Raw genomic sequence first — 56,939 nt, 5'->3', positions numbered from 1 at the left:
CCCGGACTTCCCGGAGGCCTACAAGGCCGAGGCCAGTGCCGGGGTGCGCTTCCTCGAAACGCTGCGCCGCGAGCCGACCCTGGACTGGACCTTCCTGTCGCCGTCGGCGGAGTTCGTCGAAGGTGAGCGCAGCGGGCACTACACCCTGGGCAAGGACCACCTGCTGATCGGCGCTGATGGCAAGAGCTGGATCACCTTTGCCGATTACGCCATCGCCATGCTCGACGAGCTGGAGAAACCGGCGCACTCGCGGGCGCGGTTCACGGTCGGCTACTGAGTCACGCGGTACCCTGTAGGAGCGGCCTCGTGCCGCGAAAGGGGCGCGCAGCGGCCCCAGGATCACGGCCATGGCATAGATCGCCGGGGCCGCTATGCGGCCCTTTCGCGGCACAAGGCCGCTCCTACAAAGGTTGCGCAAGGCTTGAGGCGCGCGTCTGCAGCCACTCCACCAACTCGACCAGCCCCGTGGGCATGGTCTTCGACGGGCTCACCAGGTAATAGCCCTTCCCGGTCGTCACCTTCAGCTCGAACGGCATGCACAACCGGCCTGTGCGCAGGTCGTCGCCGATCAGCGAGAAATCGCCGATGGCGATCCCCGTCCCCTGGGAGGCCATGGCCATTGCCATGTCCAACGTCTCGAAGTGCTGCTTCGGCCCCTGGGGCTCGAACCCGGCGTTGGCCGCCTGCAACCACAGCTGCCAGTCGTGTTCGTCCCGCGAGGGGTGCAGCAGCATCTGCCGCGCCAGGTCCTGCAACTGCAAGAGGTCGCTTGATACCGATGGCGCGCAGACCGGCGTCAGTTGTTCATCGAACAGCTTGCGTACCTGCAGCCCATGGTTCGGCGCCGCGCCATACACCACGGCCGCATCGAAGCCCTCGCGGCGAAAATCCACGCCGTGCTGCACCGTGGTGGTCAACTCCACCGGCACGTCCGGGCGCAGTGCCTGCCATTCCAGCAAGCGTGGCAGCAGCCAGCGCATCACGCAGGTCGGCGCCTTTAGCTGCAGTGTCGCGCTACGCCCGCCGACCTCGCGCACGCCTTGCTCGATCAGGGCAAAGATCTGCTGCACCCGGGGCAGCCAGTCCTGCCCTTCGCGGGTCAGCGCCAGGCCCCGGGCCTGGCGCTGGAACAACGCGTAGCCCAGGTGCTCCTCGAGCCCGGCGATCTGCCGGCTGACCGCGCCCTGGGTGATGTGCAGCTGTTGCGCGGCGCGGGTGAAGTTGCAGTGCCGGGCGGTCACCAGGAAGGTGTGCAGGGCGGGGAGGGGCGGCAGGCGTTTCATTGTGACAAGCCATGATGTGAGGTCATGGCTAGTATGTGTTTTTTTGCATTGTGGCGGTAGTCGGCGCTTGGTTCCATGAGCACAGGTCTCAACAAGAATCGGGTACTCGATGATGGCAACCTGTGGTGAAGTGCTGGTCAAACTCCTCGAAGGCTATGGCGTCGATCATGTCTTCGGCATTCCCGGCGTGCATACCGTGGAACTCTACCGCGGCCTGGCCGCCTCCTCGATCCGTCACATCACCCCGCGCCACGAGCAGGGGGCCGGGTTCATGGCCGACGGCTACTCGCGTACCCGGGGCAAGCCTGGGGTGTGCTTCATCATCACCGGCCCGGGCATGACCAACATCACCACCGCCATGGGCCAGGCCTATGCCGACTCGATCCCGATGCTGGTGATTTCCAGCGTGCAATCGCGTAGACAGCTGGGCGGTGGACGCGGCAAGCTGCACGAGCTGCCCAACCAGGCTGGCCTGGTCGCGGGGGTGGCGGCGTTCTCGCACACGCTGATGAGCGCCGATGACTTGCCCGAGGTGCTGGCCCGCGCCTTCGCCGTGTTCGATGGCGCCCGACCTCGCCCGGTGCATATCGAGATCCCGCTGGATGTGCTGGTGGAACCCGCCGATCACCTGTTGCCGGGCCGCGTGGTGCGCACCACCCGGGCCGGCGCCGCGCCACAGACCGTGCAACGCATGGCCGTGCGCCTGGCCAAGGCGCGGCGTCCGCTGATCCTGGCCGGTGGCGGTGCGCTGGAGGCGGGCGCCGGGCTGGCGCGGCTGGCCGAGCACCTGCAGGCGCCGGTGGCGCTGACCATCAACGCCAAGGGGTTGTTGCCCGCGAACCATCCGCTGCAGATCGGCTCGACCCAGACCCTGCCGGCCACCCGTGCGCTGGTGGCCGAGGCCGACGTGGTGCTGGCCATCGGCACCGAACTGGCCGAAACCGACTACGACGTGACCTTCAAGGGCGGTTTCGAGATCCCCGGCAGCCTGCTGCGGATCGATATCGACCCGGACCAGACGGTGCGCAACTACCTGCCCGAACTTGCCCTGGTAGCGGATGCCGCCCAGGCTATTGAAGCGCTGTTGGTGGCCCTGAACCTGCAGGCGCAACCGCCGCGCGAAAGCGATTGGGGAGCGGCGCGGGCCGCCCGTCTGCGCCAGGACAACGCGGCCAGCTGGGACCAGCCGACCCTGAGCCAGACCCGTCTGCTGACCAGCATCCTGCAGACCCTGCCGGACGCCATCCTGGTGGGCGACTCGACCCAGCCGGTCTATACCGGCAACCTGACCCTGGACATGGCCAGGCCGCGTCGCTGGTTCAATGCCTCCACTGGTTACGGCACGCTGGGATACGCGTTGCCGGCCGCCATGGGCGCCTGGCTGGGCAGCGCCGAGTCGCCCGCCGTACGCGCGCCGGCGGTGTGCCTGATCGGTGACGGCGGGCTGCAGTTCACCCTGCCTGAGCTTGCCAGCGCGGTCGAGGCGCAGGTGCCATTGATCGTGCTGCTGTGGAACAACCAGGGGTACGAGGAGATCAAGAAGTACATGGTCAACCGGGCGATCGAGCCGGTCGGCGTGGACATCCATACCCCGGACTTCATTGGCGTGGCGCGGGCGTTGGGGGCCGAGGCAGAGGACGTGGGTGATGTGGCGCAACTGCAGGCAGCGTTGGGCAGGGCGGTGGAGCGCAGGGGGCCGACCTTGATCCAGGTGGATCAAGGTCAGTGGCAGCGGGCGGTTCAGGGCTGAAGCTGCAGCGAGGGCTTTGCCCTCGATCGCGGGGCAAGCCCGCTCCTACAGTCGCCCGATGTTTGTCTCTTTTCAGCTGGCGCTGGCGCGCAGGCGCGCCACGTCGCGAATCGGCGGCGCGCCGTACAGGCGGCTGTACTCGCGGCTGAACTGCGACGGGCTTTCATAACCTACCCGGTAGCCAGCCACCGCGGCCTCCAGCCCGTCGTTGAGCATCAGTCGCCGCGCCTCCTGCAGGCGCAGCTGCTTCTGGTACTGCAACGGGCTCATTGAGGTCACGGCCTTGAAACGGTGGTGCAGGGTCGAGGTGCTGAGGTTGACCTCGCGCGCCAGGTCCTCGATGCGCAAGGGCTCCTGGTAATGCCGATTGAGCCAGGCGATGGCCTGGCATACCCGGTGGGTCTGGCTGCTGGACAGGGCGATCTCGCACAGCCGCCAGCCCTGGGGGCCACGCAGCACGCGATACATCAGCTCGCGGCGCACCAGCGGGGCGAGCACGGCGATGTCCCGTGGGCTGTCGAGCAGACGCACCAGGCGCAGCAGTGTGTCGAGCAGTTGCGGATCGCTTTTCTCCACGAACAATCCGCGGCCGGAAGACTGGCCGGGGACCAGTATCGGCCCGCTCTCGGCGATCAGCTGGCTGATCTGCGCCGGGTCGATGTCCAGGCGCAAACCCAGGCAGGGGTTCTCGGGGCTGGCTTCGAGCAGGGCGCCGGTGATGGGCAGCGTTACCGAGACCACCATGTAGTGCAGCGGATCGTAGGTATAGCGCTCGTCGCCCAGGAACAATGTCTTGCTGCCCTGGGCCAGGATGCACAAGGCCGGTTGCGCCAGGGCCGGCATGCCGCGCACATCTTCTTCATAGCGAGTCAGGTACAGGTCTTCGATGGCCGACACCGCGCCATAGGGGCCATTGGCGTGACGTCGGATCAGCCCGGCCAGCTCCTGGCGTTGCTGTTCCAGAAGCGGATCGAGGGGCGTGGATGAACTCATGGCGGGATTCCTCTGCTGACCGACGCAGCATAGGTTTGGGCAATGGCAGGCGCTAGTCGAAAGCTGCAGATCGATTGCCTGATCCTGCCGCGTTGCAGGATCAGGCAATCGGCCGGCAGTAATGGCCTAACGTCCCGCGCGGGCGAACCTCTAACCTTGGCAGCCTGGTTTTCCCGTCCGTAGCGCTTCAAGGAGATCGTTCATGACCCAGCAACAACCGGTCACACACCTGGCTTTCATCCGCGCCAGCAACGGTCGATCCGCAGAACTCGGCGTGCGCCTGCGCGACTTGCTCGAGCCGTCGCGACGTGCGCCGGGCTGCCTGAGCTTCAGCGTGCAGCGCTCGCAGGTCGATGCCGACCTGTGGCTGCTCAGCGGCAGCTGGTGCGACCAGCAGGCGATGAGTGGCTATTTCGCTTCGCCCACCCTCGACGTGTTCGGGGAGCTGGTGCAGGAGCAGGTGGTCAGCAGCCTGGACCTGCATACCTTCGCCTAACGTGTAGAATGCCGCCCCTCGATCACACAGGCGCAAAGCGACATGGCACGTAGAGAATTCCCCCACTTCGAAGCGGTTTCGGCAATGGTCCCGGTGCAAGGCGGCGGCTACCACGCGGCGATCGCCGTGAAGGCCCTGGTCATGGGCGGCGCGCCGCGCTTTCACAAAGTGCTGGACGGGCAGGTGTTCCAGTCGGCGATCGCGGCCGACCAGGCCGCTTGTGCCGAACTCGAACGCCTGCAGGGCGTGAGCGAGGAAGGTGAACTGGTCTTTTGATCAGACCTGTGGGCGAGCCATCTTGAACAGCTCGCCCAGCGCGAAGTAGTCGGCCGGGCCGCCGCCACGCAGGATCGGCTCGGCGGCGGCGGTGTCGTAGATGCCGTCCTTGAGCAGGTGCTCGGCAATGTGCACCGCCACCACCTCACCGAGGATCAGCCAGCTGGGAACCACTTCCTGGTCGGCGCGCTTGAGCTGGACGATCTGGCTGACCTTGCATTCGAAGCTCACCGGGCTTTCGCCCACGCGCGGCACCTTGACCACATTCGAGGCGGTCGGGGTGAGGCCGCTGAGTGTGAACTCGTCGACATCCGCCGCCACGGCGGCGCAGCTCTGGTTCATCTGCTGCGCCAGCGGACGGGTGGCCAGGTTCCAGACGAACTCACCGGTCTGCTCGATGTTGTTCAGGCTGTCTTTGCGCCCGACGCTGCAGAAACCGATGATCGGAGGGATGTAGTTGAAGGCGTTGAAGAAGCTGTAGGGCGCCAGGTTCAGGCGGCCTTCGCGGTCGTGGCTGGAGATCCAGCCGATGGGCCGTGGGCCGACGATGGCGTTGAACGGGTCGTGGGGCAGGCCGTGGCCTTTGGCGGGTTCGTAGTAGTACATCTGCGCAAGGCCGCGAGGCCCTTCCTGGTGGGAGACAAGGCGCCTAGTGTGCCAAGGCTTGGCCCGGCTGCAAATGATCAAGCCCGGCCGAAGCCGGGCTGGTTGCGCGCATCAGCGATCAGCTGATGCGGTGGCCGTTGGTGCGGTCGAAGCCATCTTCGGCGAAGCGTTGGCCGCCGGTGCGATCAAAGCCATCTTCGGCGAAGCGTTGGCCGCCGGTGCGATCAAAGCCGTCTTCGGCGAAGCGTTGGCCGCCGGTGCGATCAAAGCCATCTTCGGCGAAGCGCTGGCCGCCTGTGCGATCGAAGCCGTCTTCGGCGAAGCGTTGGCCGCCGGTGCGGTCGAAGCCGTCTTCGGCGAAGCGCTGCCCACCGGTACGATCGAAGCCATCTTCTGCGTAGATAGCCGACTGACTCTGCACGGCAGCGAAGGTGTGGGCGCCGGTACGGTCGAAACCGTCTTCGGCGAAGGCACCCGGGGACAGAACAGAGAGGGCGAGGGTGAGGATCAGTTGGTTTTTCATGGCCGTTGCTCCGGTGGATTGCTTGGGGTTGTTGTTTCTATGGGTTTAATGCTACGCCTATTAATTTGATTAAAAAGCGCAAAAAACCACGTATAAGAATCGATTAAGTCGATTGTTTTTGGCGCGGGTAACTGCAGGAAGTTGCCATTGGCGCCCCGGCCGCCGCCCAGCACCGCTCCCATCGGTTTTCGGGAGGGCCAGGCGGTGGCAGGGCCATTTCAGAATGAGCCCAGGCAGTTAATTGGGAATTAAGGGAGGAGGCGGCTTTTCACGAGAGGGAGGCCTGTTACCCGTGATGCGAGGTTCAGCGAGCGGTCGAGCTTTTCAGAGTGCTCGTTGAGCAGCCCCGCTCATGTCTCCTGGGTATTCACCCTGTAGCGGGTGCTTCGTCCGCCGCCGGGCAGACGAACCAGGCAGTGCTTGTCCAGCAGGTCGGCAAGGTGCCGGGTGGCTGTGGCCTTGGAGACCTTGGCCACAGCCTGGTACTGGCTGGCGCTGATCCCCGCCTCGAAGCCGCGAGGGCCACCGTCGAGCAGGCGATTGAGCACTTTGACCTGTTCGGGCAACAAGCCGTCGCCGCGATGGATCAGCCAGAAGCGTGCCTTTGCCAGCACCCGGTCGATGCGCGCCAGCGCTTGCTGGAGGCTGCGCAGCAAGGTGGCAAGGAACCAGGCCAGCCATTGTGTGACGTCCAGGCCGCCGCGCTGGCTGCTTTCAAGGACTGCGTAGTAGCCGGCCCGGTCTTCCAGGATGCTGCTGGACATGGCGTAGAAACGGACCGCCCGCTGCTCGCCCTGGGCCAATGCCAGGTCTGTGATGGCGCGGGCCAGGCGGCCATTGCCATCGGCGAAGGGGTGCAAGGTGACGAACCAGAAATGGGCGAGCCCCGCACGTAGCAGGGGGTCGAGTTGCCGATCACTGCGGCTTCTCTCGAACCAGTCGAGGAACTGCTGCACCTGCTGCTCCAGGCCGGCACGCGGCGGTGCCTCGAAATGTACCCTGGGTTTGTCAATACGACCCGATACCACCTGCATCGGGGCATCGTCGCGCCATGCGCCGACTGGCATGGCCGGTGCGAGCGAATCGTCATGCTCGGGGAACAGCCAGCGATGCCACAGGAACAGGCGCTGCTGATCCAGTGGCCGAACATAGCCCATGGTCGCATCCACCATCAGTTCGGCCAGGCCCTCGCTGCGTGTCGTGGTCGTTCCTGGTTCGGCAATTCCGAGCCGGCGGGCCAGGGAAGAGCGAACGGACTCCACATTGAGCTGCTCACCCTCGATGGCCGAGGATGTGACAATGTTCTGCAGCAGGGTATCGAGCGTATCGAGGTTGGCATTGGCCTCGGTCACCGCCCCCGCTCTGCCCAGCAGGCAGCCTTGCGCCTGGACGCAGTCCCTGAGCAAGGTTGCCAGTTGCGACGCGTCCCAACGAACGTCGGGCCAGTCGGCCTGCTGCCAGACCCAGACGGTGTCTGCAGCCGTGTGCGCTTTTGGGTTCATGAGCCAAATAATAGCGTCATTCGGCTCATGATGTGAGCCGAATGACGCTATTATTCGGCTCACAATCCATTAAAAAAGGGGCGCCCGGTCATCCGGAGCGCCCCTTTTCAGTTCTGCGAGGAGGGATCAGTCGGTGGTGATCCGCGAATGCTGCTTGGTGTCCTTCATGGTCGCGTACACCAGCAACGAACAGGCGATGCAGGCGGTGACGTACCAGTAGTAGCCAGTCTCCATGCCGGCGCTCTTGAACCACAGGGCCACGTACTCGGCGGTGCCGCCGAAGATCGACACGGTCAGCGCGTACGGCAGGCCGACGCCCAGGGCGCGGATCTCGGTCGGGAACAGTTCGGCCTTGACCACGGCGTTGATCGAGGTGTAGCCGCTGACGATGATCAGCGCGGCCATGATCAGGAAGAACGCGCCCCACCAGGTCTGGATGGTGTGCAGGGTGCTGAGGATCGGCACGGTGAACAGGGTGCCGAGCACGCCGAAGGCGATCAGGATAGGGCGTCGACCGATCTTGTCGGACAGCCCGCCGATCACTGGTTGCAGGCACATGAACAGGAACAGCGTGGCCGCCGAAATGGTGGTCGAGTCGCTGATGCTCATGCCCACGGTGTTGACCAGATACTTCTGCATGTAGGTGGTGTAGGTGTAGAAGGCCAGGGTTCCGCCCATGGTCAGGCCGACTACGGTCATCAGCTCCTTGGGATGGCGCAGCAGGGTGCGCATCAGGTTTTCCTTGGATTTTTCCTTCTTGGTGAAGGACGCGGTTTCTTCCATGCCGCGACGCAGGTACAGGGCGACCACCGCGCACAGCGCGCCGATCACGAACGGCACGCGCCAGCCCCAGGCATACAGCTCCTCGGTGGTCAGGGTGTTCTGCAGGACGATCAGCACCGCCAGGGCGATGAGCTGACCCGAGATCAGGGTGACGTACTGGAAGCTGGAGAAGAAGCCACGGCGTTCCTTGCTGGCCATCTCGCTCAGATAAGTGGCGGAGGTACCGTATTCGCCACCCACCGACAAGCCCTGCATCAGGCGGGCGATGACCAGCAGGACTGGCGCGGCGACGCCGATGGTCTCGTAGCCCGGGGTCAGGGCGATGACCAGGGAGCCTGCGCACATCAGCAGCACCGAAGCCATCAGTGCCGCCTTGCGGCCCTTGCGGTCGGCGTACAGGCCCATCAGCCAGCCACCGATCGGGCGCATGAGGAAGCCCACGGCGAAGATCGCGGCGGTGTTGAGCAGTTGGGCGGTGGTGTCGCCGGCGGGGAAGAAGGCTTTGGCGAAGTACAGCGAGAATGCGGCGTAGACATACCAGTCGTACCATTCGACCATGTTGCCGATGGAACCACTGAAGATCGATTTGAGGCGGCTGGCGGTGGACTTTTGCGCGGCGGGCGCAACGGCCGCCCCGGTGGGCAGAGTGCTGGCGTTATCCATCAGGGATACCTTCTCGTTGTTTTTGTGGAGCGCGCTCGAGGCGCAGCTTGAGAAGGGTTTTGCAGGAGGTGTGCCAGGTGGGGGCGCAGTGATCCGTTTGGGTGCATCGTGAGCCGGTCCGCTCCCACGCAACCCCTGTAACCTGCGGGTAATGCATATCCTTGTAGGAGCGGGCTTGCCCCGCGAAGAAGTGCCTCGGAGGATCAGTGAGTGAGCGGAATTTCGCTTGTTCTCGCCAATGGATAGGCAAGAATCCGCTCATTCGCGCTCAAGAAAGTCCTCTCTCGCCAACCCATGCCGCTGCATCTTTTCATTGAGTGTGCGCCGCGGCAGTTGCAGTGCCTCCATCACGCCCTTGATCTCACCCTTGTGCTGACGCAATGCAGCGCGCAGACACTGGGCCTCGAACGCTTCCATCTGCTCGACCAGGGATTGCCCGCCGGACGCGACCTCCAAAGCCGGCGAGCCCAACCCCAAGGCATGCCGTTCGGCGGCATTGGCCAGCTCGCGCACATTGCCCGGCCAATCGTGGGCCAGCAGGCGCGCCAGTTGCGCGCCGCTCAGCGGTGGGGCGCTGCGCCCCAGGCGTTCGGCGGCGCCGCGGGCAAAATGCTCAAACAGCAGCGGGATGTCCTCACGCCGTTCGCGCAGGGGCGCCAAGCGCAGTTCGGCGACGTTCAGGCGATAGGCCAGGTCTTCGCGGAAACGCCCGGCGCGGGCTTCTTCAAGCAGGTCCGGCTTGGTCGCGGCAATGATGCGCAGGTCGACGCTGATGCTCTGATTGGCGCCCAGCCGCTCAAGCTTCTGTTCCTGGATCACCCGCAGCAGCTTGGCCTGCTGGGCCAGTGGCATGCTTTCGATTTCGTCGAGGAACACGGTACCGCCATTGGCGTACTCCAGTTTGCCGATTCGCTTGCCCTGGGCACCGGTGAACGCGCCGCTCTCATGGCCGAACAGCTCGGCCTCGAACAATGTTTCGGGAATGGCCGCGCAGTTGAGGGCGACGAAGGGTTTGTCGGCGCGCGGGCCGAAGTCGTGCAGGCAGCGCGCCACGCGCTCCTTGCCGCTGCCGGTTTCACCGCGGATCAGCACGTTGACCGGCAGGCCGGCCAGCTCCAGCACCTGGCGGCGCAGTTGCTGCAAGCCCTGGGACATGCCCAGCAGGGTGTTCTCCAGCTGCGCCTTGAGGTCGGCCTGCTCATGCAGGTGGCGGTTCTCCAGGACCAGCTGGCGCTTTTCCAGGGCCCGGCGCAGGCTGCCCATCAGGTGCTGTGGTGTGAACGGCTTTTCCAGGAAGTCATAGGCGCCATTGCGCATCGCTTCCACGGCCATGGGCACATCGCCATGGCCGGTGAGCAGGATCACCGGCAGGTCGGGGTCGTTCGCCTGCAGCTGTTCGAGCAGTTGCAGGCCGGACATGCCGGGCATGCGTACGTCGCTGAGGATCACCCCGGGGAAGTGCGGCTCGAGCCTGTCCAGACAGTCTTCGGCGCGGGCGAACAGTTGCACGCTGAAGCCCGACAGGCTCAGCCACTGTTCCACCGCGGTGCGGATGCTCGCTTCGTCGTCGACGACAATCACCGAATTCAACATACAGGCTCCAGGTCGCGGGGCAGGGTGAGGCTGAAGCGGGCACCGCCCGGCAGGTTCTCGACCTGCAGGCGGCCACCGGCGTCGATGACGATGCCATAGGAGATGGCCAGGCCCAGGCCCAGCCCTTCACCGACCGGCTTGGTGGTGAAGAACGGATCGAAGACCCGGTCCAGGTCGCAGTCGAGGATGCCACCACCGGAATCGAGCACGCTCAGGCGCCATTGCCCATCGTCTGCCTCGATGCGGATCTCCAGGCGTTTGTAACGTTTGTCGGCCATGGCGTCGATGGCGTTGCGCAGCAGGTTGATCAGCACCTGCTCGAGGCGGATCGCGTCGCCGCGGACCCAGGCCGGGCGGGCCAGGTACAGCGCCACTTCGACGCCTTCGGCGCGGATGCGGGTATCCAGCAGGTGCAGCGCCTGGTCGACCACCGTGGCCAGGTCCAGGCGTTCGCGCAGGCCGCCGGGGCTGTTGCGGGCGAAGGTCTTCAGGTGGCCGGTGAGCGCGGCCATGCGGGTCAGCATCTGCTCCAGCGGCTCCAGGGCCTGGCGGGCTTCGTCATGGCGGCCATGGTCGAGCAGCAGGCGCAGGGTTTCCAACTGCATGCGCTGGGTGGTCAGCGGCTGGTTGATTTCGTGGGCCAGGGCTGCCGACATCTGTCCCAGCGCCGCCAGCTTGGCCGATTGCACCAGGCCTTCCTGGGCGGTATGCAGCTCACGGGTGCGCTCCTCGACCAGGCGCTTGAGCTCTTCGCGGCTGCGTTGGCGCAGGCGGGCCAGGCGCAGGCGCTGGCTGACGAACAGCGCGGCGAACACCAGGCTTAGCCAGATGGCTGCAGCGGCGAGGGCGGCGTTGCGGCCATCCTCGGCGACCTGCGGCTTGCGCAGCAAGTGCAGGGTCCAGCCTTCGGCCTCCAGGGGCAGGCGCTCCCACAGGTACTCGGCGGTGCCATCCGGGCCTTGCACGCGGGTCAGGTGGCTGGTGTCGGTGAAGCGGGTCAGGGCCTGGTGCTGCAGGGGCACCAGCGGTTGCTTGTCGTACTGGCGGGTTTCGGCCAGTTCGGCGCGGTCGGCGCCGGACAGCGGTTGCAGCTCGCGGTAGCGCCAGCCGTCCTGGTTGGCGATGAAGGTGATGCCGCGGGCATCGCTGACCAGCAGGATATCGCTGCCCTGGCGCCACTCGCGTTCCAGCTCCGGGAACTCAAGTTTGACGACCATGGCGCCGAGGAAGCGGCCATGTTCGTCGTTTACCGCGCTGGACAGGAAGTAGCCCGGCACGCCACTGGTCACGCCGACGGCATAGAACCGGCCGCTGCCCTGGCTGCGGGTCTGCTTGAAATAGGGGCGAAAGCCGTAGTTGGAGCCGACATAGGTGGTCGGCAGGCGCCAGTTGCTGGCGGCGATGGCCAGGCCCGTGCGGTCGAGCAGCTCCAGGGTGGAGGAGTTGGCGGCGCCGTTGATGCGTTCGAGCTTGCGGTTCAGGGCGTCCTGCACCGGCTCGGTGATCGGACCGCGCAGGGCCGCGATCAGCTCCGGATCCAGCGCCAGCACCGCAGGCAGGGCGCGATAGCGCTCGATCAGGGTGTGCAGGGCGTTGGCATACAGGCCCAGTTGCTCGCTGGCCCGGCGGGCGTCGGTTTCCATGGCCTGGCGCTTGGCCTGGTGCATGGCCCAGCCGGCGCTGAGGGTGGTGCCGACCAGGATCAGCAGGATGATCAAACCCAGGCGCAGGGCGCGGAAGGATGAGGGCATGGGGCGGATCCGGGATCTCGGTTGTCTGTGCCGGCCTCATCGCGGGGCAAGCCCGCTCCCACAGGATTGCAGATGTTCCTGTGGGAGCGGGCTTGCCCCGCGAAGGGGCCGAACCTGCTTAACGCAGCTCGAAGCTCTGCTGCTGCACCGCCTGCGAGTCGAGGCCGATCTGCACATTGAACTGGCCAGCTTCGGCGACGTGCTGCAGTTGGCCATTGTAGAACTTCAGGTCCTGCTCACTGATGTCGAAGGTCAAGGTTCGCGCTTCGCCGGCCTTGAGCATGACTTTCTGGAAGTTCTTCAGTTCCTTGACCGGGCGGCTCATTGACGCACTCTGGTCCTGGATATACAGCTGCACCACGGTCTCGCCGTCACGCTTGCCGGTGTTCTTCACCGTAACCTTGGCCTGCAGGGTGCCGCCACGCTTGAGTTCCTTCTGCGACAGCGCCAGCCCCGACAGCTCGAAGCTGGTGTAGCTCAGGCCGTAGCCGAACGGGTACAGCGGGCCGTTGGGCTCCTCGAAGTACTGCGAGGTGTAGTTGCCCGGCTTGCCCGGGGTGAACGGACGGCCGATGCGCATGTGGTTGTAGTACATCGGGATCTGCCCGACCGAGCGTGGGAAGGTGATGGCCAGGCGACCGGACGGGTTGTAGTCGCCGAACAGCACGTCGGCGATGGCGTTGCCGCCTTCGGTGCCGCTGAACCAGGTCTCGAGGATGGCGTCGGCCTGCTCGCGCTCCCAGGCAATCGACAGCGGACGGCCGTTCATCAGTACCAGCACCAGGGGCTTGCCGGTGGCCTTCAGCGCCTTGATCAGGTCACGTTGCACCGCCGGGATCTCCAGGGTGGTGCGGCTCGACGATTCGTGTGACATGCCGCGGGACTCGCCGACCACGGCCACCACCACATCCGACTGCCTGGCGGCCTTGACCGCTTCGTCGATCAGCACGGCGGCGGGACGTGGGTCATCGACGATTTCCGGTGCGTCGAAGTTGAGGAAGTTCAGGTAGTCGAACATGGCCTTGTCGCCGGTCACGTTCGAACCCTTGGCGTAGACCAGCTTGGCCTTGCCTTCCACGGCACGGCGCAAGCCCTCGCGCACGGTGACCGAGTGCTGCGGTTTGCCGTCGGCGGCCCAGCTGCCCATCATGTCGATCGGCGCATCGGCCAGGGGACCGACCAGGGCGATGGTGCCGGCCTTTTTCAGCGGCAGGGTCTGCTCGCGGTTCTCCAGCAGCACCAGGCCACGGCGTGCCACGTCGCGGGCGGTGTCACGGTGCAGGCGGTCTTCGGCGTAGTAGTCCTTCAGGTCGGTTTCGGCCTTGGGAATGCGCACATAGGGGTCCTTGAACAGCCCCATGTCGTACTTGGCGCCCAGCACTTCACGCACCGCCTGGTCCAGTTCGGCCTGGCTGACTTCGCCGGACTTCAGCAGCCCTGGCAGCTCCTCGCCGTAGAGGGTGTCGTTCATGCTCATGTCGATGCCGGCCTTGATCGCCAGCTTGGCGGCCTCACGGCCGTCGCGGGCAACGCCATGGCGGATCAGTTCCTGGATGGCGCCGTGGTCGCTGATGGTCACGCCCTTGAAGCCCCACTCCTTGCGCAGCAGGTCGTTCATCAGCCAGGTGTTGGAGGTGGCCGGCACGCCGTTGATCGAGTTCAGCGCCACCATCACCCCGCCGGCACCGGCGTCGAGCGCGGCGCGGTAGGGCGGCAGGTAGTCGTTGTACATCTTCGGCAGGCTCATATCGACCGTGTTGTAGTCGCGCCCGCCCTCCACCGCGCCGTACAGGGCGAAGTGCTTGACGATGGCCATGATGCTGTCGGCGTTGGCCGGGCTCGAGCCCTGGAACGACTTGACCATCACCTGGCCGATCTTCGAGGTCAGGTAGGTGTCCTCGCCGAAACCTTCACTGGTGCGGCCCCAGCGTGGGTCGCGGGCGATGTCGACCATCGGCGCGAAGGTCATGTCCAGCGAATCGGCGGCGGCCTCGATGGCCGAGGTGCGGCCGACCTTGGCGATGGCGTCCATGTCCCAGGACGAGGCCAGGCCCAGGCCGATCGGGAAGATGGTGCGCTCGCCGTGGATAGTGTCGTAGGCGAAGAACATCGGGATCTTCAGACGGCTGCGCATGGCCGCGTCCTGCATCGGCCGGTTCTCGGGGGCCGTACGCGAGTTGAAGGTGCCACCAATGCGTCCGGCGGCGATTTCCTCGCGGATCTTCTCGTGGGGCATCTCGGGGCCGATGCTGATCAGGCGCAGTTGGCCGATCTTCTCGGCCTCGGTCATCTGGCCGACCAGATGGTCGATGAACGCCTGCTTGTCTTGCAGGGGCGCGGCGGTTGGGGCGGCAAGGGCCGCCTGACTGGCAAGGCCCATGGCCAGGCCCAGCAAAGACAGTTTCATCATCAATTCCGTTGTCGAGTGATATGCGGCTGGCCGAGACGTTTCGTACGCCTGTTATTGTCGCGTCCGCTGGCGGTTCTGTGGATCATTCATCCATGATCCGGCGCAGTCGCGGATTATGCCTTATATGAGGCGTTTGTTGAGATACACTCTCGCCCACCCGATTGCCGGGATAACAACGATAAGAACGCTCGAGAGACGATGGCATGACCGAATACGAACAGCGCCAGATCGCCGAGGCGATCGCCCGCGCCGAGCGGCGTACCGATGCGGAGCTGGTGACCGTCCTGGCCCGCCGCGCCGACGACTTTCCCTACTTGCCGCTGCTCTGGGCCGCCCTGCTGGCCTTGCTGATCCCTGGCGCGTTGCACCTGTGGCTGGGCGGCATTGGCGTCAATGGCCTGCTGCTGGCGCAGATGCTGACCTTCATCAGCCTGTGCCTGCTGTTGCGCCACCCGCGCCTGGCGGCCTGGGTGGTGCCGGTGATGCTGCGGCGCCGGCGTGCGTCGGGCCTGGCCCGCCAGCAGTTTCTCGAGCTCAACCTGCAGCGTACCGCTGGTGCCACGGGGGTGCTGATCTTCGTCAGCGAAGCCGAGCGTCATGTCGAGATATTGGTTGATGAGGGCATTGCCCGGCACCTGCCCGAGCAGGCACGCGAGGCGATCGTCGCCCGCTTCACCGATCAGGTGCGCCAGGGCCATACCCTGCAGGGTTTCGTCGAGTGCATCGAGGCCTGCGGCGAGCTGCTCAGCGAACACGTGCCGCCCACCCATGCGCGCAACGAGCTGCCCAACCGCCTGGTGATTCTCGACTGATTCTCGTGGTCTGAATCAATGCTTGTTGTCGTGGGAGCGGGCTTGCGCCGCGAACACCGGCGAAGCCGGTGTCATGCATCGAGTTATCGGCTTCGCGGGCAAGCCCGCTCCCACAGGGGTTCGCGATGGCCTGACATCGACGTAGAATGCCAGGCATTGCGCATCGCGCCCCCGCATTCCGAGGCACCCGTTCCCATGTCGTCCCCTTCTTCCGCCCCCACCGCGCCGGACCCGCGTGCCCAGTTCCTGAGCCTGCTAGCCGATGCCCTGGCTGATGGCAGCCTGAGCAAGCTGGTGCTGGCCCGTCATGTCGGCGCCGACCAGACCCTGCAGCGGATCATCGCCAAGCCGGTGCAGATCAAGGGCCAGGCCTGTCTGTCGCTGGTCTACCGTCACCAGACCCGCGACATCACCCGCAACCTGGGGCTGGACCCGGCGCTGGCGCTGGTGGCCGAGCTGCTGCCGGAGAGTTTTCGCAACGCGCACCTGTTCACCGCCGCCGGCGAGGTGCAACTGGAGTTCAGCAAGAAGGGCAAACCGATGCTGCGCCGTCACCTGGCCCAGCCGGCGCCGCGTGAGGCGGGGGCTGGCGGGCACGACCGCGAGAAAAAGCGCTACCTGGAACTGTCGCGACCGTTCCTGCGCGACCTGGGGGTGACCGATGGGCAGGGCGCGCTGATCCCGTCGATGTCGCGCAAGTGGAAGCAGATCAACAAGTTCATCGAAGTCTTCGACCATGCCTTGAGCGGTGCGCCGGTGGATGCGCAGCAGGCGCTGAAAGTCGCCGACTTCGGTTCGGGCAAGGGCTACCTGACCTTTGCCATGCACGACTACCTGCGCAATACCCTCGGGCGTGAGGCGCAGGTCACCGGGGTCGAGTTGCGTCCAGACATGGTCGAGCTGTGCAACGCCGCCGCCGCGCGCCTGGAGCATCCGGGCCTGGTGTTCGAATGCGGTGATGTGCGCAGCGTGGTGCCTGAGGCCATCGACGTGATGATCGCCCTGCATGCCTGCGACATTGCCACCGACTACGCCATCCACACCGGCATTCGCTGCAACGCCGCGATCATCATGTGCTCGCCGTGCTGCCACAAGCAGGTTCGTCCGCAACTGCGCAGCCCCGGCCTGTTGCAACCGATGCTGCAATACGGGCTGCACCTGGGGCAGCAGGCCGAAATGCTCACCGACAGCCTGCGCGCGCTCTATCTTGAGGCCTGTGGCTACGAGACCAAGGTGTTCGAATTCATCTCGCTCGAGCACACCAACAAGAACAAGATGATTCTTGCGGTCAAGCGCCGACAGCCCCAGGACAATGCCGCGCTGCTGGAGAAGATCGCCGAGCTCAAGGCGTTCTATGGGGTACGCGAGCATTGCCTGGAAACCCTGCTGCAGGCGGATGGTCTGATTGCTGGGTGATTGAACCTACAGCACCTTCCCAGTTTCGGTTAGGCCGTTTCCGAAAGAGTCTTTCTGAGCCTGTTGCAGCCTCTCTGGCACCTAGTCTGGCTTGTGGTGACGCCCGTCGGCGTCGCATGGTTGTCACTTGACAATCTTATTCCCATGCCCATACTGGAGCTCAATCGATGGCCCGTCCTCTCCATCCAAACAAGGAAGTCGAGCAGTCCCTGACACACGCTGAGGCGCAGGGCTGGAAAGTCACGGTGCGGGGCGGCCATTGCTGGGGGCGGATCTATTGCCCCAACAACGACCGCGAATGCCGCTGTGGCGAGTTCTGCATCACCAGCGTGTGGAGCACACCCAGAAATCCGGGCACCTTCGCTCGCCAGTTGCGCCGGGTCGTGGACAACTGCACGTCGATGCGTGGGATCGTCAATCAGCCAGTGGAGCGAAAGTGATGGAGTACGAATTCACCCTCAAGTACCAATTGCACGACGGCGTGGATGTCGATGCACTGATCGAGCTTCTGGGAGAGGCCGGTTGCGATGACGCGGTGGTCGGTAGTGGTCAGCCCGGTCGCCTGGCCCTGGCCTTCGCCCGCGAGGGCAAGACTGCGCGGGAAGCGATGCACAGCGCCCTGGAGAATGTCCGGCAGGTCTTGCCGGAGGCCCGCCTGATCGAAGCCAGTCCGGACCTGGTCGGCCTGACCGATGTGGCGGCGCTGGTGGGGGTGTCCCGACAGAACATGCGCAAGCTCATGCTCACGCATCACCGCACTTTCCCGGCCCCGGTGCATGACGGCAGCCTTTCGCTCTGGCACCTGGCCGACATCCTGGCCTGGATGCAGGAACGGGGTACCCACGCCGTTGCCCAGGCGCTCCATGAACTGGCTGTCGTGGCGATGCAGGTGAATGTCGCCAGGGCCCAGGAACGGGTGGCGAGTGGCAGGTGATGCAGTCCATTGCATCATCGCCGTTGCGCAGGATCAGAAGAACCGGGTCACGCTGATCTTGGCATTGCGCCCCTGGGTGTAGGCGTTCTCGCCCGACAGCTCCGGCCGGATGGCCTTGTTGAACAGGTTGTCCACGGTCAGGTTGACCTCGGTGCCCTTGAGGTACGGCTGCTGGGGTTTCCAGTTGGCGAACAGGCCGTGAATCTCGTACTTCTCATTGCCGAAGTTGTCGTAGTAGCGGTCGCCCAGGGCACTGGCCGGGCCCTCGAAGTACTTGTCACTGGGCAGGTGGTGGGTGGCGCCGACGAACTGCGCGGTCCAGCCGACACGGGCGTCCCAGGACGGAATCTTGACCCCCAGGGTGGTGATCCATTTCGGCGCAGGCACATCCTTGGCCCACACGTCGGGGCCCCAAGGGTTGGTGTAGGCGCCCTCGTGGCGACCTTCCATCCAGGCGTACGACACCGCGCCGAACAGGTAGGTGGAGTCGTAGAACGTCTCGATCTCGAAGCCCTTGTACTCTACGTCGCCGATGTTGCGGTAGTTGCCCATCAGGCCGCCACCGCAGGTGTTGGCGATGCTGCCGCCGGTGGCCAGTTGCTCCTGGCAGCCGACCCCGGTGGCCTTGAAGATCTCGTCGGTGATCTTGTTGCGGAACAAGGTCGTGCGTACCTGGGCGCTGTCGCCCTGGACAAACACGTTGGAGAAATCGCTGATGCTGCCCACGCGCACGCCGGTGATACGTTCCGGGTCGAGATTGCGGCTGGTGGATGTACGGCTTCCCACGCCTTGCACCTCGTACTGCTCATCCAGCACGGGGGCGCGCCAGGTCTTGCTGTAGTCGGCGAACAGCACGGTCTGCTCGGTGGCCTTCCAGAACAGCGACAGGCGTGGCGACCAGCCGCTGTAGGTCTTGTCGCTGTAGTCGTGGCCGGCCGCCGGGTTGTTGTAGTAGGGCGCCTGGTTGGGCTTGCCCTCGTTGGTGACGTGGTCATAGCGCAACGACGGCGTGATGGTCACGCTGCCCAGGGTGACCGCGTCCTGCAGGTAGTAACCCTGGCTGTCGACCTGGCCGCTGGGCATGAAGTACGGCTGGTAGTGGCCATAGTTGTACTTGGGCACTTCATAGGTCTTGCCGGGCATCCACATCTGCGTGTCGCGATCGTGGCGGCGAACCTGCACGCCTGCGGTGAGCGCGTGTTCCAGCGGACCGGTGAGGAAGCTGCTGGTGTTCTTCACATCGAGCATGCGGTCCTTGTACTCGGTGTCCATCTTGCGACCACCGGTGGACGGCTGGAAGAACGCCGTGGCTTCACGCTCGTCGGTCTGCTTGGTGTCGGACTCGGAGTATTTCACCTGCAAATCGACCCACGGATTCTCGATGGGCTGGTACTTGTAGGTGGCCGACCAGGTGGTGTCGATGGTGGTGCGATAGGCCAGGAAGCGTTTGAGAGAGCCTTCATAGCCGTACTTCCTGATGTCCGCCGCCGAGGGGGGCGCCGGGTAGGCGGTGGCGGCGAAGGTGGTCCAGCGGTCGGTTTCGGAGCGCGAGTAGGAAAGGCCCAGGCTGTGCTCGTCGGTGAAGTGGACGTTGCCCTTGAGCAGCATGCCGTCCAGGTCCAGGGCGCTGTAGGGCACGCGCTTGGGGTTGACCGGCCACTGGTTGTTCGGGTCCGGCAGGTTGTCGGCCATTTTCAGGTTGCCGCCGTCGCGCTTGGTGTAATAGACCAGGCCGTCGAAGCGCCGGTCATCGCTGCGGCCGAAAAGCGCCGAGCTGTAGATCTGCTGATGGTCGTTGCTGGCATAGCCATACTTGAGCATGGCGCCGCTGTTGCGGCCTTCCTGCAGCAGGTCGCCGGCGTCCTTGGTCTCCATGTTGACGCTGCCGCCGAAGCCGCCGTTGCCGGTCTTCACCGAGTGCGGGCCTTTCTCCACCTCGATGTGCTTGATCAGTTCCGGCTCGATGAAGATCGTGCCTTGCTGGTAACGCTCGAAGCCGCTCTTGGGCGCGCCATCGAGGGTCATCGGCACGTCCTCGGCGTCGCCCAGGCCCCAGATGTTGATGGTCTGGCCGCCGGGCTTGGCCGAGCCACCCATGTTCACGCCTGGCAAGGTGGCCAGCACGCTGGGGATGTTGTTCGGCTGGTAGCGGTCGATCTGTTCCTGGTCGAGGGTCGAGCGTCCGACGTTGCCGGGCTCCACCTGCTTGCCGTCGCCAACGATGCTCAAGGCGCCGAGCTGGATGCTGTTGTCGGCACTCGGGGCGTCCTCGCGCAGGCGCACCACGTAGGTGTTGCCCATGCGTACGACACTGAAGCGGCTGCCCACCAGCAGGCGCCCGATGGCCGCCTCGGCCTCGAAGTCGCCCTTGAGCGCCGGTGCCTGGGCGCTGCCGAGCAGGGCCTCGTCGAACAGCAACTGGACCTTGGCCTGCTGGGCCAGCTGGCTCAGCGAACGGGCCAGCGGTTGCGCCGGCAGGTCGAAGGGCACCGGCGCGGCTTCGGCGGCCAGGCTCATGGCCAGGCACAGGGCCAGCAGGGTGGGTCGGGCAGGCAGGCAGTGCAATGGACGCAACGCGGACAACATGAATTCCCCCAAACGGCAAAAGGCCGGAAAAAGCCCGCCATCACGCGGCAGGCGGGGAGGAAGACGCGGCGTTGCGACAAAACCTCACCTGCGAATGATAAAAATTCTCAAATTATTTTTTTAGCGTCGCTCGATGCGCAGGCGCCCGTCGGCGAGCAAGGTGGTCTTGACCGGCAACAGCGCCGGCAGGGCATTGAGCAGGGCGTCCGGGTCGTGCACGTCGAGGTTGCCGGACACCTTGTAGCGGCCGAGCGCCGGATCGGCCAGCACCACCGGGTGCTGGCGATACAGGCCGAGCTCGTCGACCAGGCTGGCCAGTTCGCGGTTGCGGAAGCTCACATGGCCCTCGCGCCAGTCGGCGACTTGCTGCTCACCGAGTTCGTGGCGTGTCAGGCTGCCGCGCGCCAGGTCGTAGGTGGCACCCTGACGGGCTCCGAGCAGCACGGGCGGTTGTCGTTCGCCCGGCGTATCGAACGCCACCTGGCCGTGAGCGACCGCCACCACCAGTTCACGCTCGCCACGGCGCAGGTCGAAGCCGGTACCGACCACGCGCACCCGGCCGCTGCCGGCGTCGACGAACAATGGGCGTTCCTTGTCGGGCGCGACCTCAATGTACAACTGGCCGCGGTCGAGGTGGATCAGCCGCCGTTCGGCGCTGAAGTCCAGGCGCAGGCGGGTCTGGGCGTTGACGTAGAGCTGGCTGCCGTCGGGCAGTTGCAGGGTCTGCAAGGCCTGGCCGGCGGCGATGCGCTGGCTGAAGGCGGTGCTGCCCGCCCCCAGGTTGCCCGCCAGCACCGCGCAGAGCAGGGCCGCCGCGGTTGCCAGGGCCGGGCGCCAGCGTGGTGCGCGGCGCACCGGCAAGGGCACGGGGCGGTTGGCCTGCTTGAGCGCGGCCAGGTCATCCCACAATTGTTCGAACTGGCGGTAGGCGCGGGTGTGCTCGGGCGTCTGCATCCACAGGGCGAACGCCTTGCGCTCCTGGCGCGAAGGCTGGTTGCGGTTGCGGCTGAACCAGCTCGCCGCCTGGGCGTCGATCGGCCGCGGGTCGAGCTCGTCGGTGGGGGTCATGGGAACTGCTCCGTGCCGTTGTCACTGTCCAGGCGTTGCTTGCATTGCAGCAGGGCGGCGGCGATGTGCTTCTCGACCATGCTGACGGAAATGTTCATGCGTTCGGCGATCTGGGCCTGGGTCAGGCCTTCGAAACGGTGCAGCATAAGGGCTTCGCGGCGTCGCGGCGAGAGTTCGCTGAGCACCTGGCGCAATTGATTCAGCCGCTGTTGCTGCTGGGCGTGGTCCAGCGGGTCATTGGCGGGAGTGTCATGTGCCTCGGGCAGGGTGTCGTCGGCCAGCACCGCGTGGCGGACTTTCTGCCGTCGCCAATGGTCGCTCAGCAGGTTGCGGGCCACCTGGAACAGGAACGCGCGCGGCTGCTCCACCTTGGCCCGGTCCCGGTAGCCCAGCCACTGGGCGAACACATCCTGGGTCATGTCCGCGGCATCGCTGGCATTGTCCATGCGCTTGCGCAGGAAATGCAGGATGTCGGCATAGAAACCGTGGGCGACAGGGTCGGGCTTGGGGCGCTGCATGCACGCTTTCCGGGCTGGCGTGGAGGAAAGGGTGCGGATCTTATCGAGAATTATTTACATTTGCAAAGTGATCGATTTAGCGCCGACGAGCGTGGTTGACGGGCACGGCGATCGCCAATTCTGCCAGCCCGAGGGGGTGACTGGCTGAGTCGAAGAAATGCAGGGGAACCTGGGCAAGATCGGCGAAGCGGTCGATAAAGTGCTGTTTCTGGTTGATGATCGAAGCCTCGCTCAATGGCCGGATGGCGATGGCCAGGTGCTGGGGCCGTGCCTGACGGATGGCCTCGAGCAGGTGTTGGTCGCTGGCATCCAGGTGCTGGCCGAACAGGCACAGGCCACCCTGTTCGCGGGCCAGTTGCCCCAGGCTCCAGGACAGGTAGTCGCTGTTGCGGATGGCGCGCAGCTTGTCCTCGCTGCGGCTCTCGTTGACGAACAGCGGCACTTCGCCGGGGATGTTGACGGCGAAGCCTTCGAGCAGCTCGGCCTGTTCCGCGCCGCGCTGGCGGGTGCTGCCGTCGGGTAGTTTAAGCAGGTGCATGCCGCCATGCAGGTGCAGCACGCGAATGCCTTCGACCTGGCTGCGGCGCACATCGAAGAAACCCTGCTCGTCGAACAGGCTGGCGAAACCTTGCGCATCCTGGGCCACGGCCCAGGGCAGGATCAGGTCGTAGTTGCTGGTGTAGACGGTGCGGTACTGGCGCAGCGCCTGGTTGATGGCCGTGCGTGTCGCGTCGGGGAACAGCGGCCAGGGCAGGTGCACGGCGCGCACCGCGTGGATCAACGCTTCCTTGATCGAGTAGTAGCGGTTCAGCGGCGCGGTGGAGTTGATCGCCAGCGCGGCGTTGGCTCTTACCGTGGTGTTCAGGGTGCTGAGCACCGGCTCGAACAGTTCGCTGCCCAGGGCCTTGAACAGCGCCTGGTCGCTCACGCCCAGCGCCTTGTGTCGCACCTGCTGGGCTTGCTCGAACAACGAGAAGTAGCCGAACGGTTTCCACAGCGCGCGGCTGGCGCCGTTGCCCAGCAGCAGGGCCGTGCTGGGGTGGCGCTGGTTGAGGTCGGCCCAGGAGGGCAGGTGGGCGTCGAGTGCGGGCATGGGCGGTCCGTTGGGTGGGGCGGAAAACGCCGGGGACTTTAGCATGTCATGCAGAGTGTGCGAGGCTTGCGCCTTCAAGGACTGCACCGTTGACCTTGCCGGCGCTTCCAGAGGCTGGCCCCGATCTGCAAAGGACTACCCATGTACAAGACCCTTCTCCTGGCCACCCTGCTGGCGAGCTCTGCCGCCCATGCCACTGATGGCAAGGCCCTCGCCAGTGCCCAGGACATCCCTCACCCGGCCGTGATCGCCCACCGCGGCGCCTCGTTCGACGCCCCCGAGTCCACCACTCCCGCCTACCTGCTGGCTCGTGAACTGGGCGCTGACTACCTGGAAATGGACCTGCAGCGCACCCGCGATGGCGTGCTGGTGGTAGTCCACGACGATGTGCTGGCGCGCACCAGCGACGTCGCCGAACGTTACCCGGAGCGCAAGGCCAGCCCGGTCAGCGCCTTCACCCTGGCCGAGCTCAAGGCGCTGGATGCCGGCAGCTGGTTCAACAAGGCCTATCCCCAGCGTGCCCGGGATGCGTTCAAGGGCCAGCGCATCCTGACCCTGGACGAGGTGATCGACATCGCCGAAGGCAACCCCGAGCGTCACCCCGGCCTGTACATCGAGACCAAGGAACCGGCCCAGTTCCCTGGCATCGAACAGGACCTGAAGAAACGCCTCGAAGCCCGCGGCTGGCTCGACAAGCCGGGCCGGGTGGTGTTGCAGACCTTCGACCGCAACAGCCTCAAGCTGCTGCACCAAGCCATGCCGCAGGTGCCGAAGATCCTCTTGCTGTGGGTGGCCAAGGGCAGCATCGAACCGGCCTCCGGGCAGGACTTCGCCGAGTCCGGCGAGCAGGACAAGTCGGCCTTCTACGCTCGCCAGCAGCCCAAGGACCGTGCCGAGTTCGAGCGTTGGCTCGACTACGCCAAGGCCGGCGGCGCCATCGGTACCGGCCCTTCGGCGATCCGCACCCGCCTGGGCGAGCAGAGCTATTCCGACCTGATCCAGCCGTGGATGAACCAGGCCAGCCATGCCAAGGGCCTGCTGGTGCACGTCTACACCCTCGACGAGGCGGTGGATTTCGACAAGGCGATGAAAGCCGGCGTCGATGGCATCTTCACCAACCGCGCCGCTGAGCTGATGCGTTTCTACGGCCGGCCGTTGCCGCAGAACGAGGGCCAGTTGCTGCGCAAGCTGGGTTACTGATCGTCACGATGATGCTAGTGTGGTGTTTCACAAATAACGACCATAACTCGCGGCGTTTTTTGCGCTCATGCGGCGTTGTCGCTCCTCGCCGTAGCTGGGCTACGACTCGTCGCGACGCCTTGCCTGAGCGCAAAAATCGCTCGCGATTTATTGGTCGTATTTGCAAAACACCACACTAGTGTCCTGTCTCGGAAATAAGCTGTTCACTTTTGGCGGCGTCTTGGGCGCCCGGCCGGCGTTACCACTCCTCGCCATAGCCCTGCTATGACTCGTCGCGGCGCCTTGGCCGAACACCCAAGCCACTCGCCAAAAGAGAACGTATTTCCGAGACAGGACACTAGCGATGGCCGATTGGCATGTGTGAGAATGATAGGAATTCCTATTAACGGCCCTCGCCACATCCGCAATGACCTCCCTTTCCAGCGTTTGGCACGCCCAGCCTGCCCTCAAGGCGGCCGTCGACGATCTGCTCGCCCATTACAGCGATCTGCGCCGCTACCTCTGCGGGCGGCTGCGCAATCCTGACGACGCCGCCGATATCGCCCAGTCCAGCTTCGCCCAGGCCTATGCCCACGCGCTCAACGCGCCGGTGATCAATGCCCGGGCCTTGCTGTTCCAGGCGGCGCGCAACCTGTGCATCGACCAGTACCGTCGGCGCAGCATCGAACTGGCGGCGCTGGAAGACTGGCTGGCGCGGGCCGATTGGCTCAGCCCCAGCGTGGAAGAGATCATGATCGCGCGCGAGCAGCTGCAGCACCTGATCGCCCGCATCGAACGCATGCCCAGGCTGCGCCGCGAGGTGTTCGTTCGCGTGCGCCTGCACGGCCACAGTCACCGTGAGGTGTGCGAGGCCCTGGCGCTGTCGGCCAAGTCGGTGGAGCTGCATATCGCCCGGGCGGTCTTCGACCTGTCCGAGCTGCGCCTGGCGAGCCTTCATGACTGAGCCGGCTGCGCCGCGCAAGGTGCAACAGGCGCTGGTCTACCTGGCGGCGCTGCAAGGGGACGATCCGGAGCGCGTGCGCAAGACTCACGGCTTGGCGCAGCGCTGGCGCGGGCGCAGCGCCGAGCATGAGCGCGCCTGGCTGGAAGCCGAGCAGCGTTGGCAGCTGGTTCACCGCCTCGCGCCGCAGCTGCGTGGCGCGTTGCAGCCGCAGGCCTGCGATGTCGGTCGCCGGCGGGTGTTGCGCCAGGGCGGCGCGCTGGCCTTGCTGCTGGCTGCCGGTGGCTGGCTGGGCTGGATGTACAAGCGCACCGCAGCGTTCCAGCAGGACCTGCAGACGGCCCACGCGCAAGCGCCGCAGGCGCTGGCATTGCCGGACGGCAGCCAGTTGCTGGTGGCGGCCGAAAGTAACCTGCGCGTGCGTTTCGATCATGGCCAGCGCCAGGTCCTGCTGCTGCACGGCAACGTGTTCTTCGATGTCGCCCATGAGCTGTGGCGACCGTTCCTGATCAGCACGCGCCTGGGCCTGGTGCAGGTGCTGGGCACCGCCTTCACGGTCAGTGACCGTGGCGACCGGGTCCAGGTGGCGGTGGCCAGGGGGCGGGTCCAGGTGCGCGACCTGCAAGGTGGCGAGCAGGTGCTGCAGGCCGGCGAACGCATCTGCCTGGATGGCCAGGGGCGGCTGGGCAGTTTGCGTGCCGGTGGCCGGTTTGGCCCGGACCTGGCGCACTGGCAGCGGGGTTGGTGGTCGTTCACCGACCAGCCGCTGGTCGAGGTGATCGGCGAGCTCAATGCCTATGTCGGGCGGACCGTTCGGGTCGATCCGGGGGTGGCCAACCAGCGATTGACGGGCAGCTTCCCGAGCGACCGCCCCGAGGTGTTGCTCGAGGCGTTGCCGGGGATCCTGCCGGTCAGGCTGCTGGAGCAGGGTGGCGAGCGTCTGGTCGTGCCGCGCTGACGCCCAAAAAAGTTTGAGGGGTAAACCGCCGCTGCCGCGTCATCAGCTGTGAACCCACCTCCTGCAAGGACCGATCATGTCGCTTTTCACCCCCCGCTTCCCCGGCACCCTGCGGCGCCTGGCCCTGGCCTGCGCCCTCGGCGGCAGCGGCCTGGCCCTGGCCGATAGCCAGCCGCTGAACCTCGACCTGCCGGGGCAGTCGCTGGAGGCCACGGTGCATGCCCTGGCCCATGAATCGGGGGTGGCGATCGCCGCCGACAGCCGTGTGCTGGCCGGGCGCAGCGCGCCTGCCTTGCAGGGCCGCTACACGGTGTTGCAGGCCCTGCGCCAGCTGCTGGCCGGCAGCGACCTGGTGGCGGTGGAAGAAAACGGCGTGATCATCCTGCGCGGTCCGACCGACCAGGGTGCCCTGACCCTGGGGGCGACCACGGTCAATGCCTCGGGCTTCAACAGCGACCTGCCGGAAAGCTACAGCGGTGGCCAGGTGGCCCGTGGCGCGCGCATCGGCATGCTGGGCAACCGTGACCTGATGGACACCCCCTTCAGCGTCACCGCCTACACCGCCAAGACCATCGAGAACCAGCAGAGCGGCACGGTCGGCGCGGTGTTGCGCAACGACCCGTCGATTCGCTTCAGCACCGGTGAAGGGCATGCCTACGAGAACTTCATGATCCGTGGCTATGCCCTGGACTCCACCGAGCTGGCGCTGGGTGGACTCTACGGCCTGGCGCCCGATGGTCACGTGCCGACCGAATTCCTCGAGCGCGTCGAAGTGCTCAAGGGACCGGGCGCGCTGCTCAATGGCATGGCGCCCAACGGTGGTGTCGGCGGGGTGGTCAACCTGGTGCCCAAACGCGCCGGCGATGCGCCGTTGACCCGCCTGACCACCAGCTACGTGTCCGATGGTTATGTCGCCGAGCATATCGATGTCGGCCGGCGCTTCGCCGATGGCCGCTTCGGCATTCGCTTCAATGGCGTCTACGGCAGCGGCGACACGGGTGTCGACGAACAGTCCAAGGACCGTACCCTGGCGGCGCTGGCCCTGGACTATCGGGGCGATGACTTCAAGCTCGAACTGGATGCCTACGAAAACCACGAGAAACTGGAAAACGGCAGCCCGATGATGGCCGGCTTCAGCGGCCTCAACCACGTAACCCGCGCACCCAAGCCGGACACCAACATCCTCGAAGGCATCCACGCCCGGCAGATCAGCAAGGCCGTGGTGGTGCATGGCGAGTACCAGCTCGATGACAGCTGGAGCGCCTACGCCAGCGTCGGTGGCGCGCGCACGCGCTACGATGGTTTCCTCAACGGTACGCGGGTGGTGGTGAACAAGGCCGACGGCACGGCTACGGGGGAAACCTACAACCAGGCCGGCTACACCCACAGCCTGTCTACCGAGGCCGGTCTGCGCGGCAACTTCATGACCGGCCCGGTCAGCCACCAGATGGTGCTCAGCACCACCTTGCTGCACCAGGACATCGGCCGTGCGCCAACGGTCACCGGAGCCAAGTACCCCACCAACATCTACCACCCGGGCAAGGCGATCATCGCCGGCGACCACGGCAGCAGCACCAAGACCGGCGACAACACCCTGTCGAGCTTTGCCGTGGCCGATACCCTGGGCTTCCTGGACGAGCGGGTGTTGCTCACCCTCGGGGTGCGTTCCCAGCGCGTGCGCCAGAAGATGAGCAACCCTGCGTACGACGAGCGCAAGCTGACTCCGGCCGTGGGCATCGTGCTCAAGCCCTGGGAAGCGCCGGTGTCGTTGTATGCCAACTACATCGAGGGCCTGACCCAGGGCGGCATGGTCACCGACCAGAAGGCCGCCAACTACGGCGAGCAGTTCGCGCCCTATGTCGCCAAGCAGATGGAGGCCGGGGTGAAATGGGACCTGGGCGACTTCACCCACACGCTGGCGGTGTTCCAGATCGACAAGCCCAGCATGATCTACGACAAGCCCAGCAATCGCTACAACGATGACGGCGAGCAGCGCAACCGAGGGGTTGAGTGGACGATGTTCGGCGAAGTCGTCCCCAGCGTGCGCCTGCTCGGTGGCGTGACTTACACCCGTGCGGTGCTGAGCAAGACCGCCAATGGCGCCATGGACGGCAACACCGCCCGCGGCGTGCCGGCCTGGTCGGCCAACCTCGGCGCCGAGTGGGACCTGCCCGGGGTCGAGGGATTGACCCTGACCGCCCTGGGTATCCACAGCAGCTCCCAGTACCTCGATTCTGCCAACCAGTTGAAGATCCCGCAGTGGACCCGCTACGACCTCGGCGCGCGCTATGCGACCAAGGTGCTGAGCAAGGAGGTGACCCTGCGCGCCAGCCTGGAGAACGTCGAGAACCGCGCCTATTGGGCCGGCGTGTTCAACGATGGCTACGCCACCGTCAGCGAACCCCGCACGCTCAAGCTTTCCGCCAGTGTCGACTTCTGAGGTGGGCATGCAGCGATTCAAGCGCTTGAGTGGTGCATGGCTGCTGGCTGCACTGTGCTCGAATGCGGCCCTGGCGGCCGCGCACGCCGATCTTGAGGTTGGAAAATCGGTCGCCGGCCAGGTCAGCGCAGCGCATCCGCCAGTCTGGCAGTTGGCTCTCAAGGCCGGGGATCTGGTGCGTGGTCGGGTCGATGGTGATGTCAGCCTGCGCCTGCTGGATACCGAGGGGCGGCCGTTGCGCCTGCTGATCGACGGCCTGGATCAACCCCGCGAGTTCCTGTTCGTCGCGCCGCAGGATGGCCGCTACGGAGTGCGCGCCGAACCCTTGGCGATCCGACCGGCAGAACGCTTCAGCGTGAGCTTGGAGCAGGTGCAGCCGGCCAGCGAGCAACGTCGAACTGCTGCGCCCCTGCTCAGCCCGACAATGCGTGCTCTGCAGCAGCAACTGGCGTCTGGTGGAGGCACCGATGCGTTCTGGAAAGCACGTGCGGGCGAAGGGACGCCGCTGGTCGAAGTAATTCCAGGGCAGCCGGACAAGCGGCTGGTCACTTTCCTCTGGCGTGGCGCACGGGACAATGTGCGGATGTTCGGTGCGCCTTCTGGCAACCACGAGCCCTTGTCTCGGATGGGTGCGAGCGATGTCTGGTTTCACAGCTTCGAGGTGCCAGCGGCCACCCGCCTGAGTTACCAGATGGCCCCGGATGTGCCGGTATCCGACGACCGTCGGGTGATCCTCGCCAGCACCCGGCGCGACCCGCTCAACCCGAACACCTTCGCCGACGCCAGCGGCGATGCCTGGTTATCGCGCTCACGCCTGGAGCTTGCGGATGCGGCGCCCCAGCCCTGGGTCGCCGAGCGCGCCGGGGTGGCCCGTGGCAGCCTGGAGCGCAAGCGCCTGGCCAGCGAGGTGCTGGGCAACGAGCGCGATATCTACCTCTACCGCCCGGCGGGCTGGCGCCCGGGCAAGGCTGACCAGGCCTTGCTGGTGCTGTTCGATGCCCATGCCTACACCCGCCAGGTGCCGACCCCGACGATACTCGACAACCTGATGGCCGACGGCCTGATCCCGCCCACCGTGGCGCTGATCATCGCCAACCCCAGCAGTGAAAGCCGCGAGCGGGAGTTGCCGCCCAACCCACTGTTCGCCCGGTTCATGGCCGAAGAGCTGATGCCCTGGGCCAGCCGCCAGGGACTGGCGGCGCCGGCTTCGCGCACCGTGGTCGCCGGGTCCAGTTACGGCGGCCTGGCGTCGGCCTACATGGGCCTCAGGCACCCGGAATTGTTCGGTAATGTGCTGAGTATGTCCGGCTCCTACTGGTGGCCGATGGCCGGTGAAGAGCCTGGCTGGTTGACCCGCGAGTACGTCAAGGCGCCGCGTCAGCCGTTGCGGTTCTACCTGCAGGCGGGGCTGTTCGAGGGACCGAGGATCCTCGATACCAACCGCCATCTGCGCGATGTGTTGAAAGCCAAGGGGTACCGGGTGGAACAGGTGGAGTTACCTGCCGGCCATGACTATCTGCAATGGCGCGGGAGCCTGCCCTGTGGGTTGATCAGCTTGCTTGGGCAGGGGACACAGGCTGTGGCGCGGGCTTGTGTGCCGTAAGCGTTCGGCGATAGATCGTCCGCGCCTATGAGATCGAGCGCCGCCCGCGCGGCGCATCGCGACGCAAGGCCGCTCCTACATTTGTTGCAACGTGCCTAACCTGTCAGGCCATGGTTGCCCGCCTTGGTGCATGTCTTGAGACAGGTGAAGCGCCAGTAGTGCTCACGCTGAAACCGCGTCGTACCCACAAGGCGGACCCGGCAATGGCACAGGATTGACTGGCCCGAAACAGATGTAGGAGCGGCCTTGTGCCGCGATGCGCCGCGCGGGCGGCGCTCGGTCTTATAGGCGCTGCAAGCGCTATCGTCTGGCACCTGTTCGCCTACATGAGGTCAAAAGTTCCTACCCAGGGGTCATTGTTCCCATTTGCGCAGGGTGGCCACCTGCACGTCGATCATCTTGGCAAAGCGTACCAAGGATAGCCCGGTCGCCTTGCGGATCTTCCTGAACTGAAGGGCGTCGATTTCAAACTGGCGGGAGGGGAGGCGTTTGCCATGGATGATCTCATCCATCTGTTCAACGCTTTCCATAAGCTCTTCGAAGTGGTGGCTCATATGGCTACCGTGCTCCTTTTCTGAGATTGATGGTGATCCTCGAAGTGTACTGATCATTACGAGCGCGGTTATGTCATTCCCTTCAGTTAGTGATGTAGTCCCTCTCCCTCAATCCGCCTCTCCCTCCCGCCGAGCCCTGTTGCGCCACACCCGATACGCCCGAATCCCCGCCCGTACCGAGCCGAACAGCAACTTCTCTTCCATTTCCCGCGCCATCCCGGAACGCACCAGCATGCGCAGGAAGGTGCCGCGGGCGCGGGCGATGGCGAAGTGGATGCCCTGGGCGGCGAGGGTGTCGCGCACTTCGCGCAGGGCCGCCACGCCACTGACGTCGATGCTGGTCACGGCCTCCGCGTCGAACAGCACCACCTGTGGTTTTTCCACGCCCTGCACGGCTTCGAGCAGGCGCATCTTGAAGTAGTCGGCATTGAAGAACAGGATCGCATCGTCGAAGCGATACACCACCAGGCCCGGGACGGTGCGGGCGTCCTTGTGCTGGCGCACGTCCACCTGGCCCTCGATGCCCGGCACCCAGCCCAGCACGGCGTCGGTGGGCTGGTAGATGCTGTAGAGCAGGCGCAGGATGGCCAGGGTCACGGCGAACACGATGCCCGGCAACACGCCCAGGCCGAGCACGCCGACCGTGGTCAGCAGGCACAGCCAGAACTCGAAACGGCTTAGCTTGCGGATGGTCTTGAGCGACTTTACGTCGATCAGTCCCCAGCCGGCCATCAGCAGCACCGCGCCCAGCGCGGCCTGGGGAATCCAGGCCATGGGCGCGGTGAAGAACAGCAGGATCAGGGCGATCACCAGGGCGGCGATGATGCCCACCAACTGGCTCTTGCCGCCGACCATGTCGTTGACCGCGGTGCGCGAATCGGCGCCGCTGATGGCGAAGCCCTGGGATATGCCGGCGGCCAGGTTGCTCACGCCCAGGGCGAGGAACTCGTGGTTGGCGTTGATCGCGTAGCCGTGGCGGGCGGCAAAGCTGCGGGCAGTGAGCATGGCGCTGCAGAAACTGATGGTGGCGATACCCAGGGCGTCGCGCAGCAGGCTCTTGGTTTCCGCCAGGCTGCTCTGCGGCCAGGCCAGTTCCGGGATGCCCGCCGGCACCGGGCCGAGGATCGCTACCCCATAACGGTCAAGGCCGAACAGCCCGGCCAGGGCGGTGAACACCACCACGGTCACCAGTGCCGCCGGCAGTCGCGGGTAGCGTCGCGGCAGCCAGACCAGCAGGCCCAACCCGGCCAGGCCGATGGCCAGGGTCAACCAGTGGATCTCGCCCAGGCGCTGGAGGAAGTTGATCAGGCTGAGGATGAACCCATCGCCTTCGATCTTGAAACCCACCACCTTCGACAACTGCCCGGCGAGCAGGCTCAGGCCGATGCCGTTGAGGTAGCCGATGAGGATCGGCCGCGAGAAGAAGCTGGCGATGAAACCGGCCCGCGCCACCCCGGCGGCGATCAGCATCACGCCCACCAGCACGGTGACGATCACCGACAGTTCGGCGATGCGGTGCGCATCGCCCATGGCCAACGGCGCCACGGCCCCGCCGATCATGGCGCAGGTGGCGGCGTCCGGGCCGACCATCAATTGCCGTGAACTGCCGATCAGGGCATAGACCATCATCGGCAGCACGCAGGCGTACAAGCCGTACTGCGGAGGCAGGCCGACGATCTGCGCATAGGCGATGGCGATGGGAATCTGGATCGCGGCCACCGACAGGCCGGCCTGCAGGTCAGCGTGGAACCATTCGCGGCGGTAGTGCAACAGGTTGGCCAGGCCCGGTAGCCAGCGGGAGAGAAACATGCGCAGTCCTTTGGAATTGTTTCAGCAAGCTTAGCGGTTATGCACCGCGAATCACTGGGCATTCAAGCCAATCGGCGCGGAACTGGTCATGGGCCAGATCAAGAAAGGGACGCTGGAAACGAAAAAGGAGGCGAGGCTCCTTTTGACAGCGACGACGGTGCTGGAACGTCGTGCGGGGAGTGCGAGTTGGAGTGGGTAGAGGGAATTGAACATGAAATGGCATATTCATTAGCGTTTTTGAGGGAATGCTTGGGGTAAGTAGCGAATTTGTATGTTCCGTAGTATTTTTGCGTCTCACGGCTCATGGTGTTGTTTTAGGGTAATGTTCCGCTAAAAGTAGCGTTTTTGGGCTTTCGGTAGAGGATTCATTCCATGCAGGTCGGTTTCAAGGCGCTAGCCATTCGGTACGGGGTTGATCCGGCACAACCTCTACGCGTCGACTCGACCATCGGCACAGTGCGGGCAAGCCGCGACACCGGTAGTCAGGTAGAAAACAAGTATCCGCCCAACTATCGGCCTGACGACGATTTTGCAGGCCACTTCGAATTCGGGCTCAAATACGAGGCGATTCACCTTGAATTCTTCGCCCGCCTGTTTGCAGTCACAGGGCCCGAGCCAGTCGAAGCTTGGTGCCGACGTTCCCCTTATGGCCAGTACGCTCGGCGCACCGGTTTTCTATACGAGTGGCTGACGGGGCAGCATCTGGACGTGCCTGATGTGACCAATGGCGCCTATACCGATGCCGTGTCGCCGGCCCGCTACCTGACCCGAACGACGCCGCTTCGATCTCGCCGCTGGCGGGTCAACAACAATCTGCCAGGTACGCCTGAGTTTTGCCCACTGATCCGGCGAACCGACGCCGTGCAGCAAGCCTTGCAGTTTGACCTGACAGCCGCGTTGGAAGAGCTCGATCAGACCTTCGGCCCCGACATCCTGATGCGGACGGCGAGTTGGTTGACGTTGAAAGAGTCGCGCGCGAGCTTTCTGATTGAAAAAGAGGAAGGCCAAGCCGACCGCATCCAGCGCTTTGCACATGTCATCGCGCAACACTGCGGCCATATTGAAGACCCCTTGAGTGACCGAAGTCTGCATCTCTTGCAGGCAGGTATCCTGGGGCGCGATGCGTTTGGCCTCGGGTTGCGGCACTCTCCCGTTTTTGTAGGGCAATCCACGATGCGCGAGAACATCGTGCACTACGTCGCCCCCCATTTTGACGATCTGGCCCCGATGCTTGCTGGCCTCAAGGAATTCGAGATGGCCACCCGGGGAGCCGAGTCGCTTGCCCGCGCCGCAGCATTGGCGTTCGGTTTCGTCTACATCCATCCGATGAGAGACGGGAATGGGCGAATCCACCGTTTCCTGATCAACGACACGCTGGTTCGGGACCAGGCGGTTCCAAATGGCGTGATATTGCCTGTTTCAGCAACCATTACCAGCTCGGCCGAGTTCCGTGCCAGCTATGATGCGACACTGGAGGTATTCTCTCGCCCCTTCATGCGCCGCTATGCGGCATCCTATCGCTTTGGCAGGCTTGTGACCTACGAAGACGGTACACCGAGCAACTTCGAGTTCGACGACTACGAAGATGCGCGCTTCGCCTGGCGTTATCCGGATCTGACCGCACATGTTCTCTATACGGCGCGCGTCGTCGAGCACACGATTCGAACAGGGATGGCGGACGAAGCCAGGATCCTTGTCATCTTCCAGCTCGCCCAGGAGCGGCTCAAAGACGTCGTGGAGATGCCAGACCAGGATGCAAATCGCATCATTCGCGCGGTCAAGGAGAATGACTGGAGTGTTTCCGGCAAGCTCAGGAAGCACTATCCGCAGCTCGAGGATGAGCGCCTGGCAGCGCGAATCGTGGAGGCCGTTCGGTCGGCGTTTGAAGGCCGAGATAGGCAAGACGATGATGAGTGACCTTGGCAATTTCAGCGTTGCGTTGAATTTCTAGCCCGCAACTGCGGACACGCGCTGTTTTGGCCCCAGCCTTCACACTTAACGCTGTGGCCGCAGGCTGGCGGGGTTATGTCCAGGTTGAGGGGGAGGCCAGATCAATGCTTTGGCGCAGAAACGAAAAAAGGAGCCGAGGCTCCTTTTGACAGCGACGACGTTATTGGAACGTCGTGCGGGGAATGCGAGTTGGAGCGGGTAGAGGGAATCACCCAAGGCAGCCAACCCATTGATTAATAAAGATTTTTTCTGGTTATTAAAACCAGAAGTGGCCTCTGAATGTACCACATCACCCCTCTTGGCGAAAGGCATAAATCCACCGCCTTCTGCTGGCAGCTACCGACAGCCACTGCGATCAGGAAGGGAGCGCTTTTGCGATCTGCAGTGCCCTGCGCTCGAACCGTTCGGAAACAGGGTTCGCTTGCCCCTGGGGCCTATGCAGGTGCGCCACGATTTCGTAGGGGCCGTCGTCCAGTGGTCGCATGCTGACTCCCCATCCAGGGGCGTGCTTGATACGCGATTGTGCGGATACCCCGACACCGTAGCCGGCAGAAACCCATAGCGCCATCATCTCGAAGGAAGTCACGTACTGAAGGTTCTGCGGGTCAGCAGGCAGACGCGCGAGCAGCCGACGATCCAGCGAAGAACAGGTCTCAGCCTCCCAGCGAAAGATCGGATAGTTCTGGAGGTCGGCGATGGTGAGCGATGCCTGCTCAAGCAAGGGAAGCCTCAGCGGTATCGCAACGGCCATGTGCTCAATCCACAAGGGCTGGGTTTCCAGGGCCGGATCGCTCGCTCCTTGAAGCGACATTCCCACGTCGTAGCGGCCTTCACGAAGCCCATCAAGCAGCTCGTCACCTGCCACTTCAAAGAACGTGATGCTGACCTCGGGTTCTTCCGCTCGTTGCAGCGCGAGCAGCGCCGAGAGCTGAGATGACGATACGCCTGGCGCAATCGCAAGCCTGAGGTGGGCGGGTTGGCTGGTGATGTTGTCCACGGAGAACCTACAGAAGCGACGAAGCAGGTCAAGGGCAAACCAGCATCATAGTAAAGAGAGAAGTTTAACGTCTATATGTTTAACGTGGTTAATTTAAGAGGATTGTTTGACGCTTCTGTTGATGCAGAAGCTTACTATTCAGCCAGGTCGTCCACCTGGCACACCCACATATGAATCCGAACCAGCATTAGCTTTCGGGCGGGCCGTGCGTGCCGCTCGCGTCGCGCAGGGGGTCGCTCAAGACGATTTTGCGTATCAGGCGGGAATATCGCGTTCGCACATGGGCAAGATCGAACGCGGGGAGCATGTGCCGACGCTGCCTTTGATACTGAAAATCGCTGCCGCACTCGGGATAAGCGCCAGCGAATTGATGGCCGCGACTGAAAAGAACCTCAGCGCGGGCAGTGAGCCGCAAGATTCGGCATAGCGGTCGTAAGTGTCTTTTCGGATATTGGCAGCGCAAGCTGTCGCAGCCAACGGCGCCGGGCGGGTGCTTAGCCCGACAGCGGAACACTGGAATGCCTCTTACGTATCGACAACCACAACATTAGCCACAGGGATTTTCTGGGAAATAGCAGCGTAAAGATCAACGTCCGTCTGCTGGGTCTGAATGGATACCACCAAGCTATATCGCGCCGGCAGGCCATAACGTTCCAGCGCAGGCCGTGTCCGCCACCACCCAGCCGAAGGATACACAGCAATGAAGCCACGGCTGGCCAAGTCAGCCGCCGTACCTTTCCAGACATCCTGATGCAGCGAACCACGATGCCGCTGCCGTTCGCCCAACAGCCAATTGGGATCTGAGGGGTTCACAGGGTCACCCTCATCCTCGCGCTGCGCTGCCGCATTCACCCGTGCGACAAAATGCTCGGTGGATGCATCCAGCGGACGCTGCACATCGAATCGCAGGCGATGCGAAGGGTAGTGATACTTCGAGGCCACACCACGTGCCGAAGGATTGGGTTCGATGAAGTAGGAGAGCGTGACACGCATCTCGACGGGCGTGTCCTGCAATGCCTCCAACTCATCCTTCGGCCAAGGCAAGGAATGCAAATTCATGTCGCGCGTCACGACCTTGCCTGAAACCTTCGCGTAAGGCTGTACCACGTCCTCAACCAGCAAGGTCAGCGAGTCTCCCGCGCTCCATAGTGCCCGGTTCAAATCCGGGACTCCCCAGCCGCAATGGCGAATCAAGTGAACGTAATCGTCCTTGTTCGGCACCACGGGCAGGAACATCCCGCGCATGGCCTCGCTCCATTGCGCAGAATGCACCAGCAACGCACGCACGGTTTCCGGCCGGAGGTGCGGATAGGCCGCCATGATCTGAGCCACCATTCCCGCACACAATGCCGACGCGGCACTGGTGGCGTTGCTGGTGGTGAACAGGCGATCCAGCGGCTGGTTGTGGGTCGTCAGCAAGTTCAGGCTGGCCATACCGACCGCACCCAGTTCATCCTTGGCCGTATTGCCTCCTTCCAGCACAACCTCGGGCTTCAACGGCCATGCCCGATCCCACGTTCTGGTTGTCGTCGTGAAGGGGCTGAGGCCGCCGGCTTCGGCGACGGGGCTCAAGGAAGGATGACCTTCCGTGTCGATCTTGTCAGTACAAGCACCCACCGTGATTGCGTTCCATGCCTGGCCGGGGTCATGCACGAGATTGGTGGAAAGGCTATCGGGATATCCAGCCCACGCATTGGGGTCGCGCGTGTTGCCGGCGGACAGCACGAACAGGCGCGGACTTTCACCAGCCCCATCGGTATCCGCAGCAAGGCCATCGACAGCAGCAGACCACGAGGAAGGACGGCCACGGTCACGGTAGTCCGAAGCCGTCACCGCCGAAGCAAACACGCGCGACCGATTCGGCGCAGAGATTTCAGGCCGCGCGACGCCTTCCGTGAAAAGATAAGCGTGGTGGCGCGCATCACCTTCATTCGCACCTTCCGCCGGTATCAGCTTCACCGACTCCAGTCGATGAGGGACATTGATTGAATCAGCAGAGGCCAGAGCATCCGTGAGATCGCCATAGGCAGCCAAGCCCGCCAGGCCGGTGCCATGATCAGCCTCATCATCCACGCCCCAGGCCGGCTCCACGGTATGCAAATCGCTCGCATCCATCAAAGGCGCCAAGAGCGGATGCGCACGAGTCACTCCGGAATCCAACAGGCAGACGCGGGGAGCCGTATCGTCCGACGGCTGCAACCGGGCACGACGCAGCAAGTCGTCCGCCCACGCCTGCTGCTCGCGTACGCCCATGCCATCGAAGAACTCAGCAGTCTCCTTGGCATAGCGAAGTTCAGCCACACAGTTCAGCGTCATCACCGACCGCGAGAACTGCTGCTGCGATCCATACATCAACAGCACCGTGCGTTCGGGGAAATTGACCTGCTTGTCACTGACGACACATTCCGCCAATCGAGCAAGTTTCTTGAAGTCCTCTACAACGATTTGCCGCTGTCCCGCCCCTCGAACCGGAAGCCAGACCTCCCACCAGAAGGCGGTCGCGAGATCGTCAGGCAGCAATTCGGGGGCGTCAGTCCACAGAGCCCTGATTTCTGCTGCCCGGATGGATTCGATGGCATCGATCAGCTTGCGGTGATCTCGCGCCTTGCCGTTACGATCCTTTTTCTCTTCGAGGTAGTCGGAAATGTATTTCTCGAAATGCGCCAGCTTTCCATCAGGGACAAAGACATTGGCGAAGGTCCGGTTGCCCTCGTGACGAACACTGAGAAGCTCAATCCTCTTGCGAGCATCCGCCAAGCTCTCGAACGCCAGCTCAACATCCGGTTGACTGGAAAACTGGATTTGCAAGCCAAGGCCACTTTCCAGTTGCAGTTCCCCTTGAACTCGCACCGCCTCTGCCACAGCAGGCTTCAAGATCTCGATTTGTGCTCGGAGGGACGCACTCTGTTGCGGCCGAGGCAAGGCCGGTACGTTTTGCGTTGGGCCACCGCCCGGAGAATGTGCGGTAAACCCGACGGTCTTTGATGTATTTCGAAGAATGAAGTGTGGGCGTTTAGCTTGTGGCTGATCCGGCATGGTTCGGTACGGCCTTCTTGTGATTCATTCTGAAGCTTAATTTGCGGCGCTCATCGAGAGCGCGTGTCAGCATATCCACCTTCACACACGCCTCGTCGTGCATCACCGCTTCCTTGATGGACTCATCCACTGCACGTTTAATCTCTGCGTAGCTCAAACCCTCCGCTCTGCTTGTAAGCGCCTTGAGTGGAAAAGGTTTGGGCGCGAACTTCCCAAGCCGCGACTGGATCAGCCTGGCGGCTTGCGGCGCACCTGGAAACCGATACTCGATCACATCATCAAACCGGCGGAAAAGTGCGTAGTCAAGGATCTCCACATGGTTCGTCGCTGCGACGATCAGGCTATGGGATTGATCGCTTTCAATCATTTGCAGAAAGCTGTTCAGTACCCGCCGAATCTCACCCACGTCATTGGCCAGCCCTCTTTGCGAGCCGATGGCATCGAACTCATCAAAGAAGTAAACACCCCGCACATCATTGATGGCATCGAATATTTGACGCAGCTTGGCGGCGGTCTCTCCCATGAACTTGGTAATCAGGGCATCCAGCCGAACAGAAAACAGCGGGATACCCAGTTCACCGGCCAGCACAGAGGCCGTCATCGTTTTGCCGGTGCCAGGCGGGCCGACCAGCAACAATTTACGTCTCGGCGACAGGCCATGCTCGCGGATACGCGAATGGTGCTTCTGTTCCTTCATGATGCGGCCAAGCTGTTCGGCCATCTCCGCATCGAGCACCATGTCCGACAGTCGATTCTTTGGGTAGGACACCGTCAGCAAGTTCGCCAGTTCACCGCGTGGACGGGCCAATGGCACCAGTTTGCCCTCGGTGCCATGCGATGAGACACGGGCTTTCGCCGCGTCGATCATGTCGCGCAGTTCTTCGGCAAGCTTGCCATGCCCCACCTTGGCTTCACGAGCCGCGACCTGCATGGCGACGGAATAGAAGTGCTGGTCATCCCGCTCGATATGGGATTTCACCAACGCCTTGAGTTGTTCGGCATTAGCCATAGTGGCCTCCCACCTGCGCTGTCATGTTGGCCGATGCTCCCAGTGATGCCAGCGCAGACTGCATTAACTGATCGGCGACGTGCTCGTCTATCGCACCCAGTTCGCTTTGGTCGGCAGCCAGAACGAACAGCAGGCCGACAGGCACATGCAATGCCTCGGCAATTCTTGTAACCGTCGAAAGTGTCGGGTCGCGCTTATTGTTCTCAAGCATCGACAAGTACGACACGGAGCAATTGGCTCGGTTCGCAATGGTGCTTTGAGAGACGCCCCGTTGCGTTCGGCACAGTCGAATGGCTTGTCCAACATTCATGGCGCTTGCTTTCTCACGGGTTGCGACGAGCGTAAGTACCCTGGAATTTTACCACCAGTGAACATTATTGACGAGACTTCTCCTCCGGATACCGCACTGGCAGGCTTCAGGCAGCCAGTCCTGGCCGCTGCGGATCAATCGTCCGAGTGCGCGCGCAGGCGCGCGATGAATCGTTCCACCGACACCGGCGAGTCCTCGCCGGCGGGCCGTAGCAAGTAGGTCGTGATGACTGCGGAATCCATGGCCAGAGGGCGGATCACCACGTCGGGGCGCAGGCTCGCCGCGATCCTGGTTTCGGTGATGAAGCCTACCCCGTAGCCGGCACCGACCAGGGTGAGCATCATGTCCAATGACGACACGTGCTCGGCGACGTCGGGTGGACGCTCCAAAGGCCGCAGCAGCCGCGCCAGTTCACGATGGTAGCCTTCGCATGCCTGCGGGTCACATAAGACCAGTGGGTAGATCGCAAGCTGATGCAGCGGAACAGCCTTGTGTGAAAGTAAAGGATGCCGGGCGGGCACGGCTACCACCAGCGGATCGTGCCAGAGTGGCTCGGTAACGATGTCGTCGCCGACTTCCGCCGTGTGCGCAAACCCGATCGAGAAGTCACCTGAGCGCAAACCACGCAACTGATCGGCCAACGGCACTTCGGACAGGCGAATCTCGATCTCCGGCTCTTCCTCGCGGCAGCGGGCCAGGAGGGCCGACAGCCTGGGATCGATTGCACCGTCGGATACGGCAATGCGAAGGCTTCCGCTCAGGCCCGCAGCGACCGCCTGTACGTTCTCCTGAGCCTGTTTGAGGACGGCGAACACTCTGCGCACATCTTGCAGGAACGTTGCTCCCGCCTCGGTCAGTACCGTGCCTCGGCGGTTGCGCTCGAAGAGCACCACACCCAGATCATCCTCAAGCTCTTTGATGGCGCGGGACAAGGGTGGCTGTTCGATATGCAGGCGCTCTGCGGCCCGTGTGAAGTGCAGCTCTTCTGCGAGAGCCACAAAGCAGCGAAGGTGTCGCAGTTCCATGGGTCGTGCTCCTGTTCCGTATCAGCGATCTATTCGCACCAGCTCTCGTCCGCAGTGACCTGCTGGATGCACGTCCAGTCCACGTCACTCCTGGCGCGCTGCGCTGGACTGAAGCGCCTGCCAGTCCACGCCGGATCACTCATTTGCGCCTCAAAAATGGTTATCATAATACAGCTAACTAGTGAATCAACTTAGATTTATAGACGTCTTTCCACACAGACCATATACTTTCTGCAGAAATTTACACGAGCATTCGCTAACCCGAACGAGCCAGTCAGGATGCCCCACCAACAGCTTGCCGATCTCACCCAGCCACAGCGTGACCGCCTCGCGTTCGTGGAATTGCGTCTGCGCTTCATTGGGGAGATGCGCCGCCAGGACTTGGTCGCGCGTTTTGGTATCCAGTCCGCTGCCGCGTCCAGGGATCTGGCGCTGTACAAGGACTTGGCTCCGGGCAATATCGACTACGACGGCAAAGGCAAGTTCTACGTCCTGGGTTCGAGCTTCCAGCCGATCTTCGATTTCCCACCCGAGCGGGTGTTGTCGTGGCTGACCCAGGGGTTTGGCGACGGTGAACCGATGCACATCAAGGCGTGGGTGGCCAGCGAGAGCCCGTCCCGGCTCACTCACCCTGACCTGGCAATCTTGGCGAGCGTCACTCGGGCCATTCATTACGAGTGCCCGCTCGGCATCGAGTACCACTCCATCTCAAGCGGTCGCACGGAGCGCGAGATCGTTCCGTTTGCGCTGATCGACAACGGTCTGCGCTGGCACGTTCGCGCGTTCGACCGCAAATCCCAGGATTTCCGGGATTTCGTCATCACCCGGATCAGACGCCCTGTCGTGCTCAAGGGCCAGCCAGTGGCGGCTCACGAGATGAGCGATCAGGACATTCAGTGGACACGGATCGTCGAGCTGGAACTGGTTCCCCATCCGGACCAGCCCCGGCCAGAGATCACCGAAATGGACTACGGCATGCAGGGCGGCGTGCTGCGGATGAAGCTGCGTGCAGCCACGGCCGGGTACATCCTGCGCAAATGGAGTGTCGATTGTTCCCCCGACCATAGCCTGCGCGGCCCCGAGTACCGGCTTTGGTTGAAAGACCACCTTGCCATCTACGGTGTGCGCAATGCTGTGCTGGCGCCGGGATATGCATCGCCAAGTACAGAGGCGTCGATAGACGACTGAACGGGAACGACCATGAAGCTGATCCACAACACCGGTTCGCAGCGCGTCATCGATTTGATCCGCCCTCATCTCAAGCGTGGCAATCAGCTCGGTTGCGTGACGCCTTCGTTCTCTCTTTACGCCTTCGCTGAAGTCCGAGAGGCTCTGTCCACCCTGGAACGGGTCCAATTGATTGTGCCTCCCGACGATGCGGTGCTTGAACTCCTTGGTTCGGAAGGTGACCGTGCCGCGCGCAATCGTCTGCAGGCACGCTGGTTGGCCAATCAGTGCGCGAAGTGGATCAGTGAGAAGGTTGATCTGCGGCGGGCATCAAGATCAGTGCCTCAAGGTGCAGCAGTCATGCGCAGGCTCGATGGAACGCCTGAACAAGTGGTGCTGGGGTCGTTCGCCTTCAGCACATCAGGCCTTGGCCTGACGCCAGGCAACCCATTGAGCTTGATTCAGGCATCGGAATCTGCTGACGAGGCCGCGCAGCTTGCCCAATGGTTCGATCACCAGTGGGCAAATCTGCAAAGCGTTTCTGCCACCGATTCGGAGGACAAGAGCAAAGGGCGTGATGCCGTTCTCGAAGCGCTGCGAGCCCTTGGTGAGCACCGCGACCCGTTCACCATCTACACATTGATGTTGCATCACCTGTTTCGTGACAGTGGCGACGAGATGGATGAAGAGCGCATCGTCAAGTCCGCCACCGGCATTCGCAATACCGTGGTGTGGAAGAAGCTCTTCAAGTTCCAGCGCGACGGCGTGGTGGGCGCGATCGACAAACTCAACCGCTTTGGCGGCTGCATCATTGCCGACAGTGTCGGCTTAGGCAAAACCTTCGAAGCCCTGGCCATCATCAAGTACCACGAACTGCGCAACGACCGCGTGCTGGTGCTGGCGCCCAAGCGCCTGCGCGATAACTGGACGCTTTACAAGGCCAACGACAAGCGCAACGTCCTTGCAGGCGACCGTTTCAACTACGACGTCCTCAACCACACCGACCTGTCACGCGATGGCGGCACATCCGGCGATATCGATCTGTCGCATGTGAATTGGGGCAACTACGACCTGGTGGTGATCGACGAATCGCACAACTTCCGCAACAAGGCCACCCACAAAGGCAAGGAGTCGCGCTACGACCGCCTGATGCGGCGGATCATCCGCGAAGGCGTCAAGACCCGCGTGCTGATGCTCTCGGCCACACCGGTCAACAACCGCCTGGCCGACCTGCGCAACCAGATTGCCTTTGCCACCGAAGGCGATGACACCGCCCTGATGGAGCACGGCATCGCCAGCATCGAGGCCACGACCCGCAAGGCGCAGGCGCAGTTCAACCGCTGGCTGGCGCTGGACGAAGCTGAAAAAACACCGACCCGGCTGGTGGAGATGCTGGGTTTCGACTACTTCACCTTGCTGGACCATCTCACCATCGCCCGCTCTCGGCGGCACGTGGAGAAATACTACGGCACCAGCGAGACAGGCCGCTTCCCGGATCGCCTGCCACCGATCAACATCAAGGCCGACGTTGACCTTGCGGGCGAGTTCCGCGCCATCCGCGACATCAATCAGGAAATCCGCCGACTCACCTTGGCCAGTTATGCGCCGCTGCGCTATGTCCTGCCCCACAAACAGGAAGCCTACGACGCCAAGTACAGCACGCAGATTCGCGGCGGAGAAAGCTTCTTCCGCCAAGCGGACCGCGAAGAAAGCCTGATTCATCTCCTGCGTGTGAACGTGCTCAAACGCATGGAAAGCGCCGTTTCTTCCTTCACCCTGACACTGCAAAGGCAGCTCAAGGACGTGGAGGCCACGCTGGGCCGCATTGAGTCGCATGCCGATGCACTGGAGGAAATCGACATTGCCGACGTCGATATCGACGACCCCGCGTTCGAGTCCTTGTTGGTCGGGCGCAAAGTCAAGGTGCTGCTGGATGACGTGGATCTGATCCGCTGGAAGCAGGATCTGCTGGAAGACCGCAACCGCCTGGCAACCCTGCTGGCGGCTGCCAAACAAATCGATGCCGCCCGCGACGCCAAGCTGACCGCACTGCGCGACTTGATCCAACGCAAGTGCCACGATCCGATCAACCCCGGCAACCGCAAGATCATCGTGTTCACTGCTTTTTCCGATACGGCGCACTATCTCTATGCGCAGCTCGCTCCCTGGGCCAAAAGCACGTTGGGTGTCGATGCTGCGCTGGTCACCGGGAGCGCCGGCATACAGACCACCTTGCCCGGTCTGCGCAAAGGCATGAGCGATGTGCTGTCGGCATTTGCGCCGCGCGCCAAGGAGCGCCCGGCCGAACTGGCCGCTGAAGGCGAGATTGACTTGTTGATCGCCACCGACTGCATTTCCGAAGGGCAGAACCTGCAAGACTGCGACTGGCTGATCAACTACGACATCCACTGGAACCCGGTGCGCATCATCCAGCGCTTCGGACGCATCGACCGCATCGGCTCGCCCAACCAGCGCATCCAGCTCGTGAACTTCTGGCCCAACATGGAGTTGGAGGAATACATCAACCTGGAACAGCGCGTCAGCGGTCGCATGGTGCTGCTCGATGTCTCGGCCACAGGGGAAGAAAACCTGATCGAGCAACAATCCGGCAACGCCATGAACGATCTGGAATACCGGCGCAAGCAGTTGCTCAAATTGCAGGACACCGTCATCGACATGGAAGACCTGTCCACCGGCGTGTCGATCACCGACCTCACCCTGACCGACTTCCGCATCGATCTGGCGCAATATCTGAAGGCGCACCCCGGCAAGCTCGACACCCAGCCCCTTGGAGCCTATGCGGTGACCACGACACTGGATGCCGATATTCCCCCCGGCGTGATCTTCTGCTTGCAAGCCTGCGGCCCGGCAGCAAAGCCCGCCGCATCGTCCGACTACCCGCTCGCGCCGCACTACCTGGTGCATGTCGGCGATGACGGAACCGTATTGCTGCCTTACCCCCAGGCCAAACGCATCCTGGACCGCCTCAAGCGCCTTTCGCTGGGGCGCGAACGACCTGATGAAAGTGCCTGCGCGCGGTTCGACAAGGCCACCAAAGGGGGCGAAGACATGCGCCATGCCCAGAAGCTGCTCGCGGCGGCAGTGGCATCCGTCGCCGGCAAGCACGAGGAACGGGCCGTGGCCAGTCTATTCACGCCCGGCGGCACGCACGCCATGAAAGGCGAATTCGCCGGCAGCGGTGATTTTGAGGTGGTGGCATTCCTGGTGGTGCTGCCGGAAAGGGAGGCAGCATGACGGTCATCGACGCGCACGCCGTTATCCAGGCATTGGGCCTGCCCGACAGTTGCCGGGTAGAGCAGCGCGTCCCCAAGAAACTGCTGTTGGAGAATGGTGTGCCTACGGCGTCCGACAAACGCTTGATCACCGATGCCATTGAAGAAATCCAGTGGTTCGCCGCGCTCAAGCCCAACACCATCGGCGTGCCTGACTACCGGGACGCGCAGCGCGAGTACCTTGAGATCGCAGTGCTGGTTGTGACCTTGCGGGGTACCGTCAAACCCGCCAGTTGCTCGCGGCTGGCTGAACTGGTGCACCGTGCGGTGCCTTATCCGGTGCTGTTGCTGTTGGTTGAAGGACAAACGGTGGCCTTGTCCCTGGCCCACAAGCGCTGGGCGCAGAACGAGGCCAGCAAAGTGGTGCTCGACGGCAGCCTTACGTTGGCCTTGCTATCCCACGCAACCGCCAATGCCACGGCGACCGATGCCGCAGCACGCTCCGAAGCCGAGCATGCCTTCGTGCAATCCCTGTCGATTGCACACCAGCCCCAGACCTCGTTGCACGCCCTCTATCAAGGCTGGATGGATTGCGTGCAGGCCCTGCAGGCTGCGCGGCGGACAGGAAACTACCGAACCACGGCAACGCCGGAGCAGGCGGCGGCGCGTCGGCAGGCGCTGGCCGATTGCGAGCGGCTTGAAGGCGAGATCAGCCGCCTGCGGGCACAAGGCGCGAAGGAAAAGCAGATGGCACGCCAAGTCGAAATCAATCTCCAATTAAAAGCACTGTTGGCCGAGCGTCAGCAGATCGCTCAATATCTCTGAGGAATAGAAGTGAAGGCCACAGAAACCAACCTGCTCAAGTTCTTGAAGAAATCTCCGCAGTTCGTCATTCCCATCTATCAGCGCAATTACTCCTGGACGGAAGCCCAGTGCCAACAGCTGTGGTCAGATTTGCTGAGGTCGGGTCGTGACGAGCAGATTAATGGCCATTTCATCGGTTCCATCGTTTATGTGGAGCGTGGTCTGTCCACCGTCACCACCCAGGAAGCACTGCTGGTCATCGACGGACAACAACGTCTTACCACGTGCACCTTGTTGATTGCAGCACTGGCCAAGCACTTTGAAGCCAATCAGCTGCCTGAATTGCTGGACAGTTTCTCCGCGCGAAAGCTGCACAATTACTACCTGCTCAATCCTGAAGAGGACGGCGAGCGCCACTACAAACTCATTCTGTCGGAAACTGATAAGAAGACGTTGTTGGCCATCATCAAATCCGCACCGATGCCTGCGGAGATCAGTACCCGCATAGAGCAGAACTACACGCTCTTTCAGGCGCTGATAAACAAGCATCAGGACGAGCTCAAAGCCATCTGCCAAGGGTTGGCCAAATTGCTCATCGTCGAGGTGTCGCTCGATCGCACTCAGGACAATCCTCAGCTCATCTTCGAGAGCATGAATTCCACCGGCCTTGAGCTCAGCCAGGCCGATCTGATTCGCAACTACATCCTGATGGGATTGGAGCCAAAGCTCCAGACTGAGCTTTACCAGAGTTACTGGCGGCCGATGGAAAAATCGTTCGGCCAGAAGGCCTACGTGACGCACTTCGATCCCTTTATGCGTCACTATCTCACTGCCAAAACAGGTGAGATTCCCAACGTGCGCGAAGTGTATGCTGCCTTCAAGGCTTTCGCTCGCGCCAGCCAGCTTGATACCACTGCGCTTGTTGCTGATATCCACGCCTATGCCAGCTACTACTGCGCCATGGCGCTTGGTGCGGAAACGGAGTCGAAACTAAAAGAAGCTTTTCACGATCTGCGTGAGCTGAAGGTAGACGTAGCCTACACCATCGAGCACATCCTGCCGCAGAACGAAGTACTTTCATCAGCGTGGCAGGCGGAACTCGGCCCCGATTGGCAACAGACTCAGCAGAAGTATCTGCATACCTTGGGCAATCTCACCTTGACGGGATACAACAGCGAGTACAGCGACTATCCATTCGCCTACAAGCGCGATCAGGTCATCAATGCCGATGGCAAGAAAATCGGCTTCAAATACAGCGCCCTCAACATCAACGAAGGATTGGGTGAGGTAGAAAAGTGGGATGAAAGTGCCATCAAAACACGTGCCGAGCGCCTTGCTAGAGAAGCCGCCAAAGTATGGGCTGCACCGCAGCTGGATAGCAGCGTCCTTGATGCCTATCGCCCTTCAGCAACCAACGCAGGGCAACACTACGGCATCGACGATCATCCGCACCTGACCAGCGGCACCATTCGCACACTGTTTGATGCCTTGCGCAAAGAAATTTTGGAGTTGGACCCGTGCATCTACGAGGAATACCTCAAGCTCTATGTCGCCTATAAGGCAGAGACAAATTTCGTGGATGTTGTCCCTCAGGCCAGACGTTTGCGCCTGTCGCTGAATATGCCATTCAGCGAGATCGATGACCCCAAAGGGCTGTGCACCGATGTCACCAACCTTGGCCGCTGGGGCAATGGCGATGTAGAAGTCGGCTTGTCCAGCCTGGATGAGCTTCCCTACGTCATGGGCCTGATTCGCCAGTCTTTTGATCGCCAGATGGGCGACCTGCAGGATGCCTGATGCCAAAGAATACCGAGTTTGAGGAGAGTCTCACCATGACCATTAAAAAAATCGATACCACCAGCCCAGAAGCCCAATCCGCCGATCTGGTGGCGGGAAATATCGAACAGCTCAAAGCGCTGTTCCCGGAGCTGATCACCGAGGGCGCGGGCGGCGTGGCCGTGAATGTGGACGTACTCAAGGCGCTGGTGGGCGATGCCACCGTCACCGATGCCGACGAGAAATACGGCCTCAACTGGCATGGCAAGCGCCGCGCCCGGCAATTGGCGCTCACGCCCAGCACGGGCACCCTGCGCCCCTGCCCGGAAGACAGCGTGGACTGGGATACCACCCAGAACCTGATGATCGAGGGCGACAACCTTGAAGTGCTCAAGCTGCTGCAAAAAAGCTATGCCAGCAAGGTCAAGCTGATCTATATCGACCCGCCGTACAACACCGGCAAGGATTTTGTGTATCCGGACAATTTTCAGGACAACATCAAGAACTATCTGGAGCTGACCGGGCAGATCGAGGGTGGAGAGAAGATTAGCAGCAATACCGAGGCCAGCGGGCGCTTTCATACCGACTGGTTGAACATGATGTATCCAAGGTTGAAGCTGGCGAGGAATTTACTGCGAGAGGATGGGGTAATCCTGCTCAGTATCGACGAGCATGAGATCACGAACCTGCGCTCCGTGATGGATGAAGCCTTCGGTGAAGAAAATTTTCTATCCTGCCTTACATGGGAAAAAGGCAGAAAAAATGATGCCAAGTTTTTTTCCAATGGACATGAGTACGTTCTTGTCTACGCAAAATCGCAGAGCTACCTTCGAGAGCAGAAAACGCTGTGGCGTGAAGAAAAGCCGGGTGCCCGAGATATCTGGAATAAATACCTCGAACTGCGCGTTCAGCATGGAATCCAAGACAACCTGATCGAAGAGGGGCTGCAAGCTTGGTATTCCGACTTGCCCAAAGCACACCCCGCTAAAAAGTGGAGCCGCTACAAGCGAGTGGATCAAAACGGGCCGTGGCGGGATCGTGACATCTCCTGGCCGGGCGGTGGTGGGCCGCGCTATGACGTCCTTCATCCCGTTACAAATCAACCGTGCGTTGTGCCGGAGGCCGGTTGGAGATACTCATCTTCCGATGAAATGCAACGCCAGATAAAACTTGGGCTTGTTGAGTTTCGCCAAGACCACACGGAGCCGCCCTTCCGAAAGGCACATATCCGCCCGATTCCTCAGGAGCTTGATTCGGACAGTTCGACTGATGTTGATGCGCCTGAGGAACCAGCCGATATCGAGGATGAAGAAGAATTCGCAACTCAGGTTAGGGGTAGCTACTTCTACAAGCAATCCCAGGTTTCGGTGAAATATCTCCGGACCCTATTGGGGAAGAAAGTCTTCAACAATCCAAAGGATCTGGACGAGATTGCGAAACTGATCCGCTACACCACGTCTGATGACCCTCACGCCGTTGTGCTGGATTTTTTTGCGGGCAGCGGCACGACGGGCGAGGCGACGATGCAGTTGAACAGTCAGGATAACGGGAGCAGACGTTACATTCTTGTCCAACTTCCAGAGTCGCTTGACGCAAGCGACAAGCAGCAAAAGATTGCTGCAAAGTACTGTGGAGACCTTGGACGGCCGCTGAATATCGCTGAGCTCACTAAAGAACGCCTACGCCGTTCCGGAACCAAGATCAAAGCCGATAACCTCGACTGGCAGGGCGACACCGGCTTCCGCGTATTCAAGCTCGACACCTCTAATATCCGAGCCTGGAATCCCAAACCACACGATCTGGAAGCCACACTGTTCGACCATCAGGATCACCTGCTCGAAGGCCGCAGCGAGGCCGATGTGTTGTACGAACTGCTGCTCAAGCTCGGCCTTGATCTTTGCGTACCCATCGAAAAGCGCGGCATTGAAGGGCTAGATGTACATGCCGTAGGCGGCGGCGTGCTGTTGGCTTGCCTGGCCGAAAAAATCACCCGTGAGCAGGTGGAGCCACTGGCCCAAGGCATCATCGCCTGGCACAAGGAGCTGGGCGCCATCAACAAGAAGGATGTGAACAACCTCTACAAAGAGACCGAGAAGACGGGCGGCGAGAAGCCCATCGACCTGATCAAGGCCACCCGGCCGATCATCATCGTGGATGAACCGCAAAGTGTGGACGGCGGCCTTGAAGGACGCGGCAAGGAAGCGCTGGATGCCATGAACCCGCTCTGCACGCTGCGCTATTCCGCTACCCATGTGGACAAGCACCACATGGTGTTCCGCCTGGATGCCGTGGATGCTTATGAGCGCAAGCTGGTCAAGCAGATCGAGGTGGCGTCGGCCACGGTGGAGGATGCGCACAACAAGCCTTTCGTGCGCCTGGTGAAGGTGGAAAACAAGCGCGGCCGCATCAGCGCCAAGGTCGAGCTGGATAAACAGACCGCCACTGGCGTGCAAAGGACTGAGGTGACGGTCAGCGATGGCGACGACCTTCAGCAGAGCGCCGATGGCCGTGCGATCTACGCCGATTTTCGGGTGGGCGAGATCAATACGGCCAAGGGCGAAGCGTTCATGGAGCTGCGCTACCCCGGCGGCGAAGTGTTTTTGCAGCCGGGTCAGGCCCACGGTGATGTGGATGTTCACCGACGACCTGCGCGACAAGGAAAGCGCCAAGATCGAATGCGGCAAGGCGCATTTCACTGCGCTGGCGGTTGGTGAGAACCCCGCCCGGTATGTGGTTGCGCGCTCCGTTGACGATCTTTTGACCGAGGCGGCAAAAGGATAGGTTCTGTCGCTGTCACGGCGAGAGACGACACAAAACACAAGGAGCAGAGACCCGAAATGAAGATCCAATCCGTTCGCATCCGAAACTTTCGCACGTTGAAAGACGTGACGATTCCGTTCGATTCCGTCACGACCTTCATCGGGCCGAACGGTGCCGGCAAGTCAACGGTGCTTCGTGCGCTCGACTGGTTCTTCAACGGCAAACCCGGCTCGCTGACGGAGAAGGATTGCTCTTTTGGGGCGACTGACGAAGACATCGAGGTTCAGGTCACCTTCGCAGACCTCACCGAAAAGGATCGCGAGGCACTTGGCAAGTACGCGCCGGAAGGAGTTGCCACGTTCACCGCATGGAAGCGCCGATCTCCCGATGGCACCGATGTGCTCTCCGCCAATGCAAAGGGATTTCCGGCTTTAAATGCCATCAAGGCAGCAGGCGGTGCGACTGCGAAGAAAGAGCTGTATGCCACTCTCCGGCGCGAGCGCCCGGAGCTTGACCTTCCTGCGGCGAATACTGGTCCAGCCGTCGAGCAGGCGATGACAACTTGGGAGGCGGCTCACACTGATCAACTGCTCGATGCGCCCGAGGCTTTGCAAACCAATTTCTTCGGTTTCAACAGCGGCGGCAAGATGAGCGGGCTCTTCGACTTCGTCCTGGTTACGGCAGACCTTCGGGCAAGTGAAGAGTCCATCGACGGCAAGGCAAGCATCATTGGGCGAATCCTTGAGCGCTCGATTGACCGAACTGCCGCTGATGAGGCAATCGCGGAAATCGTTGCGGAGTCACGGGCAAAGCAGCAACAAGTCTACGAAGAGAAGTTCAAGGAGCAACTTGGGGCCATCACAACGCAGCTCAACGAGGTCGTCACAACCTATGCGCCAGGCCGGGCAATCACGGTTTCTCCGGCTGAGGTGGAACTCAAGGCACCTCGCACGACGTTCGACGTGGCCGTGCTCGACGGCACCACCGAGACTGCGGTGGAGCGGCAGGGACACGGCTTTCAGCGCACGCTGCTGATCTCGGCTCTGCAACTCTTGGCGCAGTCGGGCGCAGCCTCGGCCGAGGGAGTCATCTGCCTGGCGATCGAGGAGCCGGAACTTTTCCAGCACCCGATCCAGGCGCAGACCTTTGCGAAGGTGCTCAGGTCGCTCGCCGAAGATGCTGGCAAGCGCATCCAGGTGACCTATGCGACGCATAGCCCCTACTTCCTGGAGGCTCGACATTTCCATCAAGTCAGACGGCTGACGAGATCCGCTGACGAAGTCCCGGTGGTGACGGTCCACTTTGCCACGGTTGAGGATGTGAAGGCCAGGCTGAATGGAACAGTGGATGGCGATGTGGTCGATCGCAGGCTCGACCATAACGTGGCCGACCAGCTTGCCATAGCACTCTTCGCGAATCGCGCATTTCTTGTGGAGGGGACAACCGAATCTGCTGTGTTCTACGGTATTGGAGATAGAACTTCCCCCGGCGCCCTTGAGGCAGCAGGAATTTCTATCGTTTCTGTGGGCAGCAAGACATCGATACCCCTCGCGCATGCGATTTTGAAATCTATTGGTGTGCCAGTCTACGCACTGTTTGATGCAGACGGTGGATTTGAAGCGCGAGCCAAAGCCAAAAACAAAAAGCAAGATGACATAGATCGGGAGCGCAACAATCATGCGGTACCGAAGCAGTCGGCGCGGTCGAGAAAGAACGTGACGAATTGAAGAGCGGCTTGCAGCGGGTAGAACTTGAAAAGCATCTCGCCGAGAAATCTTTGAAAGAAAAGTACGAGACGCAGATCAAGGATCGTGATGACGCAATCGAGCGCCTACGGGACATGAAGGCGCGACTATCGACCAAGATGGTGGGCGAAACTCTTGAGGGGGTCGTCTCAGAAAACGGAAAATAAAGCACGCTAAGGCATAGCCGAACCTGCCAAGCTTGCTCCACCCTGTAGTGACGCGATCAGCGGGCAGGAAACGTTCCCCCTTCGCGCATGGCAGGCGCACACCAACTCAGACAGCACGGCCTCCATGCGCGCCAGGTCAGCCATTTTCTCGCGCACGTCCTTGAGCTTGTGCTCGGCCAGACTGCTGGCTTCCTCGCAATGGGTGCCATCCTCCAGCCGCAGCAGCTCGGCGATCTCATCCAGGCTGAAGCCCAGCCGCTGGGCTGATTTCACGAAGCGCACCCGCGTTACATCCGCCTCGCCATAGCGGCGGATGCTGCCATAGGGCTTGTCAGGCTCCAGCAACAAGCCCTTGCGCTGATAGAAACGGATGGTCTCCACATTGACCCCGGCCGCCTTGGCGAAAACGCCAATGGTCAGGTTCTCCAAATTGTTTTCCATATCGCTTGACTCCGTACATGAGTACGGAAGTAAGGTTACGCTATCCAATTTCAATTCGAAAGGACAAGCGCATGTCTGAACCAAAAACCGGGCGCGGCGCGCTCTTCACTGGAGGGCTTGCCGCCATCCTCGCCTCGGCTTGCTGCCTCGGGCCGTTGGTTCTGATCGCCTTGGGGTTCAGCGGCGCTTGGATCGGCAACTTGGCGGTGTTGGAACCCTATCGCCCCATCTTTATCGGCGTGGCGCTGGTGGCGTTGTTCTTCGCCTGGCGGCGCATCTACCGGCAGGCAGCGGCCTGCAAACCGGGTGAGGTCTGCGCGATTCCCCAAGTGCGAGCTACTTACAAGCTCATTTTCTGGATCGTGGCCGCGCTGGTTCTGGTCGCGCTCGGATTTCCCTACGTCATGCCATTTTTCTACTGATCGGAGTTCACCATGAAGAAACTGTTTGCCTCCCTCGCCCTCGCCGCCGTTGTTGCCCCCGTCTGGGCCGCCACCCAGACCGTCACGCTGTCCGTACCGGGCATGACCTGCTCCGCCTGCCCGATCACTGTCAAGAAGGCGATTTCCAAGGTCGAAGGCGTCAGCAAAGTTGACGTGACTTTCGAGACACGCCAAGCGGTCGTCACCTTCGACGATGCCAAGACCAGCGTGCAGAAGCTGACCAAGGCAACCGCAGACGCGGGCTATCCGTCCAGCGTCAAGCAGTGAGTCACTGAAAACGGCACCGCAGCACAACGGACGTCATTGTCTGGCGCCACAAACGATAAAGGATCTGTTGCATGACCCATCTAAAAATCACCGGCATGACTTGCGACTCGTGCGCGGCGCACGTCAAGGAAGCGCTGGAAAAAGTGCCAGGCGTGCAGTCGGCGCTGGTGTCCTATCCGAAGGGCACAGCGCAACTCGCCATCGTGCCGGGCACATCGCCGGACGCGCTGACTGCCGCCGTGGCCGGACTGGGCTACAAGGCAACGCTAGCCGATGCGCCACTGGCGGACAACCGCGTCGGACTGCTCGACAAGGTGCGGGGATGGATGGCCGCCGCCGAAAAGCACAGTGGCAACGAGCCCCCGGTGCAGGTAGCGGTCATTGGCAGCGGTGGAGCCGCGATGGCGGCGGCGCTGAAAGCCGTCGAGCAAGGCGCGCAGGTCACGCTGATCGAGCGCGGCACCATCGGCGGCACCTGCGTCAATGTCGGCTGTGTGCCGTCCAAGATCATGATCCGCGCCGCCCACATCGCCCATCTGCGCCGGGAAAGCCCGTTCGATGGCGGTATTGCGGCAACTGTGCCTACGATTGACCGCAGTAAGCTGCTGGCCCAGCAGCAGGCCCGCGTCGACGAACTGCGGCACGCCAAGTACGAAGGCATCCTGGGCGGTAATCCGGCCATCACCGTTGTGCACGGTGAGGCGCGCTTCAAGGACGACCAGAGCCTTACCGTCCGTTTGAACGAGGGTGGCGAGCGCGTCGTGATGTTCGACCGCTGCCTGGTCGCCACGGGTGCCAGCCCGGCGGTCCCGCCGATTCCGGGCTTGAAAGAGTCACCCTACTGGACTTCCACCGAGGCCCTGGCGAGCGACACCATTCCCGAACGCCTTGCCGTAATCGGCTCGTCGGTGGTGGCGCTGGAGCTGGCGCAAGCCTTTGCCCGGCTGGGCAGCAAGGTCACGGTCCTGGCGCGCAATACCTTGTTCTTCCGTGAAGACCCGGCCATCGGCGAGGCGGTGACAGCCGCTTTCCGTGCCGAGGGCATCGAGGTGCTGGAGCACACGCAAGCCAGCCAGGTCGCCCATATGGACGGTGAATTCGTGCTGACCACCACGCACGGTGAATTGCGCGCCGACAAACTGCTGGTTGCCACCGGTCGGACACCGAACACGCGCAGCCTCGCGCTGGACGCAGCGGGGGTCACTGTCAATGCGCAAGGTGCCATCGCCATCGACCAAGGCATGCGCACGAGCAACCCGAACATCTACGCGGCCGGCGACTGCACCGACCAGCCGCAGTTCGTCTATGTGGCGGCAGCGGCCGGCACCCGTGCCGCGATCAACATGACCGGCGGCGATGCGGCGCTCGACCTGACCGCAATGCCGGCCGTGGTGTTCACCGATCCGCAAGTGGCGACCGTGGGCTACAGCGAGGCGGAAGCCCACCACGACGGGATCGAGACCGACAGCCGCACCTTGACCTTGGACAACGTGCCGCGTGCGCTCGCCAACTTCGACACACGCGGCTTCATCAAGTTGGTTATCGAGGAAGGCAGCCATCGGCTGATCGGCGTACAGGCGGTCGCGCCGGAAGCGGGTGAACTGATCCAGACGGCGGCTCTGGCCATTCGCAACCGCATGACGGTGCAGGAACTGGCCGACCAGTTGTTCCCCTACCTGACGATGGTCGAGGGGTTGAAGCTCGCGGCGCAGACCTTCAACAAGGATGTGAAGCAGCTTTCCTGCTGCGCCGGGTGAGAAAAAGGAGGTGTTCAATGAACGCCTACACGGTGTCCCGGCTGGCTCTTGATGCCGGGGTGAGCGTGCATATCGTGCGCGACTACCTGCTGCGCGGATTGCTGCGCCCGGTGGCGTGCACACCAGGCGGCTACGGCTTGTTCGATGACGCCGCCTTGCAACGGCTGTGCTTCGTGCGGGCGGCCTTCGAGGCGGGCATCGGCCTCGACGCGCTGGCGCGGCTGTGCCGGGCGCTGGATGCGGCGGACGGCGACGAAGCGGCCGCGCAGCTTGCCCTGCTGCGTCAGTTCGTCGAGCGTCGGCGCGAAGCGTTGGCCGATCTGGAAGTGCAGTTGGCCACCCTGCCGACCGAGCCGGCACAGCACGCGGAGAGTCTGCCATGAACAACCCCGAGCGCTTGCCGTCCGAGACGCACAAACCGATCACCGGCTACCTGTGGGGCGGACTGGCTGTGCTGACTTGCCCCTGCCACCTGCCCATCCTCGCTGTCGTGCTGGCCGGCACAACCGCCGGTGCTTTCCTCGGCGAGCATTGGGTCATCGCGGCGCTCGGTTTGACCGGCCTGTTCCTTCTGTCCCTGTCGCGGGCGTTGCGGGCATTCAGGGAAAGAGAATGAGCGCTTTCCGGCCGGATGGATGGACGACGCCGGAACTGGCCCAAGCGGTCGAGCGCGGGCAGCTTGAACTGCACTACCAGCCCGTCGTCGATCTGCGCAGTGGTGGGATTGTCGGCGCGGAAGCCCTGTTGCGCTGGCGTCATCCGACGCTTGGACTATTGCCACCGGGCCAGTTCCTGCCCGTGGTCGAATCGTCCGGCCTGATGCCTGAAATCGGCGCTTGGGTGCTGGGCGAAGCCTGCCGCCAGATGCGTGACTGGCGAATGCTGGCATGGCGACCGTTCCGGCTGGCCGTCAATGTTTCGGCGAGCCAAGTGGGACCGGACTTCGACGGGTGGGTAAAGGGCGTGCTGGCTGATGCCGAGTTGCCCGCCGAGTATCTCGAAATCGAGCTGACCGAATCGGTCGCGTTTGGTGATCCGGCGATCTTCCCCGCCCTGGACGCCTTGCGGCAGATCGGTGTGCGCTTCGCCGCCGATGACTTCGGGACGGGGTATTCCTGTCTGCAACATCTGAAGTGCTGCCCAATCAGCACGCTCAAGATCGACCAATCGTTTGTCGCCGGGCTCGCCAACGACCGCCGCGACCAAACCATCGTGCACACCGTGATTCAGCTTGCGCACGGGCTGGGCATGGATGTGGTGGCTGAAGGCGTGGAAACATCGGCGAGTCTTGATCTATTGCGACAAGCGGACTGCGACACAGGACAAGGCTTCCTGTTCGCGAAGCCAATGCCGGCGGCGGCATTCGCCGTCTTCGTCAGTCAATGGAGGGGTGCCACCATGAATGCAAGTGACTCTGTCATTTTCAGAAGACGACTGCACCAGTTGATTGGGCGTAATGGCTGTTGTGCAGCCAGCTCCTGACAGTTCAATA

Annotated in this window: 48 protein-coding genes and 1 pseudogene (1 of these 49 running past the window's edge); 28 read left to right on the top strand and 21 right to left on the bottom strand. The window is 62.8% G+C overall.

Translation table 11 applies throughout. From position 1 onward, the window contains the following. On the top strand, positions 1 to 277 hold the final stretch of the coding sequence (locus LU671_RS00250) for an NAD(P)-dependent oxidoreductase (RefSeq protein ID WP_232854632.1). 338 nt of this gene lie to the left of the window's left edge; the window shows 277 of its 615 coding nt (coding positions 339-615); the start codon falls outside the window, past its left edge; the stop codon is at positions 275 to 277. A gap of 124 nt (positions 278 to 401) precedes the next feature. Here the strand turns inward: LU671_RS00250 and LU671_RS00245 are convergent, their stop codons facing one another. Continuing rightward, positions 402 to 1,283 carry a LysR substrate-binding domain-containing protein gene (locus LU671_RS00245; RefSeq protein ID WP_203647842.1) on the bottom strand — a complete coding sequence of 294 codons (882 nt, stop codon included), beginning with the start codon at positions 1,281 to 1,283 and terminating at the stop codon, positions 402 to 404. 112 nt (positions 1,284 to 1,395) lie between these two features. On the opposite strand from LU671_RS00245, the gene LU671_RS00240 reads away from it, so the two are divergent. Next, positions 1,396 to 3,033, top strand: a complete 1,638-nt coding sequence (locus LU671_RS00240; RefSeq protein WP_232854775.1) for a 5-guanidino-2-oxopentanoate decarboxylase — start codon at positions 1,396 to 1,398, stop codon at positions 3,031 to 3,033. 72 nt (positions 3,034 to 3,105) lie between these two features. Here the strand turns inward: LU671_RS00240 and LU671_RS00235 are convergent, their stop codons facing one another. Then, positions 3,106 to 4,026, bottom strand: a complete 921-nt coding sequence (locus LU671_RS00235; protein WP_110737424.1) for an AraC family transcriptional regulator — start codon at positions 4,024 to 4,026, stop codon at positions 3,106 to 3,108. A gap of 202 nt (positions 4,027 to 4,228) precedes the next feature. Here LU671_RS00235 and LU671_RS00230 point away from each other — a divergent pair, with 202 nt between their 5' ends. Both LU671_RS00230 and LU671_RS00225 read left to right on the top strand, forming a co-directional pair. Then, positions 4,229 to 4,522 (top strand): putative quinol monooxygenase, encoded by a 294-nt coding sequence (locus tag LU671_RS00230; RefSeq protein WP_050703928.1) that lies wholly within the window; start codon positions 4,229 to 4,231, stop codon positions 4,520 to 4,522. Positions 4,523 to 4,564: 42 nt separating this feature from the next. After that, a complete protein-coding gene (locus tag LU671_RS00225) occupies positions 4,565 to 4,798 on the top strand; it encodes a hypothetical protein (RefSeq protein ID WP_232854631.1) in 234 nt (77 codons plus the stop codon). On the opposite strand, the gene LU671_RS00220 is transcribed toward LU671_RS00225, so the two are convergent. From LU671_RS00220 to bglX, 7 genes are all read right to left on the bottom strand, one after another. Continuing rightward, positions 4,799 to 5,404, bottom strand: coding sequence for a flavin reductase family protein (locus LU671_RS00220; RefSeq protein ID WP_203647840.1), 606 nt, complete (start codon positions 5,402 to 5,404; stop codon positions 4,799 to 4,801). A 118-nt stretch (positions 5,405 to 5,522) separates the two neighbouring features. Next, the gene (locus tag LU671_RS00215; RefSeq protein ID WP_232854630.1) at positions 5,523 to 5,927 is read right to left on the bottom strand and encodes a heme utilization protein; all 405 of its coding nucleotides are present in this window, start codon (positions 5,925 to 5,927) and stop codon (positions 5,523 to 5,525) included. Positions 5,928 to 6,277: 350 nt separating this feature from the next. Beyond that, complete coding sequence (locus LU671_RS00210) at positions 6,278 to 7,429, bottom strand: Fic family protein (protein ID WP_232854629.1); 1,152 nt, start codon at positions 7,427 to 7,429, stop codon at positions 6,278 to 6,280. Positions 7,430 to 7,555: 126 nt separating this feature from the next. Beyond that, complete coding sequence (locus tag LU671_RS00205; RefSeq protein WP_420713634.1) at positions 7,556 to 8,875, bottom strand: MFS transporter; 1,320 nt, start codon at positions 8,873 to 8,875, stop codon at positions 7,556 to 7,558. A 258-nt stretch (positions 8,876 to 9,133) separates the two neighbouring features. Continuing rightward, the gene (locus LU671_RS00200; protein ID WP_232854628.1) at positions 9,134 to 10,468 is read right to left on the bottom strand and encodes a sigma-54-dependent transcriptional regulator; all 1,335 of its coding nucleotides are present in this window, start codon (positions 10,466 to 10,468) and stop codon (positions 9,134 to 9,136) included. Next, positions 10,462 to 12,219 carry an ATP-binding protein gene (locus LU671_RS00195; protein WP_203647835.1) on the bottom strand — a complete coding sequence of 586 codons (1,758 nt, stop codon included), beginning with the start codon at positions 12,217 to 12,219 and terminating at the stop codon, positions 10,462 to 10,464. Before LU671_RS00195 ends, LU671_RS00200 begins: the two co-directional genes overlap by 7 nt. A gap of 118 nt (positions 12,220 to 12,337) precedes the next feature. Beyond that, positions 12,338 to 14,629, bottom strand: a complete 2,292-nt coding sequence (bglX, locus tag LU671_RS00190; RefSeq protein WP_232854627.1) for a beta-glucosidase BglX — start codon at positions 14,627 to 14,629, stop codon at positions 12,338 to 12,340. Positions 14,630 to 14,832: 203 nt separating this feature from the next. On the opposite strand from bglX, the gene LU671_RS00185 reads away from it, so the two are divergent. The 4 genes from LU671_RS00185 to LU671_RS00170 all read left to right on the top strand — a co-directional run bounded on the left by LU671_RS00185 (position 14,833) and on the right by LU671_RS00170 (position 17,791). Then, the gene (locus tag LU671_RS00185; protein ID WP_232854626.1) at positions 14,833 to 15,441 is read left to right on the top strand and encodes a TPM domain-containing protein; all 609 of its coding nucleotides are present in this window, start codon (positions 14,833 to 14,835) and stop codon (positions 15,439 to 15,441) included. A 195-nt stretch (positions 15,442 to 15,636) separates the two neighbouring features. Continuing rightward, positions 15,637 to 16,857, top strand: coding sequence for a class I SAM-dependent methyltransferase (locus tag LU671_RS00180; protein WP_203647834.1), 1,221 nt, complete (start codon positions 15,637 to 15,639; stop codon positions 16,855 to 16,857). Positions 16,858 to 17,024: 167 nt separating this feature from the next. Further along, entirely contained in the window at positions 17,025 to 17,297 is a 273-nt protein-coding gene (locus LU671_RS00175) for a hypothetical protein (protein ID WP_232854625.1), read from the top strand. After that, positions 17,297 to 17,791 carry a helix-turn-helix transcriptional regulator gene (locus LU671_RS00170; protein WP_062572979.1) on the top strand — a complete coding sequence of 165 codons (495 nt, stop codon included), beginning with the start codon at positions 17,297 to 17,299 and terminating at the stop codon, positions 17,789 to 17,791. The genes LU671_RS00175 and LU671_RS00170 overlap by 1 nt, the downstream gene beginning before the upstream one ends. A gap of 33 nt (positions 17,792 to 17,824) precedes the next feature. On the opposite strand, the gene LU671_RS00165 is transcribed toward LU671_RS00170, so the two are convergent. From LU671_RS00165 to LU671_RS00150, 4 genes are all read right to left on the bottom strand, one after another. Beyond that, positions 17,825 to 20,377, bottom strand: a complete 2,553-nt coding sequence (locus tag LU671_RS00165) for a TonB-dependent receptor (protein ID WP_232854624.1) — start codon at positions 20,375 to 20,377, stop codon at positions 17,825 to 17,827. A gap of 120 nt (positions 20,378 to 20,497) precedes the next feature. Continuing rightward, on the bottom strand, positions 20,498 to 21,445 hold the full coding sequence (locus LU671_RS00160; RefSeq protein WP_203647832.1) for a FecR family protein: 948 nt from the start codon (positions 21,443 to 21,445) through the stop codon (positions 20,498 to 20,500). Further along, the gene (locus LU671_RS00155) at positions 21,442 to 21,963 is read right to left on the bottom strand and encodes an RNA polymerase sigma factor (protein WP_203647831.1); all 522 of its coding nucleotides are present in this window, start codon (positions 21,961 to 21,963) and stop codon (positions 21,442 to 21,444) included. The genes LU671_RS00160 and LU671_RS00155 overlap by 4 nt, the downstream gene beginning before the upstream one ends. A gap of 76 nt (positions 21,964 to 22,039) precedes the next feature. Then, on the bottom strand, positions 22,040 to 23,056 hold the full coding sequence (locus LU671_RS00150; protein WP_203647830.1) for a DUF4917 family protein: 1,017 nt from the start codon (positions 23,054 to 23,056) through the stop codon (positions 22,040 to 22,042). Positions 23,057 to 23,197: 141 nt separating this feature from the next. Between LU671_RS00150 and LU671_RS00145 the strand changes: the two genes are divergently transcribed. The 5 genes from LU671_RS00145 to LU671_RS00125 all read left to right on the top strand — a co-directional run bounded on the left by LU671_RS00145 (position 23,198) and on the right by LU671_RS00125 (position 30,197). Beyond that, entirely contained in the window at positions 23,198 to 24,256 is a 1,059-nt protein-coding gene (locus LU671_RS00145) for a glycerophosphodiester phosphodiesterase family protein (RefSeq protein ID WP_203647829.1), read from the top strand. A 406-nt stretch (positions 24,257 to 24,662) separates the two neighbouring features. Beyond that, positions 24,663 to 25,199 (top strand): RNA polymerase sigma factor, encoded by a 537-nt coding sequence (locus tag LU671_RS00140; protein ID WP_232854623.1) that lies wholly within the window; start codon positions 24,663 to 24,665, stop codon positions 25,197 to 25,199. Next, complete coding sequence (locus LU671_RS00135) at positions 25,192 to 26,154, top strand: FecR family protein (RefSeq protein WP_232854622.1); 963 nt, start codon at positions 25,192 to 25,194, stop codon at positions 26,152 to 26,154. The genes LU671_RS00140 and LU671_RS00135 overlap by 8 nt, the downstream gene beginning before the upstream one ends. Positions 26,155 to 26,230: 76 nt before the next feature. Continuing rightward, positions 26,231 to 28,594, top strand: coding sequence for a TonB-dependent receptor (locus LU671_RS00130; RefSeq protein ID WP_232854621.1), 2,364 nt, complete (start codon positions 26,231 to 26,233; stop codon positions 28,592 to 28,594). A 7-nt stretch (positions 28,595 to 28,601) separates the two neighbouring features. After that, positions 28,602 to 30,197 (top strand): alpha/beta hydrolase, encoded by a 1,596-nt coding sequence (locus LU671_RS00125; protein ID WP_232854620.1) that lies wholly within the window; start codon positions 28,602 to 28,604, stop codon positions 30,195 to 30,197. Positions 30,198 to 30,553: 356 nt separating this feature from the next. On the opposite strand, the pseudogene LU671_RS00120 reads toward LU671_RS00125, so the two are convergent. Both LU671_RS00120 and LU671_RS00115 read right to left on the bottom strand, forming a co-directional pair. Further along, a pseudogene (locus tag LU671_RS00120) lies at positions 30,554 to 30,751 on the bottom strand (helix-turn-helix domain-containing protein); the annotation flags it as partial. A gap of 108 nt (positions 30,752 to 30,859) precedes the next feature. After that, entirely contained in the window at positions 30,860 to 32,560 is a 1,701-nt protein-coding gene (locus tag LU671_RS00115) for a SulP family inorganic anion transporter (RefSeq protein ID WP_232854619.1), read from the bottom strand. A 372-nt stretch (positions 32,561 to 32,932) separates the two neighbouring features. Between LU671_RS00115 and LU671_RS00110 the strand changes: the two genes are divergently transcribed. Then, on the top strand, positions 32,933 to 34,477 hold the full coding sequence (locus LU671_RS00110; RefSeq protein WP_232854618.1) for a Fic family protein: 1,545 nt from the start codon (positions 32,933 to 32,935) through the stop codon (positions 34,475 to 34,477). 388 nt (positions 34,478 to 34,865) lie between these two features. On the opposite strand, the gene LU671_RS00105 is transcribed toward LU671_RS00110, so the two are convergent. Then, on the bottom strand, positions 34,866 to 35,507 hold the full coding sequence (locus LU671_RS00105) for a substrate-binding domain-containing protein (RefSeq protein ID WP_003158902.1): 642 nt from the start codon (positions 35,505 to 35,507) through the stop codon (positions 34,866 to 34,868). A gap of 121 nt (positions 35,508 to 35,628) precedes the next feature. On the opposite strand from LU671_RS00105, the gene LU671_RS00100 reads away from it, so the two are divergent. Next, complete coding sequence (locus LU671_RS00100) at positions 35,629 to 35,934, top strand: helix-turn-helix domain-containing protein (protein ID WP_003158903.1); 306 nt, start codon at positions 35,629 to 35,631, stop codon at positions 35,932 to 35,934. Positions 35,935 to 36,032: 98 nt separating this feature from the next. Here LU671_RS00100 and LU671_RS00095 read toward each other — a convergent pair whose 3' ends face one another. From LU671_RS00095 to LU671_RS00080, 4 genes are all read right to left on the bottom strand, one after another. Further along, positions 36,033 to 38,543, bottom strand: a complete 2,511-nt coding sequence (locus LU671_RS00095) for a S8 family peptidase (RefSeq protein ID WP_003160813.1) — start codon at positions 38,541 to 38,543, stop codon at positions 36,033 to 36,035. After that, positions 38,521 to 39,552 carry an AAA family ATPase gene (locus LU671_RS00090; RefSeq protein ID WP_003158906.1) on the bottom strand — a complete coding sequence of 344 codons (1,032 nt, stop codon included), beginning with the start codon at positions 39,550 to 39,552 and terminating at the stop codon, positions 38,521 to 38,523. The genes LU671_RS00095 and LU671_RS00090 overlap by 23 nt, the downstream gene beginning before the upstream one ends. Next, complete coding sequence (locus LU671_RS00085) at positions 39,545 to 39,862, bottom strand: helix-turn-helix domain-containing protein (protein WP_023464296.1); 318 nt, start codon at positions 39,860 to 39,862, stop codon at positions 39,545 to 39,547. Before LU671_RS00085 ends, LU671_RS00090 begins: the two co-directional genes overlap by 8 nt. 134 nt (positions 39,863 to 39,996) lie before the next feature. Next, a complete protein-coding gene (locus LU671_RS00080; protein ID WP_003158908.1) occupies positions 39,997 to 40,887 on the bottom strand; it encodes a LysR family transcriptional regulator in 891 nt (296 codons plus the stop codon). A gap of 279 nt (positions 40,888 to 41,166) precedes the next feature. Between LU671_RS00080 and LU671_RS00075 the strand changes: the two genes are divergently transcribed. The 7 genes from LU671_RS00075 to LU671_RS00045 all read left to right on the top strand — a co-directional run bounded on the left by LU671_RS00075 (position 41,167) and on the right by LU671_RS00045 (position 52,539). Beyond that, complete coding sequence (locus LU671_RS00075) at positions 41,167 to 42,075, top strand: WYL domain-containing protein (RefSeq protein WP_003158909.1); 909 nt, start codon at positions 41,167 to 41,169, stop codon at positions 42,073 to 42,075. Between the two features lie 12 nt (positions 42,076 to 42,087). Next, positions 42,088 to 45,309 (top strand): helicase-related protein, encoded by a 3,222-nt coding sequence (locus LU671_RS00070; protein WP_003160812.1) that lies wholly within the window; start codon positions 42,088 to 42,090, stop codon positions 45,307 to 45,309. Then, positions 45,306 to 46,112, top strand: coding sequence for a DUF4391 domain-containing protein (locus LU671_RS00065; RefSeq protein ID WP_003158911.1), 807 nt, complete (start codon positions 45,306 to 45,308; stop codon positions 46,110 to 46,112). The genes LU671_RS00070 and LU671_RS00065 overlap by 4 nt, the downstream gene beginning before the upstream one ends. A gap of 9 nt (positions 46,113 to 46,121) precedes the next feature. After that, positions 46,122 to 47,888, top strand: coding sequence for a GmrSD restriction endonuclease domain-containing protein (locus LU671_RS00060; RefSeq protein ID WP_232854617.1), 1,767 nt, complete (start codon positions 46,122 to 46,124; stop codon positions 47,886 to 47,888). Further along, positions 47,888 to 50,581, top strand: a complete 2,694-nt coding sequence (locus LU671_RS00055) for a site-specific DNA-methyltransferase (RefSeq protein WP_232854616.1) — start codon at positions 47,888 to 47,890, stop codon at positions 50,579 to 50,581. The genes LU671_RS00060 and LU671_RS00055 overlap by 1 nt, the downstream gene beginning before the upstream one ends. 123 nt (positions 50,582 to 50,704) lie before the next feature. Continuing rightward, the gene (locus LU671_RS00050) at positions 50,705 to 52,354 is read left to right on the top strand and encodes an ATP-dependent nuclease (RefSeq protein WP_232854615.1); all 1,650 of its coding nucleotides are present in this window, start codon (positions 50,705 to 50,707) and stop codon (positions 52,352 to 52,354) included. Next, positions 52,351 to 52,539, top strand: a complete 189-nt coding sequence (locus tag LU671_RS00045) for a DUF2130 domain-containing protein (RefSeq protein WP_232854614.1) — start codon at positions 52,351 to 52,353, stop codon at positions 52,537 to 52,539. The genes LU671_RS00050 and LU671_RS00045 overlap by 4 nt, the downstream gene beginning before the upstream one ends. A gap of 6 nt (positions 52,540 to 52,545) precedes the next feature. Here LU671_RS00045 and LU671_RS00040 read toward each other — a convergent pair whose 3' ends face one another. Further along, positions 52,546 to 52,980 carry a mercury resistance transcriptional regulator MerR gene (locus tag LU671_RS00040; RefSeq protein WP_003131969.1) on the bottom strand — a complete coding sequence of 145 codons (435 nt, stop codon included), beginning with the start codon at positions 52,978 to 52,980 and terminating at the stop codon, positions 52,546 to 52,548. A gap of 71 nt (positions 52,981 to 53,051) precedes the next feature. Between LU671_RS00040 and merT the strand changes: the two genes are divergently transcribed. From merT to LU671_RS00010, 6 genes are all read left to right on the top strand, one after another. Next, positions 53,052 to 53,402: a mercuric ion transporter MerT gene (gene merT / locus LU671_RS00035; protein ID WP_003131974.1), complete on the top strand. Its 351-nt coding sequence runs from the start codon at positions 53,052 to 53,054 to the stop codon at positions 53,400 to 53,402. A gap of 12 nt (positions 53,403 to 53,414) precedes the next feature. Then, a complete protein-coding gene (merP, locus tag LU671_RS00030) occupies positions 53,415 to 53,690 on the top strand; it encodes a mercury resistance system periplasmic binding protein MerP (protein WP_003131987.1) in 276 nt (91 codons plus the stop codon). Between the two features lie 71 nt (positions 53,691 to 53,761). Beyond that, the gene (merA, locus tag LU671_RS00025; protein WP_003158917.1) at positions 53,762 to 55,447 is read left to right on the top strand and encodes a mercury(II) reductase; all 1,686 of its coding nucleotides are present in this window, start codon (positions 53,762 to 53,764) and stop codon (positions 55,445 to 55,447) included. Between the two features lie 17 nt (positions 55,448 to 55,464). Next, on the top strand, positions 55,465 to 55,830 hold the full coding sequence (merD, locus tag LU671_RS00020) for a mercury resistance co-regulator MerD (RefSeq protein WP_000995360.1): 366 nt from the start codon (positions 55,465 to 55,467) through the stop codon (positions 55,828 to 55,830). Then, complete coding sequence (gene merE / locus LU671_RS00015) at positions 55,827 to 56,063, top strand: broad-spectrum mercury transporter MerE (RefSeq protein WP_003132004.1); 237 nt, start codon at positions 55,827 to 55,829, stop codon at positions 56,061 to 56,063. The genes merD and merE overlap by 4 nt, the downstream gene beginning before the upstream one ends. Beyond that, positions 56,060 to 56,929: a putative bifunctional diguanylate cyclase/phosphodiesterase gene (locus tag LU671_RS00010; protein WP_003160808.1), complete on the top strand. Its 870-nt coding sequence runs from the start codon at positions 56,060 to 56,062 to the stop codon at positions 56,927 to 56,929. Before merE ends, LU671_RS00010 begins: the two co-directional genes overlap by 4 nt. Positions 56,930 to 56,939 lie beyond the last annotated feature (10 nt).

The sequence above is a fragment of the Pseudomonas sp. NMI760_13 genome (assembly GCF_021283245.1).
Taxonomy (GTDB): Bacteria; Pseudomonadota; Gammaproteobacteria; order Pseudomonadales; family Pseudomonadaceae; genus Aquipseudomonas; species Aquipseudomonas peradeniyensis.
This window is presented reverse-complemented; position numbering and strand designations above follow the sequence as displayed.

What these genes read in the sequence shown, in the direction of transcription:
- LU671_RS00245 (WP_203647842.1), bottom strand. Translation starts at nt 1,283, where the DNA reads ATGAAACGCCTGCCGCCCCTCCCCGCCCTGCACACCTTCCTGGTGACC.
- LU671_RS00240 (WP_232854775.1), top strand. Translation starts at nt 1,396, where the DNA reads ATGGCAACCTGTGGTGAAGTGCTGGTCAAACTCCTCGAAGGCTATGGC.
- LU671_RS00235 (WP_110737424.1), bottom strand. Translation starts at nt 4,026, where the DNA reads ATGAGTTCATCCACGCCCCTCGATCCGCTTCTGGAACAGCAACGCCAG.
- LU671_RS00230 (WP_050703928.1), top strand. Translation starts at nt 4,229, where the DNA reads ATGACCCAGCAACAACCGGTCACACACCTGGCTTTCATCCGCGCCAGC.
- LU671_RS00225 (WP_232854631.1), top strand. Translation starts at nt 4,565, where the DNA reads ATGGCACGTAGAGAATTCCCCCACTTCGAAGCGGTTTCGGCAATGGTC.
- LU671_RS00220 (WP_203647840.1), bottom strand. Translation starts at nt 5,404, where the DNA reads ATGTACTACTACGAACCCGCCAAAGGCCACGGCCTGCCCCACGACCCG.
- LU671_RS00215 (WP_232854630.1), bottom strand. Translation starts at nt 5,927, where the DNA reads ATGAAAAACCAACTGATCCTCACCCTCGCCCTCTCTGTTCTGTCCCCG.
- LU671_RS00210 (WP_232854629.1), bottom strand. Translation starts at nt 7,429, where the DNA reads ATGAACCCAAAAGCGCACACGGCTGCAGACACCGTCTGGGTCTGGCAG.
- LU671_RS00205 (WP_420713634.1), bottom strand. Translation starts at nt 8,875, where the DNA reads ATGGATAACGCCAGCACTCTGCCCACCGGGGCGGCCGTTGCGCCCGCC.
- LU671_RS00200 (WP_232854628.1), bottom strand. Translation starts at nt 10,468, where the DNA reads ATGTTGAATTCGGTGATTGTCGTCGACGACGAAGCGAGCATCCGCACC.
- LU671_RS00195 (WP_203647835.1), bottom strand. Translation starts at nt 12,219, where the DNA reads ATGCCCTCATCCTTCCGCGCCCTGCGCCTGGGTTTGATCATCCTGCTG.
- bglX (WP_232854627.1), bottom strand. Translation starts at nt 14,629, where the DNA reads ATGATGAAACTGTCTTTGCTGGGCCTGGCCATGGGCCTTGCCAGTCAG.
- LU671_RS00185 (WP_232854626.1), top strand. Translation starts at nt 14,833, where the DNA reads ATGACCGAATACGAACAGCGCCAGATCGCCGAGGCGATCGCCCGCGCC.
- LU671_RS00180 (WP_203647834.1), top strand. Translation starts at nt 15,637, where the DNA reads ATGTCGTCCCCTTCTTCCGCCCCCACCGCGCCGGACCCGCGTGCCCAG.
- LU671_RS00175 (WP_232854625.1), top strand. Translation starts at nt 17,025, where the DNA reads ATGGCCCGTCCTCTCCATCCAAACAAGGAAGTCGAGCAGTCCCTGACA.
- LU671_RS00170 (WP_062572979.1), top strand. Translation starts at nt 17,297, where the DNA reads ATGGAGTACGAATTCACCCTCAAGTACCAATTGCACGACGGCGTGGAT.
- LU671_RS00165 (WP_232854624.1), bottom strand. Translation starts at nt 20,377, where the DNA reads ATGTTGTCCGCGTTGCGTCCATTGCACTGCCTGCCTGCCCGACCCACC.
- LU671_RS00160 (WP_203647832.1), bottom strand. Translation starts at nt 21,445, where the DNA reads ATGACCCCCACCGACGAGCTCGACCCGCGGCCGATCGACGCCCAGGCG.
- LU671_RS00155 (WP_203647831.1), bottom strand. Translation starts at nt 21,963, where the DNA reads ATGCAGCGCCCCAAGCCCGACCCTGTCGCCCACGGTTTCTATGCCGAC.
- LU671_RS00150 (WP_203647830.1), bottom strand. Translation starts at nt 23,056, where the DNA reads ATGCCCGCACTCGACGCCCACCTGCCCTCCTGGGCCGACCTCAACCAG.
- LU671_RS00145 (WP_203647829.1), top strand. Translation starts at nt 23,198, where the DNA reads ATGTACAAGACCCTTCTCCTGGCCACCCTGCTGGCGAGCTCTGCCGCC.
- LU671_RS00140 (WP_232854623.1), top strand. Translation starts at nt 24,663, where the DNA reads ATGACCTCCCTTTCCAGCGTTTGGCACGCCCAGCCTGCCCTCAAGGCG.
- LU671_RS00135 (WP_232854622.1), top strand. Translation starts at nt 25,192, where the DNA reads ATGACTGAGCCGGCTGCGCCGCGCAAGGTGCAACAGGCGCTGGTCTAC.
- LU671_RS00130 (WP_232854621.1), top strand. Translation starts at nt 26,231, where the DNA reads ATGTCGCTTTTCACCCCCCGCTTCCCCGGCACCCTGCGGCGCCTGGCC.
- LU671_RS00125 (WP_232854620.1), top strand. Translation starts at nt 28,602, where the DNA reads ATGCAGCGATTCAAGCGCTTGAGTGGTGCATGGCTGCTGGCTGCACTG.
- LU671_RS00115 (WP_232854619.1), bottom strand. Translation starts at nt 32,560, where the DNA reads ATGTTTCTCTCCCGCTGGCTACCGGGCCTGGCCAACCTGTTGCACTAC.
- LU671_RS00110 (WP_232854618.1), top strand. Translation starts at nt 32,933, where the DNA reads ATGCAGGTCGGTTTCAAGGCGCTAGCCATTCGGTACGGGGTTGATCCG.
- LU671_RS00100 (WP_003158903.1), top strand. Translation starts at nt 35,629, where the DNA reads ATGCAGAAGCTTACTATTCAGCCAGGTCGTCCACCTGGCACACCCACA.
- LU671_RS00095 (WP_003160813.1), bottom strand. Translation starts at nt 38,543, where the DNA reads ATGCCGGATCAGCCACAAGCTAAACGCCCACACTTCATTCTTCGAAAT.
- LU671_RS00090 (WP_003158906.1), bottom strand. Translation starts at nt 39,552, where the DNA reads ATGGCTAATGCCGAACAACTCAAGGCGTTGGTGAAATCCCATATCGAG.
- LU671_RS00085 (WP_023464296.1), bottom strand. Translation starts at nt 39,862, where the DNA reads ATGAATGTTGGACAAGCCATTCGACTGTGCCGAACGCAACGGGGCGTC.
- LU671_RS00080 (WP_003158908.1), bottom strand. Translation starts at nt 40,887, where the DNA reads ATGGAACTGCGACACCTTCGCTGCTTTGTGGCTCTCGCAGAAGAGCTG.
- LU671_RS00075 (WP_003158909.1), top strand. Translation starts at nt 41,167, where the DNA reads ATGCCCCACCAACAGCTTGCCGATCTCACCCAGCCACAGCGTGACCGC.
- LU671_RS00070 (WP_003160812.1), top strand. Translation starts at nt 42,088, where the DNA reads ATGAAGCTGATCCACAACACCGGTTCGCAGCGCGTCATCGATTTGATC.
- LU671_RS00065 (WP_003158911.1), top strand. Translation starts at nt 45,306, where the DNA reads ATGACGGTCATCGACGCGCACGCCGTTATCCAGGCATTGGGCCTGCCC.
- LU671_RS00055 (WP_232854616.1), top strand. Translation starts at nt 47,888, where the DNA reads ATGCCAAAGAATACCGAGTTTGAGGAGAGTCTCACCATGACCATTAAA.
- LU671_RS00050 (WP_232854615.1), top strand. Translation starts at nt 50,705, where the DNA reads ATGAAGATCCAATCCGTTCGCATCCGAAACTTTCGCACGTTGAAAGAC.
- LU671_RS00040 (WP_003131969.1), bottom strand. Translation starts at nt 52,980, where the DNA reads ATGGAAAACAATTTGGAGAACCTGACCATTGGCGTTTTCGCCAAGGCG.
- merT (WP_003131974.1), top strand. Translation starts at nt 53,052, where the DNA reads ATGTCTGAACCAAAAACCGGGCGCGGCGCGCTCTTCACTGGAGGGCTT.
- merP (WP_003131987.1), top strand. Translation starts at nt 53,415, where the DNA reads ATGAAGAAACTGTTTGCCTCCCTCGCCCTCGCCGCCGTTGTTGCCCCC.
- merA (WP_003158917.1), top strand. Translation starts at nt 53,762, where the DNA reads ATGACCCATCTAAAAATCACCGGCATGACTTGCGACTCGTGCGCGGCG.
- merD (WP_000995360.1), top strand. Translation starts at nt 55,465, where the DNA reads ATGAACGCCTACACGGTGTCCCGGCTGGCTCTTGATGCCGGGGTGAGC.
- merE (WP_003132004.1), top strand. Translation starts at nt 55,827, where the DNA reads ATGAACAACCCCGAGCGCTTGCCGTCCGAGACGCACAAACCGATCACC.
- LU671_RS00010 (WP_003160808.1), top strand. Translation starts at nt 56,060, where the DNA reads ATGAGCGCTTTCCGGCCGGATGGATGGACGACGCCGGAACTGGCCCAA.